This is a genomic window from Paenisporosarcina quisquiliarum (assembly GCF_043641925.1).
In the GTDB taxonomy this organism is placed as follows: Bacteria; Bacillota; Bacilli; order Bacillales_A; family Planococcaceae; genus Paenisporosarcina; species Paenisporosarcina quisquiliarum_A.
Map to the genome: position 1 here is coordinate 1 of NZ_JBHZRU010000013.1, position 57671 is coordinate 57671.

Here is a 57671-nt window from a genome sequence, read left to right on the forward strand (position 1 = left end):
TTTTGACGTTTATAATGAACGGTTAAGTTCAAGTTTGTTTTCGATACCGACAGGTGTCGGCGGAAGAAAACGTTTTTGCTCCGATCGCCTAAGCGATTATCGCTATATTTCGTTGACGTTTTGCTGTTCAGTTTTCAAGGTTCATGTTGTCACTTGTTTTAGCGACTCACTTATAATAACAAGATACGACATTAGTGTCAACCCGTTTTCAAAGAAAAAACGAATTCATTTTGAATCACTAGATGGATTCAAAATGAATTCGTTCGCTTACCCTAGAATTCTTTCTATATATAGTTGTCTTTTTAATGAAAGGTCTAATATTTCTCCAGATGTAGAAATACGAATCATTGGTCGAGTAGGAACATTTTGTTGAACAAATATTACTTCTCCTGTTTCGCCGGTAGATAATTCAACTCTCATACCAATCGGCAAGTCCCCTACTATACTAAATAAAGCTTGGACCACTTGAATATTAAATTTCCCAAACTCATCTTCACGAATCATTTCCATTACCTTAAATGGAGAAACCTTTGAACGATAGATGCGCTCTGACGTCATTGCGTGATAAATATCAGCAACTGCAATAATCTGAGAGATCAGTGTAATACTATCCATTTTTTCTCCTTTAGGATAACCACTTCCATCTAATCTTTCATGATGCTGAAAAATTGCTAGTTTCATTTCTGGTTTTAATAAAGGCGTTTCTTTTATCATTTGATAACTATATAAGGTGTGTTTTTTCACTTCGTTAAATTCATGTTGAGATAACGCAGCTTTTTTCTCAAGTAATCTACTATCAATTTTCGCCATTCCACAATCAGCAAGTAAACATGTAGTTGCTATTTGCATGATTTGCCCTTTTTCAAAACCTAACTTTTGTGCAAGTGCTCCAGCAATCATTCCCATAGCAATAGCATGATGATAAATATAATCATGTACTTTTGAATAATCGTTTAACTTCGCAACAATTTGTCGCTCCTCTAATACCCGCTCCACTAACGGCATAATAAACGATCGTACTTTCGTTACATCCACTTTAGAGCCTGACGACCAATTAATAAACTCTTTTTTATAATCTTTTACGGCTTGACTATAAAGACCACCGAATTCTTTTTTAACTGCAATCATACTTGGTGATTCAGAAAGGCTTGATGCTTTAGCCTCTTCCGCTTCTTGTAACTCTTCTTCTGATTTATTAAATGGATTAGCATTTGCAATAGCTACTTTTGTGATTTGGAAATTTTGGAACACCAAAAAATGTTCACGTGAAACCTTCGTATCTTTTCTTATAATTGGATACGGTGTATTTGCAAATATATCTTCGGCAATAACACTGCCTAATTTTAACTCTGAAACTCTTACATCTAAGTGTTCCAAAAGGATGACCACCTTTTGATTAATTTTAGGTTAATTGTAACGGATAGAGACAGTTTTTGTAAGATAAATTTATGAGAATAATTCAATTTTCTGATTAAGTGTCATTGGTTATTTGATATTTTCTTCTTTTACTGAGAAGCGTAAGATGTTAATTATGAAGGAAGTGGTATAGATGTTTAATAAGTTTTCATTTCATCCGGTGGTTTGGACCTTATTACTTGGAACTATTTTTGCAAGAGGCGCTAGCTTTATGGCGATTCCATTTTTAGCATTGTATTTAGCTTCAACAGAAGGGATTCATCCTGTGTTAATCGGGGTAACGATTGGTTTAGCTCCCTTAACAGGAACAATCGGTGGTTTTATTGGAGGTTATTTTTCCGATCGCTTTGGTCGAAAAAAGGTCATGCTAGGTACTATTTTTGTATGGGCATTGGTTTACATAGGATTTTCTCAAGCATCTCATATTAGTGTTTTCATGGCACTTAATGCGTTAAATGGACTGTGTAGATCATTTTTTGAACCTTCTTCTCAAGCTATGATGGCTGATTTGACGCCTTCTCATCTAAGAAAGCGTGTTTTCTCTTTACGATATTTCGCAATTAATGTCGGAGCAGCTTTTGGTCCTCTCGTAGGAGTTAGCGTTGCTCAATTTTCTTCTTCCCTACCTTTTATCATTACAGGTCTTATGTATACTTTGTATGGAATGGCTTTGTTATTTATGTTAAATCGTCATGAAATTATACATATTAGTCCCATTACAAAATTACGTATGACAGATGCGGCAGTTATTGCTTGGCAAGATAAAAGATTATTAATGTTTATCATCGGTGGTATTTTTGTTAGTGTAGGTTATTCTCAAATCGATTCTAATTTACCTCAATACCTCCAACAATCTTTTTCTGAAGGTGTTGTTCTCTTCTCAAGACTCATCGCGATAAATGCAGTAATTGTAATTATTTTACAATTACCACTCACATTATTATCTGAAAAATGGCCAGTCATGCGAGCAATGGTATTGGGAAGTCTTTTATTCGCCATTGGATTTGCTAGCTTTGGCTTCGTCAGCACACCATTTGGGTTTATGATTGCGATGGGTATTGTCACGATTGGGGAAATCTTCATTTTCCCATCAACTTCTGTCTTTATTGATCAAATTGCACCGGAAGATCGACGAGGTACCTATTTTGGAGCTGGTCAGTTCCGCTCCATCGGTAACTTTACAGGACCTGTCTTAGGTGGTTGGCTGCTCCATGACTTAGGTGGGACTTGGTTATTTTCAATCATTGGACTAATTCTCGTAGGCAGTATTTGGTTCTTCTACTTAGGTAGTAAAATTAAAGTATCTCAAGACATACAATCTACTTGATGCATCCGCAAATGTCAGCACAAAAAAAGGTCTAAGGCGCATAACGCACCTTAGACCTTTAAATTATTCTTCAGTTGTTTCAGGATCAGATTCAGGTTCTGATTCAGTACTTGGAGCTTCGTTCACTACTTCAGTTGAACTTTCTTCCCCGTCTTCATCAAACTCTTCCTCTTCTTCAGCCTTCTCTACTTTCGCAACAGTCGCAACAAGTTCTTCATCACCTAAACGAATCAGGCGAACACCTTGCGTGCTACGACCCGTAACAGAAATACTGCTTACATCCATACGAATTAACATCCCATTGATGGTAATCAACATTAAATCTTCTGATCCATCAACTGTCTTAACAGCTGCTAAATGACCCGTTTTTTCTGTAATTTGGCTGGTTTTAATTCCAACTCCACCACGAGATTGTAAGCGATACTCTTCTTCCGATGTACGTTTACCATAACCATTTTCAGTAACAACTAATACTTCTTGGCCAGGCTCTAGAATTTCCATTCCGACAACGTGATCACCTTTACGTAAACGAATACCACGAACCCCAGACGCTGTACGTCCCATTGAACGAATATCGGATTCATCAAAACGAACAAGCATACCGTTTCGTGTACCGATAACAATATGTTTCTTGCCATCAGTTAAACGCACGGAAATAAGTTCATCGTCTTCTTTTAGTGAAATCGAAATCAGACCATTAGCACGGATATTAGCGAATCCACTAACTGGTGTACGTTTTGTTACCCCTTGAAGCGTTGTGAAAATGAAGTAGGCATCGTCTTCAAATGATTCCATTTGAATCATCGCAGTTACCTTCTCTTCTTTATCAACACCTAATAAGTTAACAATCGGTAACCCTTTAGCTGTACGTCCGTATTCTGGGATTTCATACCCTTTCGCACGATATACTTTTCCTGTGTTTGTAAAGAACAGAATCGTATCATGCGTTGATGTATACAATAAATGTTCGACGAAATCATTTTCATTCGTACCCATTCCTTGTACACCACGGCCTCCACGTTTTTGACTACGATACGTATTAACTGGTAAACGTTTGATGTAACCGTTATGAGTTAAAGTCAGTACCGAGTTTTCACGTGGAATTAAATCTTCGTCTTCCATCATCTCAGCACCACCGGCTGTGATTTCTGTACGACGTGTATCACTAAAACGATCTTTAATTTCATTCAATTCTTCGCGAATTATTTGAATTACTTTTAATTCATCCGCAAGAATCGCTTTTAATTCAGCAATTAATCTTTGTAACTCTTGATATTCTGCTTCAATTTTGTCGCGTTCTAAGCCAGTCAAACGTTGAAGACGCATATCAAGAATTGCTTGAGCTTGTCGCTCTGAAAGATTGAACTGATCAATCAAACCAATTTTTGCTTCTTCTCCAGTTTGTGAACTACGGATTAAAGCAATAATTTCGTCGATATGATCTAGTGCAATACGAAGACCTTCTAAAATATGTGCACGATCTTCAGCTTTCGTTAATTCAAACTGAGTACGACGTTTGATAATAACTTTTTGGTGCTCTAAATAGTGATATAAAATCTCTTTTAATCCTAGAACTTTTGGTTGGCCATCTACAAGAGCAAGCATATTTACACCAAAACTAGATTGTAGAGATGTTTGTTTATATAAATTATTTAATAACACATTCGCATTCGCATCTTTACGGACCTCGATGACGATACGCATTCCGTTACGATCTGATTCATCTCGTAAATCAGTAATGCCATCGATTTTCTTGTCACGTACTAATTCTGCAATTTTTTCAATCAAACGAGCTTTGTTCACCTGGAAAGGAAGTTCATGAACTAAAATCACTTCTTTACCATTCGATTTTTGCTCGATTTCTACTTTACCTCGAATGATGACAGAGCCACGCCCTGTTTCATAAGCTCGACGAATCCCGCTTCTTCCTAAAATAATACCACCAGTTGGAAAATCGGGACCTGGTATGATTTCCATTAATTCTTCGGTTGTAATGGCTTCATTGTCAGCTAAAGCTAAAACAGCTTCGATGGTTTCTCCGAGATGATGAGGTGGAATATTTGTAGCCATCCCAACGGCAATCCCTGACGTACCATTGACTAGTAAGTTTGGATATCGACTCGGTAATACGATTGGCTCTCTTTCTTGACCATCATAATTATCTTTAAAGTCGATTGTATTTTTGTTGATGTCACGAAGTAGCTCCATTGCTATTTTCGACATACGAGACTCTGTATAACGCATTGCTGCAGCAGCGTCGCCATCCACGGAACCAAAGTTACCGTGACCGTCAACTAGCATATAGCGGTAACTCCAATGTTGCGCCATACGTACCATTGTGTCATAAACAGCTGTATCACCATGTGGGTGATACTTACCAATTACGTCTCCAACAATACGAGCTGATTTCTTATAAGGTTTATCCGCTGTATTCCCTAAGTCTTGCATCGCGTACAAGATCCGACGGTGAACGGGCTTTAACCCATCTCGCACGTCTGGAAGTGCTCGTTGAACAATAACGCTCATTGCATAGTCAAGGAAAGACGTTTTCATTTCTGAACTAATATTAATTCCCTTAACTCGATCATTTTGTATCTCTGTCATGCAGGCAACCTCCCTTCCCTTGACTCTTTAGATATCTAAGTTTTTCACGTAAATTGCATTTTCTTCGATGAATTGACGACGTGGTTCAACCTCGTCACCCATTAGACGTTCGAATGTTTCATCTGCATCAATCGCATCTTCTAAATTCACTTGAAGCAAGGTGCGCACGGAAGGATCCATTGTTGTATCCCATAATTGTGTCGCATCCATTTCCCCTAAACCTTTGTATCGTTGAATAACTGGTTTCGGTTGTTTTGGAAGACGTTCTAAAATTTCTTGTAATTGTTTATCTGAATAGCAATACTCAACTGATTTACCTTGCTTGATTTGGAATAAAGGAGGTTGAGCAATATATACATAACCAGCTTCGATTAATGGACGCATGAAACGGAACAAGAATGTTAACAATAACGTTCGGATATGCGCACCATCGACGTCGGCATCAGTCATGATGACAATTTTATGGTAACGTGCTTTTTCTAAAGCAAATTCATCGCCAATACCTGTACCTAGCGCTGTAATGATCGCTCTAATTTCAGTATTCGATAAGATTTTATCTAAACGAGCTTTTTCCACGTTTAAGATTTTCCCTTTTAACGGCAAGATTGCTTGGAAATGACGATCACGACCTGATTTAGCTGAACCACCGGCAGAGTCACCCTCTACCACATAGATTTCACTCTCTGCAGGAATTCGAGATGAGCAATCAGCTAGCTTACCTGGCAAACTTGAAACTTCAAGTGCAGATTTACGACGTGTAAATTCACGTGCTTTTTTCGCTGCAACACGAGCGCGAGCAGCCATCAATCCTTTTTCAATCACTTTTCGAGCGACAATCGGGTTCTCTAACATAAAACGCTCAAATGCTTCAGAGAATAAAGAATTCGTAATTGTACTAACTTCTGAATTCCCAAGCTTCGTTTTCGTTTGTCCTTCAAATTGTGGATCCGGATGTTTGACAGATACGATAGCCGTTAACCCTTCACGTACATCGTCCCCAGTTAAATTGGAGTCTGCATCTTTTAACATATTATTTTTACGACCATAGTCATTGATGACACGTGTTAATGCCATTTTAAATCCTGACTCATGGGTACCGCCTTCATATGTGTTGATATTGTTAGCAAACGAGAAAATATTGGCTGCATACCCATTGTTATATTGCATCGCAATTTCAATTGAAATGCCGTCTTTTTCTCCCTCGATAAAAATAGGTTCATCATGAATCGGTTCTTTTGATTTATTTAAATGCTCGACATACGATTTAATACCACCTTCGTAGTGATATGTGTTCGTACGAACTTCTTCTTCACGCTCATCTTTAATCACGATACGTAATCCGCGATTTAAGTAAGCTAACTCACGTAAACGGTTCGCTAAAATGTCATATTCATAAACAGTCGTTTCAGTGAAAATTTGTGGATCGGCTTTAAAACGAACAGTTGATCCAGTTTTGTCAGATTCGCCAATAACGTGAAGTTCCTTCGCTACTGCTCCTCTTTCGAATTGAATGAAATGCAGTTTTCCGTCACGGTGTACATATACTTCCGTAACTTCTGAAAGAGCATTAACAACGGAAGCTCCAACACCGTGAAGACCACCAGATACTTTGTAACCACCGCCGCCAAATTTCCCGCCGGCATGCAAAACAGTCATAATAACTTCGACAGCTGGTCGACCCATTTTTTCATGGTTACTTACTGGAATACCGCGACCATTATCATCAACTTTAATCCAATTGTCTTTTTCAATTGTGATAGCTATTTCATCACAATGTCCTGCTAAAGCTTCATCAATGGCATTATCAACGATTTCCCATACTAGATGGTGAAGACCTTTTGAACTTGTTGAACCAATATACATCCCTGGGCGTTTTCGTACAGCTTCTAAACCTTCTAAAACTTGTATTTGATCCGCATCATATGATGTTTGAAGTTCTTTTTCTTCCATTGCCATCTTGCTCACCTGCTCTTTCCTACAGTCATATCATTATTTTTATAGACGTTTTCGTCTGGAAGTTTCATTCATTTTCTTTAAAAGGTTCTGCGGGCTAAGTGGAGATGCATACGTTAAAAAAGGCGTGACTATGAGAGACTTCACACGGTGATGATCGACAATCATTCGTGTTCGTGGATGTTCTAACCACGCGTCCTGCTTCGTCGCATCCTTCATTTCACGAAAATCTAAAATCGCAAGAATATCCATGTGATTGACGACAATTGTTTTGCCAAGTCCAACATACATGGAATTTATGCTCCTTTTTCCACATGTCCCTGTTTCACATGGAACATCGCAGCTTGTCTAATGGTTTCATGATCGATACCTTCCACACTTGTTGTTGTAACAAATGTTTGAACTTCACCTTGGATGGTATTTAATAAATGGGACTGGCGATAATCATCGAGTTCAGAAAGAACATCATCTAACAAAAGAACAGGTGATTCACCCACTTCTTGTTTAATTAATTCAATCTCTGCCAGCTTTAAAGATAGAGCTGTTGTTCTTTGTTGTCCTTGAGATCCATATGTTTGGACATCGTAGTCATTGACGTAGAACTGCAAATCATCTCGATGAGGTCCAACCAATGTTAAACCACGGGCAAGTTCCTGTGATCGACCATCTTTTAATTTCTGCTCTAAAATGTCGACCATTTCCTCAAAAGAGGCATCACGATTTAGACCGCTTACTGGACAATACCGAATGTCCAACTTTTCAAGTCCTCTCGAAATCCCTAAATGAATTGGTTCAGCCCATTTTTGAAGCAGCTCCATAAACTCAAAGCGTTTTCGAATAACACTAACAGCTGCTTGAATATATTGATCAGTGTACACATCAAACATGACATCGTTTAAAGACGATTTCCCTTGATGCGTTTTTAAAATGTGATTACGTTGTTTTAATAATTTTTGAAAGGTCAATAAATCATGCAAGTACACGGGCGATATTTGGCCTATTTCCATATCTAAAAAACGTCTTCTTACCTGAGGACTGCCTTTTACTAAGTTCAAATCTTCAGGAGCAAACATGACGACATTTAGTTGCCCAATGTAGTCGCTCAATCTACTTTGTTCCAAATGATTCACTCGTGCTTTCTTCCCTTTTTTCGAAAGAGTTAACTCGAGTGGTAAGTGACCATATTTTTTAGAAACATCACCTTTTATTTTACCATATTCTTCTGACCAACGTATCAATTCTTTATCATTTGACGTTCGATGAGATTTTGCCATCGATAAAACATATAGGGATTCCATAATATTCGTTTTCCCTTGGGCATTTTCACCAATGAAGACATTAATCGTAGGTGAAAATTCAAGCGTTAACGATTCATAATTCCGATAGTTCGTTAATTCGAGCCGATCGATGTGCATCTTATTCTCCGCTCAAATTTTCCACTATGCAGAATTTACCATTTTCTGGGATAGTCACTGTATCGCCATTGCGAAGCTTACGACCGCGTCTATGTTCAAGCTCATCATTAACAAGAACATCATTTTCTGCCAAAAACCATCGAGCCATTCCGCCAGAGCTAATAATGTCTGTCATTTTAAGCAGTTGTCCTAATGTTACATATTCCGTATCAATCTCAATATTTTTCAAGGCAATTCAATCCTTCTTTTTTTAGTCTATCCCTTCATTTTACTCCATAATTCCAAAGAAGTAAAAAAGGATAGCCAAATTGGCTATCCTCGTCAAAATAAGTGATTAATATGTGCGAACTGGCAAGATTAATTGAAGGATCGAATCATCATGTAGCGATTTCAAAATGAATGGACGCATTGCTCCTGTGAATTGGACAACTACATCTTGTCCTTCGATCGCTTTTAAGGCATCCATCATGTATTTTGCACTGAAAGAAATTTTTAACTCTTCTCCCTCAATCGAAGCCGCTTGAATTTCTTCTTCAACTTTGCCGACTTCTGGTGAACTTGAAGAAATTTCTACCACATTTCCTTCTAGTGATGTGAAGCGAACAATATTGTTACGTTCTTCACGAGCTAACAAAGATGCACGGTCGATTGCTTGTAATAAAGCCTTTCCGTTCATCGTGACAGTCGTTTTATATTCATTAGGAATTAGACGAGACGTGTCAGGATAATTGCCTTCTAACAAACGCGAGTAAAATAATACGTCCTCCGTTTTGAATAAAACTTGCTGCTGCGTCATAACAATATGAACAGGGCTTGAAGAATCTCCAATGATTTTGCTTAACTCATTTAAACTCTTACCTGGAATCACGACACTATATTCGCCTTCAGGTAACTGTTCTAGTACAGTTTTTCGGCGAGCTAAACGGTGACTATCCGTAGCCACACAAATTAATTCGCCATTTTTCACTTCCCAGTGTACACCTGTCAAGACAGGACGGCTTTCTGAAGAAGATACGGCAAATACCGTTTCACGAACAATTGATTTTAATAAATCTGCAGGAATAATGAATTCACGGTCATCTTGAATTTCTGGAAGCAAAGGATATTCCGAAGCTTCTAATCCAATCAAATGAAATTCTGATTTACCTGAACGAATATGCGTTTGATAAGAATCATTTACTTCGATTTCAACATCATTAGTTGGCAATTTACGAATAATTTCGTTGAATACACGGGCTTGAAGTACAATCGATCCTTCTTCAATTACTCGTATCACTTGTTCCCCATTTTCTTCAGTTGGGATAAATGTCTGAATCGTAATATCAGAATCACTACCAGTTAAACGTAATCCTTGTTCCGAAATCTCTAGTTTAATACCAGTCAATATTGGAATTGTTGTCTTCGAACTAACTGCTTTCATAACATCACTTAAACCGTTTAATAAACGTTCACGCATGATTTCAAATTTCATTTTTTAACCTCGCTTATATATTTATTAATGTTTTAAAAGAATAATAGATATAGTAATAGGGCCTGTGGATATGTTGATAAGCCCCTTTTTATGAATCAGGACAAGCTATCCACATGTTGATAACGTGTGTGAAAACTAGTTCGCTTCAGTAGGAGTTATCCACAGATTTAAGACTTCCCTAAAACGCTCTTAATCTCTTTTAAGTCTTGTTGAAGCACTTGATCCTCTTTTAACATCGTCGATATTTTCTCATGAGCATGGATAACCGTTGTATGATCACGACCACCAAATTCTTCCCCTATCTTAGGTAAAGAGAATGCTGTAAGTTCACGTGATAAATACATCGCTATTTGTCGTGGGAAAGCAATAGATTTTGTCCGTTTCTTCGCTGTAAAATCTTCTAAACGCACGCTGTAATGCTCGCCGACTACTTTTTGAATATCCAAAATTGTAATTTTACGAGGTTTTGCGTTTGGCATAATATCTTTTAATGCTTCTGCTGCCAAATCTGCGTTCATATCTTTATTAACCAGTGAAGAATACGCAACTACGCGAATTAATGCCCCTTCGAGCTCGCGTATATTGGAGTCAATTGAATTGGCAATGTACATCATGACTTCGTTTGGAATATCTAAACCGTCTGCCTTTGCTTTTTTACGCAAAATGGCAATACGTGTTTCTAAGTCAGGTGGTGTGATATCAGTGATCAGACCCCATTCAAAGCGAGATCTTAAGCGATCTTCGAGTGTAGGAATTTCTTTAGGCGGTCGGTCACTTGAAATAACAATTTGTTTGGATTCTTCATGCAACGTATTAAATGTATGGAAGAATTCTTCTTGCGTTTGTTCTTTTCCAGCTAAAAACTGAATATCATCTATTAATAGAACGTCTACGCTTCGGTATTTATTTCGGAAATCAACTGTTTGATTGTCTCGAATTGAATTAATGAACTCATTTGTAAATTTTTCAGATGATAAATAAACCACTTTTGCATTAGGATTATGTTCTTGCACATAATGACCAATAGCATGCATTAGATGGGTCTTTCCTAGACCTACTCCACCATATATAAATAACGGATTATAGGCTTTTGCTGGTGCTTCAGCCACTGCTAATGAAGCTGCATGTGCGAAGCGATTCCCAGATCCAATTACGAAAGTATCAAATGTGTATTTCGAATTCAGCATACCAGGAGAAAATTCAGGTTGCTCATCATCCTTCATAGGAATGATTGGTGCTGGTAATGAAAAATCATCTAAACTTTGATCTTTTGGAACAACAAACTTAATAGTTAATGCTTCACCAGTCAGTTCTGTTAGGATACCAGCGATTAAATGGACGTAATGCGTATCTAACCAATCGCGTGCGAATGAATTAGGTGCAGCAATGGTTACTTCGTCCCCACGATACGTTAACATTTTCGTCGATTTTAACCATGTTTCAAAGCTCGGCTTCGAAATTTTTTGCTCGACTTGAGCAAGGACACCTGCCCATAGTTCTTCTAAATGTTCCAACAGCGTTTCTCCTTTACTATCATTTATAAAAGGCTCTGCTAACCTTTTCAGTTGTGTTTTATCAATAAAAGACGGAATCTGCTCTCTTGCATCGGACGAACAAGCTAACTTAGTCAGCACGTTTTTCCGTAAGAGTGTCGCTGATTCCCACCGATTAAAAACATTCATTAACAGAAACTTAAAAAATAATTTATAGTCATTTTCACATTATATAATGCATAGTCATGCACAAAACCACAAGCTGTGGATAAATGTTAATAAGAGCCTATGGATAAACTATCCACAAATTACTAACAGTTTGTGGATAACAATGAATAGTCATCTTGGTTTTGAAGAGTAAAACACAAATATCGTAACAAAATAAATGAGAAATTACAAGACTTCTTGAGGGTTATCCACAAAATGCATATTCATGCACAAGATGATTGTCCACAATGGGTGAATATGTGTGAAACCTGTAGATAAGGGTTGTGAATAGAAAAATGTTGTAATTCCACATATGCACAAGCCTGTGTATAGATCATGTTGGAATTGTGGACAAGTATTTATCGTTATTTACAAGTAGAGGTAGAAGAGGATTTGGGAAAGGCTATTGACAAATAGGGTGCTGACTATATATAATATCCAAGACTGTCTATAACAAAGAGAGATAAATCGACTTTCAATTTTTCAGGAGGTGTCACATAGATGAAACGCACATACCAACCAAATAAACGTAAACACAGTAAAGTACACGGATTCCGTGCTCGTATGAGTTCTAAGAACGGCCGTCGCGTATTAGCAGCACGTCGTCGTAAAGGAAGAAAAGTATTATCAGCTTAAGTCCACTGATCCGCATCAGTGGTCTTTTTTTTCTTTTAATAGGAAAAGACTGCTGGTGTAGAAAAGTAAAACTGATTTAGCTTGCATTGAAATGGTGTAAGCTTATACTTTCTTATCGTAAAAAAAAGCGAGTAGAAGCGCATCGTCGAGAAGGATTTTAATCTTTCTCGATAGAATGCGTGGAGTAAAGCAGGTGAACGATTGATGAACAAACATCAACGAGTAAAAAAGAATGCCGAATTTCAAAAGATCTTTAAACGCGGAAAATCCTTTGCGAATCGTCAGTTTGTTGTCTACTGTTTTGAAAAAGAGGGACAAGAAGATTTCCGTATAGGACTATCAGTGAGTAAAAAAATCGGGAATGCAGTCACCCGTAATCGTATTAAACGTTATATTAGGCAAGCCTTCTTGGAAATGAAGGACGAAGTAAAGCCAAATATAGACTATGTCATTATCGCCCGACATCAGGCGGCCACGATGGATTTTCATGAATCCAAAAAAAGTTTGCAGCACGTTTTAAAAATAGCTAAAATGATTCAAAAGGTTAGAGAGTAAATTTAAAACTATATATAGAAGAAACGGATTATTTTTTAGGGGGAAGAAACGTTGAATAAACGATTATTAATCGTCCTCATCCTAGTTTCTGTCACATTATTTTTAAGTGGTTGTACTGAATATAACCAGCCGATACGTGACGATAACACAGGTTTTTGGAATGAATTTATTGTATGGCCACTAGTTTCCTTTATTACATTGTTTAAAGAATTACTTGGCACATATGGATTAGGTATTGTGATGGTAACCATCATTATCCGTTTAGCAATTCTGCCATTAATGATTAAACAAACGAAAAGCTCTAAAAAAATGCAAGAAGTTCAACCAGCATTAGCTGAACTGAAGAAAAAGTACAGTTCAAAAGATGCACAAACGCAACAGAAATATCAGCAAGAAATGATGGCCATGTTCAAGGAAAACGGCGTTAATCCTGCAGCAGGATGTTTGCCTGTCTTGATTCAAATGCCGATTTTAATTGGTTTCTATCATGCCATCAGTCGAATGAACGTAACGCCAGAAATTAATTTGGGAAGTTTTTTATGGTTCCCACTAGCTGAACCAAGCATTATTTTGGCGATTTTAGCTGGTGTAATGCAATTTATCGTACTTCGTACAGGTCCAGCAATGGATAATCCACAAATGAAGATTATGATGTATATGATGCCATTTATGATTACCGGTTTTGGTATCTTCTTACCATCTGCTTTAACACTTTACTGGGTAATCGGAAATATCATTTCTTTCATACAAAATATGTTCATTTATAAACCGTGGGAAAAAGAAAAATTACAACCTGCGAAAATTGGAGGGACGAAAAAGTGAATCAATTAACGCAAACAGGGAACACAACGGAAGAAGCAATTACAGCAGCATTAGCAAAACTTGGTGTTACGAGAGATCAAGTTACTATTCAAGTGGTAACTAAAGGTAAAAAAGGTTTTCTTGGATTTGGTTCTAGACTTGCAGAAGTGCAAGTCACCGTAAATGAAGTTCAACCAGAAGTGATTGAAGAATCTTTTCAAGAACCGTTTGTTGAACAACCTGTTGAGCGTGAAGTGATCCACGAAGAAATCGTCCTAAAGGTAAATGATTCCACTAAATCAGATGCGATTGAAGAAACAAAGACGTATTTAACCAATATTGCGACTCAAATGAAGATTGATGATTTAGAAATCCATACAGAGCTTAACGGAAAATATGTAACGCTCCGCATGGAAAGCAAAAAAGCAGCACTTCTTATTGGAAAACGTGGTCAAACGTTAAATGCGCTGCAACAACTATCGCAATTAGTAGTGAATAAATTTTCAAACCAATTTTTACTAGTTCAGCTAGATGTTGAAAATTACCGTGAGCGTCGTCAAGAATCACTGGAACTTTTAGCAGAAAGAATGGCAGACAAAGCGATTCGTTCAGGAACAAAAGTTGAATTTGAACCGATGCCTTCGTATGAAAGAAAAGTGATTCATAATGCTTTATCAAGACGCTTAGATATTGAAACGGTGTCTATTGGTACTGAACCAAATCGATATTTAGTGATTGAACCACTTAAGTAAGAATTGTAAAGACATGAATTCGTAACATTTCAAAACGGACCTCGACGTCATTGACGATCAGGTCCGTTTTCTTGTGGATAAATCGGTCTAGTCAGCTTTCGATTTTATCAATTTTGTGCTATAGTTATACGTTAGAGAATAATGGCCGTTTTTTAGTTATCCACATGTGGATAAAATTCAATTGGAGGTGAACGATCATGGAATTTGATACGATTGCAGCAATATCCACACCTCTTGGTGAGGGAGCAATAGCCATCGTCCGATTAAGTGGACCTGAAGCAATTTCCATTGCGAACCATGTCTTTCGTTCGCCGAGCGCAAAAACATTGCAGGAGCAACCGACACACACGATTCATTATGGACATATCATGGATCCTAAATTAGATGAAGTGGTAGAAGAAGTAATGGTATCACTTATGAAGGGTCCAAAAACATTTACTCGTGAAGATGTAATCGAAATTAATTGTCATGGTGGTTTAGTTTCAGTAAACCGCGTACTTCAATTAGTTTTACAATATGGAGCAAGATTAGCTGAACCAGGAGAATTTACGAAGCGGGCATTTTTAAATGGCCGAATTGATTTATCTCAGGCTGAAGCAGTAATGGATTTAATTCGAGCAAAAACAGATCGAGCGATGAACGTAGCGCTTGGACAAATGGATGGGAAGCTTTCGAGATTAATCGCAAGCTTAAGACAAGCTTTACTTGAAACACTTGCTCAAGTTGAAGTGAATATCGATTATCCAGAGTATGACGATGTCGAAGAAATGACATTGCCAATGATTATAGAAAAGTCAGGTTGGGTTAAAAAAGAAATTGAATATTTATTACAAACCTCTACCCAAGGGAAGATCTTAAGAGAAGGTCTTTCAACTGTTATTGTAGGGAGACCTAATGTAGGGAAATCTTCACTATTAAATAGTTTAGTGCAAGAAAACAAAGCAATTGTTACAGATATCGCTGGTACGACGCGTGATATTATCGAAGAATATGTAAATGTACGTGGAGTTCCATTAAAATTGGTCGATACTGCAGGAATTCGTGAAACAGAAGACATTGTAGAGCGAATAGGCGTAGAAAGGTCTAGACAAGTCCTTAAACAGGCTGATTTGATTCTTCTAGTCCTAAACCAGTCTGACGAGCTAACACCCGAAGATGAGCGTTTATTCGAAGCTATCGAAGGTATGGATGTAATCGTCGTGTTAAATAAAACTGATTTAGAGCGGAAAATGGATTTAGACCATGTGAAACAATTAGCCGGTAACAGCAAAATTGTTACAACTTCCCTGTTATCAGATGCTGGTGTGGATCAGTTAGAAGAAGCGATCGCTACGATGTTCTTTGAAGGATCCATCGAAAGCGGAGATTTAACGTATGTATCGAATGCTCGTCATATTGCTTTATTACACCAAGCTAAAAATACGATCGAAGATGCCATTCAAGCTGCACATGATCGTGTACCAATCGATATGATTCAAATCGATGTAACGAGAACTTGGGAAATATTAGGTGAGATTACGGGTGATACAGTAGAAGAAAGTTTGATTGACCAACTGTTTTCACAATTTTGTTTAGGAAAATAAAAGCTGCTGTGACTTTAAAGCTATAGGTCAAGCAAGCTTAATATAGAACTCGAAAGGAATGAACGAACATGCCGAATTTTGAAGCGGGCTCGTTCGATGTAATTGTAATTGGAGCAGGGCACGCAGGTGCTGAAGCAGCTTTGGCTGCAGCAGGTATGGGTGCAAAAACACTTGTTCTTACGATCAATTTAGATATGATTGCATTTATGCCATGTAATCCATCCATCGGAGGTCCAGCAAAAGGAATAGTTGTCCGTGAAATAGATGCATTAGGCGGAGCGATGGGAAGAGTCATCGACAAAACACATATTCAAATGAGAATGTTAAATACAGGTAAAGGACCTGCTGTACGAGCATTACGTGCACAAGCAGACAAAGTGCTTTACCAAGCAGAAATGAAACGTTTAATGGAAGAACAAGATAACTTATCTATTCATCAAGCAATGGTTGAAGAACTAATCATTGAAGAGAATGAAGTTAAAGGTGTTATTACGCAAGTTGGAGCTATTTATAGAGCATCAACAGTGATTGTTACGACTGGTACATTTTTACGAGGCGAGATTATTATTGGTGATTTAAAATATTCTAGTGGTCCAAATAACCAACAACCTTCATTAAAATTAGCAGATAATCTGCGTGATTTAGGTTTTGACTTAGTTCGATTTAAAACTGGAACACCGCCTAGGGTTAACAGTAAAACAATTGATTATAGCAAAACAGAAATACAACCTGGCGACGATGTAGCAAGAGCGTTTAGTTATGAAACGACTGAGTATATCACCGATCAATTACCATGTTGGTTAACGTATACAAATGAGCGTACACATCAAGTAATTGATGAAAACCTTCATTTATCACCTATGTATTCAGGGATGATCAAAGGAACTGGACCTCGTTATTGTCCATCTATTGAAGACAAAGTGGTTCGTTTTAATGACAAACCACGTCATCAAATTTTCTTAGAGCCTGAAGGTCGTAATACAAGAGAAGTGTATGTACAGGGTCTATCTACAAGTTTACCTGAACATGTTCAACGTAAGCTGTTAGAAAGCATTCCAGGGTTAGAGAAGGCAGAAATGATGCGTGCCGGCTACGCTATTGAATATGATGCAATGGTACCTACGCAACTATGGCCGACACTTGAAACGAAAAAAATTCGCAACCTATATACAGCTGGACAAATTAACGGTACTTCTGGTTATGAAGAAGCAGCTGGCCAAGGCTTAATGGCAGGGATGAATGCCGCAGCTCGTTCTTTAAATAAAGAAGAGATTATTTTAAGTCGTTCAGATGCGTATATTGGGGTTTTAATAGATGATTTAGTAACGAAGGGCACGAACGAGCCATATCGATTACTAACATCAAGAGCAGAATACCGCTTACTATTACGTCACGATAATGCTGATCTACGATTAACTGAGATCGGTCATAAAGCTGGATTGATCTCGGAAGAACGCTATAGTCGTTTTGTATCGAAGAAACAACGTATTGAAGATGAAATTAAACGTCTTCGTCAAACAATCATCAAACCGAATGAAGAAACTCAATCTGTAGTACGCGAAAAAGGCGGTACAGAATTGAAGGATGGAATTCGAGGAAATGACTTAATGAAACGTCCAGAAATGACGTATGATGACATTGCAAAATTATCACCGTCAACAATTGAATTAACGGACGAAATGAAAGAACAAATAGAAATTCAAGTTAAATATGAGGGTTATATTGAAAAATCTTTATTACAAGTCGATAAATTAAAAAAGATGGAAAATAAAAAAATTCCAGATCATATTGATTTTGATGCAATTTCTGGTTTAGCTACAGAAGCGAAACAAAAATTAAAAGAAGTTCGACCATTATCCATTGCTCAAGCTTCTCGTATTTCTGGTGTAAATCCTGCTGACATTTCCATATTACTAGTGTATATTGAACAAGGAAGAATCGCTAAAATATCCGGATAATTTTGAAGTGGCTATGTGCTCTAAAAGCTTATAGCCACTGTTTATATACGGAAGGGGAACATTATGAACGAAGAGCAATTTATCGAAGCTTTGAAAGCCAAGGGTATCGAATTGAATGATAAGCAAGTCAAACAATTCAATTTATATTTTGAACTTTTAGTTGAGTGGAACGAAAAGATGAATTTAACAGCAATTACAGACTTACCATCCGTATACTTAAAACATTTTTACGATTCAATCAGCATGGCTTTTTATGTAGATTTTACTAAACAACAATCTATTTGTGATGTTGGAGCGGGAGCGGGATTCCCGAGTATCCCATTAAAAATTTGTTTTCCTGATTTAAAAGTTACTATTGTAGATTCATTAAATAAACGAATTCAATTTCTTACTCATTTAAGTGAACAATTGAAACTATCTGACGTTCAATTCGTACATGCTAGAGCAGAAGAATTTGGACAAGATCCAAAATATAGAGAAAAGTTTGACGTTGTTACAGCTAGAGCTGTTGCTAGATTAAGTGTCTTGTCGGAGTTATGTATTCCTCTAGTTAAACCAGGCGGTCAATTTTTAGCGATGAAAGCTTCTGCAGCACAAGATGAATTAAGTGATGCTAGTAAAGCGATTTCAACGTTAGGTGCCAGTAAAAAAGAAGAATTCACTTTCCAATTACCAGTAGAAAATAGTGAAAGATCGCTATTTGTATTTGATAAAATAAAAAACACACCTAAAAAATACCCAAGAAAACCCGGTGTTCCAAATAAAACACCTTTATAAATGATTTGTTCCACGTGAAACATTAATAGAGGATTGATGAGATTAATAGCGAATAGTACTTAAGTAGTGAGTTTCTTAAAGGTGGTGCCAAGAGGATGAAAAGTCCTTTTTCACGTTTTTTCAATAATGTTGATAAAGAAGAAGTTGAAACAAAGTCGAATGTTGAACATAATGAGGAAGTAGTTAAGCTTCCCCTAATGTCGATCATTCCAAATAGATTTCAACCGCGAACAATTTTTGATGACTCAAAAATTGAAGAATTAGCGCGGACAATTCATACACATGGTGTTATTCAACCAATTGTTGTTCGAAAAATTGAGAACGACCAGTACGAGATTATTGCTGGTGAAAGACGTTTCAGAGCTATGACGAAATTGGAATGGTCAGAAGTGCCAGCCATTGTTCGAAATTTGAGTGATAAAGAAACAGCCTCAGTAGCACTCATAGAAAACCTACAACGTGAAGAGTTAACCGCAATTGAGGAAGCACTAGCTTATCAGAAACTATTAGAATTACATGAATTAACACAGGAAGCCTTGGCCCAAAGACTTGGGAAAGGTCAATCAACTGTTGCTAATAAAATTCGTCTACTTAAGTTACCTGATGCTATTCAAGAGTCTATATTAAAAAGAGAAATTTCTGAACGTCATGCACGAGCACTAATGCCCATTAAAGATGAAGAGATTCAGATTTCTATTTTCAAAGAGGCATTAGAGCAGAATTTTAACGTGAAGCAACTTGAAAAACGTGTGGAAGAATATTTAAACCCTCCAGTGAAAGACGATTCGAAAAAAGAAAAACCGAAGCGTAAAGCAGTCAGTCGTGATGTACGTATTGCACTAAATACGTTAAGACAGACGTTCGCGATGGTTGCTAAAAGTGGAATTCGCATGGAAACTGAAGAAGAAGAACTTGAAGAATACTATCAAATCACGGTAAAAATCCCTAAAAAGAAATCATAATTTAATCAAACTTGTGAACTCTTACTGTAAAAAGTAAGAGTTTTTATTTTGTAATCATAATATAATCCTATTTAGTTGAATTATTTGATAGAATGAGAGATAGCGAACAAAAATAAGGGATTTAATGAAGTTTTATTGTGAAGAAAGAGTCATTTTTTTCATTCATATAAATTGTTTTACTAAATAAATCACATAATTGGCTAAGACTATGATGTTAAGAAGTACAAACTGAATTAACTCATTTGTCGAAGAACGCTAAATATCAAGAGATATTATTAAAGAAAGCAGGTGCGAGGGTGGGAAGAATCATCGCAATCGCCAATCAAAAAGGCGGTGTTGGCAAAACAACTACATCAGTAAACCTAAGTGCATGCTTAGCCTATCTAGGAAAAAAAGTATTATTGATGGATACTGATCCACAGGGTAATGCTACAAGTGGGGGAGGAGTCAATAAGGGTGATGTTCATCAATGCATTTATGATGTTTTAATAGATGATGTGGATGTCAAAAAAGTTATTATTGAAACAAAAGTTGAGAATTTACATATCATTCCGGCTACGATTTCATTAGCAGGTGCTGAAATTGAACTTGTTTCTACCATCTCACGTGAAGTAAGACTCAAACGATCTTTACAAGAAGTGAAAGAACAATACGATTACATTATCATTGATTGTCCTCCTTCATTAGGACTTTTAACAATTAATGCGTTAACAGCATCTGATGCGATATTAATTCCTGTCCAATGCGAATATTACGCACTTGAGGGATTAAGTCAGTTACTAAGTACAATACGTTTAGTTCAAAAACACTTAAATAATCAACTAGTAATAGATGGTGTGTTACTAACAATGTTTGATGCCCGTACAAACTTAGGCATACAAGTAATCGAAGAAGTGAAAAAATACTTCCAAGACAAGGTCTATAAAACGATCATTCCTCGTAATGTTCGTTTAAGTGAAGCGCCAAGTCATGGCGAACCAATTATTATTTACGATCCAAAATCACGTGGTGCAGAAGTATATCTAGATTTGGCGAGGGAAGTGATTCGTAATGTCTAAAGGTTTGGGTAAAGGAATTAATGCACTTTTTCCAGGAGAATCGATTAATCAAATGGAAACCGTAGAAAAAATCTCGTTAAAAGAAATTAAAGTTAATCCATTTCAACCGAGAAAGATTTTTGATGAAGCAGCATTAAATGAGTTAGCGGAATCCATTAAAGAACACGGGGTATTACAACCCATTATTGTTCGTCGAAAAGGGAAATCCTTTGAGATTGTTGTTGGTGAAAGAAGATTTAGAGGATCGAAAATCGCAGGACTTACCGAAATTCCAGTAGTAGTAAGGGAATTAACGGATCAACAAATGATGGAAATTGCGATTCTTGAGAATTTACAACGTGAAGATTTAACGCCTATAGAAGAAGCGGAAGCGTATCAAAACTTGATGGAAAGCCTAAACTTAACACAAGAGCAATTGGCATTCCGTTTAGGGAAAAGCCGCCCTCATATCGCTAACCATATAAGATTGCTATCATTGCCTGAAGTAGTTCGTGGACATATTTCTGCTGGTAATCTATCCATGGGGCATGGTCGTGCGCTCCTTGGAATAAAACGCAAAAAACTAATTCCGATCATTTCAGATAAAGTGATGAAAGAAAATCTGAATGTAAGACAATTAGAATCGCTTGTCCAAAAAATGAATGACGATGTTTCACGTGAAACATCAACAGGTGAAAAGAAGGATATCTTTATTGAAGAAAAAGAATCCCAACTTCGCGAATATTTTGGTACAACTGTAACGATTAAAAAATCAAAGAATAAAGGGAAAATTGAAATTGAGTTTTTCTCTGAAGATGATTTAGAAAGAATATTAGAACTATTAGAAGATTAATCTTGGCTGCCTATTCGCTCAATCTTGAGAGAATAGGTTCTATTTTTAACTGAATCGGGGAGCAATTATGGTTTTATTAGGGACAGTGATTAATGCGCTTCTTATAGTATTAGGAACAGTTATAGGGCGTTTATTGAAGAACATTCCAGAGAACATGAAACAAACAGTCATGTACGCAATAGGTCTTGCAGTGACTGTGATTGGATTACAAATGGGATTTGAAAGTGGTCAATTTTTAATTGTCATTATCAGCTTAGTATTTGGAGCTGTAATAGGCGAATGGATTGACTTGGATAAACAACTAAATCGATTTGGTCATTGGTTAGAATCTAAGGTGGGGAAAAATGCTAAAGGTGAAAACGTTAGTATTGCTCAAGGTTTTGTTTCTGCAACGTTGATTTTTGTGATCGGATCTATGGCTGTCATTGGTTCATTAGATAGTGGATTAAGAAATGACCACGATTTATTAATCGTCAAAGGATTAATAGATGGATTCACATCCATCATATTAGCTACAACCCTTGGAATAGGCGTCATGATATCTGCGATACCTGTCTTTCTATACCAAGGAACCATTGCTTTATTCGCTACTCAAATTAGTCGTGTCATACCCGATGAAGCGTTAGCTCTATTCATCCAAGAAATGACAGCAACTGGTGGAGTCATGATTGTAGCGATAGGTTTAAATATGATTGGATTGACGAAAATAAGAGTAGCAAATTTACTTCCAGGCATACTCATTGTTGCGATCGTCGTGACGATTGCTTATTACTTTCAGTTGGTGCCTTTGCCAAGCGAGTAACAAGGCACGAACTATTACTTTACCCATTTTATATGGCACTTGAAGCCGTGTGTTTTGTAAAACGGTGTATTCCATAAAACCACTTACATTAACAATTCCTTTAATGGAAAGGTCGCCGATAGGTGGAAGCTCTTTTTTAACGGCTTTTCCTGGAAAAAGAGGCCCGTCTTCAACTAAAATAAAGCCAATACGGTCAAGTTGTCCTAAGCATGCGTCGATTGCGACGACAAAAGGGGCTTCCGGTCGATCTTGAAGACTTTGGGTCGTCTCACTTAAGTTTAAGGCGTGTAACGGTTGCTCTAATGTGCCAATAACTTCGTAAGGAAATGTTGGGTGATCTTTTAACCAAGTTCCGATTAAAGGACCTAATGTATCCCCGGTAGAACGGTCAGTCCCAATGCAACAAAATGTGAGATTGGGTTGATCGAAAGGGATGGTTTTTAGAAAGTGAGAACTTAATCGCCAAGCAGCGCTAGAATCCGTGTGTGAAAATAACTCTTGTCCTTTAGAGGAAGTATTTAATAGCATATTTCTAAACTCACTCTCTTTTTTTCTCAGTATACGTGCGAGGAAAGAGTTTTATTCAAAGGATGGTTGATTGAATGGAATTAACGAAAATGTTGAATGGGGTAAAAGAAAAACTTCTTCAAGAAGAAATATGGTTAAATGCGGGTCTGGTTATATTAAAGATAATATTTATTATGATACTAGCTGCAATTGTTGTAAAAGTTGGCAAAATTGTTATTCGCCAAGTGTTTTTAGTGCGAATGAAAACACCTTTGCGCTACTCGGAGAGACGACAAAATACGATGCTTAAATTACTAGAAAATGTGATTGCGTATGTCGTCTATTTCGCAGCTATTTTAGCTGTATTATCAGCGGTAACAATTGATGTAACTGGATTATTAGCAGGGGCTGGTGTTTTAGGGCTTGCCATTGGTTTTGGAGCTCAAAATTTAGTGCGTGATGTCATTACTGGGTTTTTCATTATATTTGAAGATCAATTTTCCGTAGGGGATTATGTACGAATTGGACAAGCAGAAGGAACTGTACAAGAAATTGGTTTGCGTACGACGAAATTAAAAGGTTTGAATGGTGAAATTCACATATTCCCAAATGGAACGATTATTGAAGTAGTCAACTTCTCGCTTAACAATTCAATTGCGATCGTGGATGTCAGCATGGCATATGAAGCAGATATTCCGAAAGCAGAAGAGCTCATTCGAGATTTCTTAGCGGAGCTGCCTGCTAAATATGAACAATTAGTTAAAACTCCAGAATTGTTGGGCGTTCAAAACCTGGCAGCTTCTGAAGTGGTTTTGCGTATAACGGCTGAAACGAAACCAATGCAACATTTTGCGATTTCACGAATCATCAGACGCGATCTGAAAATATTTATGGATGAACACGGAATCGAAATTCCGTATCCAAAAATGGTCATGTATCAGAAAAAAGCTGGCAACGCAGATGGTGGCACGGGTGATCCTGTGAAGATAGAAGATAAGGGGAAAGTCTGATGATTGAAAAAACTTTTGGTCTTGGCGATATTGTAGAAATGAAAAAGCAACATCCGTGCGGAACAAATGAGTGGAAAATTATTCGCATGGGTGCGGATGTGCGAATAAAATGCGAAGGCTGCCAACACAGTGTGATGATTCCTCGACGTGAATTTGCGAAGAAGATGAAAAAAGTGTTGGTTTCTGCAGAGCGAACAACTGAAGAAGAATAGACTTTTATTCAGCAAAAATCTATAATAGAAGAGTTGTACGCGTAAGGTGTGCATTCGTTCATAAAGCTTACCGATAATTCGTTTGTTTAATCATATAGAGAAATTTAAGAATCATGAGAGGTTGGGAATAAATATGGCATTAACAGCCGGAATCGTTGGATTACCTAACGTTGGAAAATCCACATTATTTAATGCAATAACAAAAGCTGGAGCAGAGGCAGCAAACTATCCTTTCTGTACAATCGATCCTAACGTTGGAATCGTAGAAGTACCAGATGAGCGTTTGCTAAAGTTAACAGAGCTTGTTTCTCCTAAGAAAACTGTTCCAACTGCTTTCGAATTCACTGATATAGCTGGAATTGTCAAAGGGGCTAGTAAAGGTGAAGGATTAGGAAATAAATTCTTAGCTCATATTCGTGAAGTAGATGCAATTTGCCAAGTGGTACGTTGTTTTGCTGACGATAACATTACGCATGTTTCAGGTAAAGTTGATCCGATTTCTGATATTGAAGTCATTAACTTAGAGTTGATTTTAGCGGATTTAGAAAGCGTTGAAAAAAGATTGCAACGCGTTGGAAAAATGGCTAAACAAAGAGACAAAGATGCTTTGGTAGAAGAACCAGTCTTAATCAAATTGCGCGATGCATTTGAAGAAGAATTACCGGCTCGCTCTGTAGAGTTTACAGAAGAAGAGCGTCGTGTAGTGAAAGGTCTTCACTTGTTAACAGCTAAACCAATGCTGTATGTTGCAAACTTAGCTGAAGATGAAATCGCTCAAGCGGATGAAAACGAATACGTTCAAAAAGTTCGTGAGTTTGCTAAAGCTGATAATGCACAAGTAATTGTTATTTGTGCGAAGATCGAAGAAGAAATGGCTGAATTAGATGACGAAGAAAAAGCGATGTTCATTGAAGAGTTAGGTATTCAAGAATCAGGGCTGGATCAATTAGTTAAGGCGTCTTATAACTTACTTGGTCTAGCAACTTACTTTACTGCTGGCGTACAAGAAGTACGTGCATGGACATTTAGAAAAGGGATGAAAGCACCTCAATGTGCTGGCGTTATTCATACTGATTTCGAACGTGGATTTATTCGTGCAGAAACTGTATCTTATGATGATTTAGTTGAGAACGGATCGATGGCTTCGGCTAAAGAAGCAGGTAAGGTTCGTCTAGAAGGAAAAGAATATATCGTACAAGATGGCGATGTTATGTTATTCCGCTTTAATGTATAAGCTTGTCTAATATAATTGAGGTGTTTCAAAAGTCATGAAAAGTGACTTTTGGAACGCCTCTTTTCTTTATTAAATAGAATGGCTGATTTTCATTGCTGCGAACGCTTTCCAGGGTACACAAGAAATGCCTATTCTTATACTAGTACCAAAACTTGAACAATGTAGTTAATATAAATAATCAATCGTACTTATGCTTATTAACTTCTAGACGATCATTCTAAAGGATCCTGCTTCTTCAAGGCGTGAAATAATCAAAAACAGGTTAGGATAGTCAGATACATAACCAAGCGTTAGTTTAAAGGAGGCTGAGAAATGAAGTTATTTGTATACGGAACGCTTTGTTTGGGCGAGAGCAATCATCAAGTGTTAAGCGGTGCAACGCGTTATGGTGAGAAGGCTTCCATTCATGCAGTCTTGTATGACACTGGATGTGGCTATCCAGCCGTTGAGTTAAGCGAGTCTTCTACTGTTATTGGAGAGATATATGAGATTCCAGATCATTTATGGGCAGCATTAGATGAGCTAGAAGGATACAGCGGAAATTCAGAAACGGATTTATACAACAAGGTAACTGTCATTGCGAAGATGGGTTTAGAAGAAATAGAAACGGAAGTTTATACGATATGCGATGAGAGCATGAAGAAAAAAATTATACATTCAGGAGACTGGATAAAATATCGAAAAACAATCCATAAACAAAAGTAAAGCTACTCTTCAAATAGAAAAGTAGCTTTATTTGTCGTCATAGACATATAATTTCGGGAGTTCAGGATCATCCTTTATGAAAGCATTATTAGAAACCTTTCGGAGTTCTTTGTACATGGCAAAATCACCGACTGCACCAGCAATTAAAAAAGCACCTAATAATACAAGCAGCGAATGATTCATCCATAAACCTATAACAGTAGGGAATACACCTGTCGTCCAAAAGGGTAGGAGAAGTACACGTTTCATCGCTTTATTTCGCAAAGGTTCATGAGTCGTAGCATAGGCAATCCCTAACTTTAAGTTAACTCCATAGTTAAGTGAAGACCATGGAACCTTTCCAAATAGAACAAAACCAATTAAATGAGATAGTTCGTGCAGAACAATTAATAGAATATAACCACTTATAAAGAGGATTAAGTTAATTAATGATAAATTAAAATGAAAATCGTTATGAAGAAAAGCATTTAACAGTATGAATGAGATACTTAGTAATGCCGTTCCCAAAAAGCTTTGCCAAGCAATTCGCTGTAAATTCAGTTCGATAATTTGTTTCGGTTGATTGGTTGTTTTCATAATATTTCCCCCTGAAGTTAGTATACAAGATGACCTTGTGAAATAGCATCTTGCACCACTAAGCCATTTATGCTACAATCAATTGATGTGAGTAATGAACGTTACTTGCTCCTTGTCCTGCTGTTCATCAGCCGGGCCAAAGTCCATAAGGAGGTGTCAATAGATGAGAAAGTACGAATTAATGTACATCATTCGACCAACAATTGAAGACGATGCGAAAAAAGCTTTAGTAGAGCGTTTTAACGAAATCGTTACTTCAAATGGTGCTGAAATCATCGAGTCAAAAGAGTGGGGCAAACGCCGCTTGGCTTACGAAATCAACGATCTTCGCGAAGGTTACTACCAAATCGTGAAAATGAACGCTGATTCTAAAGCAGTTGATGAGTTCATCCGTTTAGCTAACATCAACGAAGATATTATTCGTTACGTAGCTGTACGCATTGAAGATAAAAAAGTTAAAGCTAAAAAATAATTTAAAGTCGAAGATTTTCGATACTACTTGCAGATGAGGGAGGTTAGATTCTGATGATTAACCGAGTCGTTTTAGTCGGAAGACTGACAAAAGATCCGGAGCTTCGTTATACACCAAGTGGTGTAGCGGTTGCACGTTTTACACTAGCTGTAAATCGTTCATTCTCTAACCAACAAGGTGAGAAAGAAGCGGATTTTATTAACTGTACTGTTTGGAGAAAACCAGCTGAAAACACAGCAAACTTCTTAAAAAAAGGAAGCTTAGCAGGTGTTGAAGGGCGTATTCAAACGGGGAGCTATGAAGGCACAGATGGAAAGCGTGTTTACACGACAGAAGTTGTAGCTGATAGTGTTCAATTCCTTGAACCACGCAATAGCTCTGGTGGAGATCGTCCACAACAAGGACAACCTTACGGTGGCGGTTCAAACCAAAACAATCAATATTCTTCAAATCAGCAGAATCAATCGCCAAATCAGCAAAACTATACACGTGTAGATGAAGATCCATTCTCTAGTGGAAGCGGTCCAATCGAAGTTTCAGACGACGATTTACCATTCTAAGAAACCTAGTAAATGTCTTTTAAACACACAAATAAAACCAAAAACTAAGGAGGCGAAACGATATGGCACCACGTCGCGGAGGCAAAAGACGCAAAAAGGTTTGTTATTTCACGTCTAACAATATTACGCATATCGACTATAAAGATGTTGATTTGCTTAAGAAGTTCGTATCAGAACGCGGAAAAATTCTTCCACGTCGAGTTACTGGAACAAGCGCGAAATACCAACGCAAGTTAACTTCAGCAATTAAATTATCACGTATCATGGCATTACTTCCATTCTCTTCTGAGGAGAGATAAATCGGTTCAGAACCCTTTAGGTCAATATGACTTAAAGGGTTTTTTGTTTGTTCAAAAAGCATTAGTTTACGGAAAACCGTATTGAAAAAAGTCCTTGTACCACAAGTACGTATTTTTAACGTTTGAATTTGGGCTATGTTTTGTAACAAAATCATTCGTACTATTCATATTTAAATATAGAATAAAATACCCATCGAATTTAAAAATGCTTATATACATCATGTTTTTATGACTTAATTGACCTATGAATTTTGTTATAAATACATTCCGTCCATATGGCTTAGTTATATCGATTTATTTTGTCGAAATTTGTTGAAAAAAGTAGGTAATAGGTCGATATAACATAGTATATTCAAAAGAATATCAAGATGGAAAAGGGGTGGGATTATGAAAGCTTTTCAAAACATTCGAACGAAGTTAATTGCAACGATGGTTATTACATTAATCTTAGCTTTTGCAAGTTTACTAGGAATCGCGTCATACCAATTAAAAGAAAAAAACGAAAAAGATGTTGAGCAGCAATCAAAAGCGATTGTTAGTGAGCTCTCAAATAATTCAGAGCAATATTTATATCGAATTGCCAGTGGGATTGAGCAATTGTCATTTAATGAAACAGTTGAAGAGTTTTCAGCTGCTGATTTAACAGCTGATGGAGATCAAAGTAATCCAGAATTAATAGCAACGACAACTCAATTAAACAATCAATTGTCATCTTATTTAGATACATATAAAGAAGCGACATCTGTTTATGTAGCTTTGGCGAATCAAACGATTTATATTGTTCCTAATGTAGACTTACCATCTGATTTTGATGCACGTACACGTGAATGGTACAAGCTAGCATCAGACGATTCCTCAAAAGTTCATTGGAGTGAACCGTATATCGATGTGGCTACTAATGAATATGTCATCACTGCTTCAAAAGGTTATTCTAATGGGGTAGCGGGCGTAGATGTGAAATTAGAAGATTTAACGAACCAACTTAGTGCAGTTAACCTAGGCTTTGAAGGGTATCCGGTTATGTTGTCAGCGAATGGTCTTGGTATTATTCATCCTGACAAGAAAGGGGAAGACCTATCAGCTGAACCTTATGCTGAACTAACTTTAGGGTCTGCAGACGAAAGTGGAGTAATACCTTATAAACAAGGCGGAAAAGAGTACTTGTTTATTTATGAAAAAGTGCCAAGTACAGGCTGGATTATCGGAGCGATTTATGATCAAGCTGTCATTGCACAAGCATCGAATGATATTATCTTTAGTTTATTGCTTACAGGTTTAATTACCTTATTAATTGTCATTGTTCTCATGTATTTTATTTCAAACCGATTTAGTAAACCGATTTTACACATTCGTGATGTAGTGAGCGAAGTGGCAGCTGGACGTCTTGATGTCCGAGCGAATGTGAAAGCTAAAGATGAAATTGGTGAATTAGGCGATCAATTAAATATCATGGTGGCTAAGCTTCACAATATTTTGCAAGTTGTACAATCATCTGTGATGAACGTTCGTGAATCAGCTGAAGGTCTATCGGCTGTAGCAGAAGAAACGAATGCTTCAGGCGAACAAGTTGCTCTAGCAGCGAATGAAATTGCAGTCGGTGCCACCCGCTCAGCTGAAGAAGCAGAGGCTGCGAACCAGCGTTCAAATGATTTAAGTACGCAAATCAACCAAGCGGCAGATCAAACACATGAAATGTCGAAGATGGCGTCTCGAGCAGAAGAAATGAATAAAAATGGATTAACACAAATGGAGAAACTTCAAGACTTCCATCAATCATCTAGTAGCTCCATCTCATCAATGCAAGAAGTCATTAATGGGCTTGGCGATAAAGTTCAAACTATCGAAACAGTTATGTCGACCATTACAGAGATTTCAAATCAAACCAATCTATTAGCATTGAACGCAAGTATCGAAGCTGCACGTGCTGGAGAGCATGGTAGAGGATTTGCGGTTGTAGCTGATGAAGTACGTAAATTGGCTGAGCAATCCGTTCAAGCTACTGATGAAGTGAAGAAAACCATTCAACTTATTCAAGAAGGTTCACGATCAGCTATTACTGAAATGAGTAAAACGAATGATATTTTCACACAACAATCAGAAGTAGTAGACGAAACAAGTAAAATTTTCGCCCAAATTTCAAGCTTCGTTTCTCAAATGCAAGGTGCGATTGTATCGATTGTTAAAGAAATCGAGCAAGTGGCGGGTAGTAAGGATGAAGTCGTTAAAGTGATACAAGAAATGGCAGCAATGTCTGAAGAAACAGCAGCTGCAGCTGAAGAAGTAAGTGCATCAACTGACGAACAACTTCGCGCTGTTCAAACTGTTTCGGAATCCGCTGAACACTTAACTCGTTTAGGCGAGCAACTACAAGAAGCGGTAGATCGTTTTAAAGTTTAATCAACAAGAGAGGGTGCCGAGACGTTCAGTGTAAACTGAGTGACTCGGCATCCTTTTTTACTTTTGCTTTCACAAATACCGACTGTTTAGCTCATCTTAGATTAAATGTGCATCATAAAGACGGTGGTTTGAACATTGATATCATATCTTCATCTAAAACAAATAAAAACATGATAAACCGTCTTGTGACATAGTCTTTGTTAACAACGGTTTCGAACTTTTGTTGCATCTTGTTCGGCATGATACAATATAGAGATAAATGATTTTTAGTTAGGAAGGTTTTTGCATGCCGAATGAACAAACGAAACGGCTAACAATGGGCGCAATGATGATTGCACTCTTTACGATCTTGTTGGCGGTTTCTTTTTATGTACCAATCCTCAATATTGTGACTTCCTTTTTTATCGCACTCCCCATTATTTGGTACAGTGTTAAGTTTGATCGAAATTCAGCTATTTTAGTGACTGTGGTCAGTATGGGTATGTCCTTTTTTGTTGGAGGTCTATTAGCACTACCATTGGCATTCATTCATGCACCATTAGGTTTGGTGATTGGAGATTCGATTCGAAGAAAGAAAAGTAAATTGTATTTATTTATTGCAGCGGGGATGATGTTTTTATTTACTACCGTTGTGCAATATTTAGTGGCTGTCCTATTGATGGGAATCAACCCAATTGAAGAGTTTATGGTTATGGTGCGAGAATCTTATGAGCAGTCAGGGAACATGCTCGAACGTTATGGAGCTCTTCCTGAAGGTTATGACAAACTGGTAGCTGAAACGCTATCCATGTTTGAAATCGTATTGCCTTCTATTATTATAATAGCGGTGTTTGTCTCAGCTTTAATCATTATTATCGTGAATCTTCCTGTATTACGACGTCTAGGAGTAGATGTTCCGAAATTCCCTCCTTTTAGCGAGATGCGTTTACCTAAAGCTGTTCTATGGTATTATTTAGTCGTATTAATCGTTAGTTTGTTTGTTGAATTAGAAAAGGGAACCTTTGCATTTATGGTATTTGCCAATGCTACGATTGTTCTCCGTGGGTTATTATTTTTACAGGGTATTTCATTGATTCATTTTTATATTCAAGAACAAAAATGGCCGAAGTGGGTCATTATTATGTCCACTATTTTGGCGTTTCCACTTCAATCATTCGTCTTGTTGTTAGGTGTCATAGATTTAGGATTTAATATTCGTTCATTCATGAAAGACATGAACAGAAAGTAAGGAGCTGAATCGATGGCCGCCTTTTTTAGAAAACGACCACTACGTTATCCGTTAGTTGTTCTATCCATCATCGGTGTAGTTGGTGCTCTGTTGCTCATGTTTTGGCATGTTTGGGCAGGTATAATCTTTGCTGTTGTGTTTGCAGCAGCCATCTTTGCAACTTGGCAAACGGAGAAACGTTCATTTATTGAAACAGAAAAACATCTTGAAACCTTATCGTTTAGGATGAAACGTGTTGGAGAAGAAGCCCTGTTAGAAATGCCAATTGGGATTATGTTAATAAATGACCAATTCATTATCGAATGGGCAAATCCTTATATGACGCGCGAACTCGAATTTGATACGCTAATCGGCGCTGACTTATTTTCACTTTCAGATGAATTACATACGTTAGTGAAACAAGATGATACAAAAGAGTTAACCATTTCATTAGCAGACAAGAAATATAAAGTCTTTTATAAGCAACAAGAGAAACTATTGTATTTCTTCGATATCACTGAACAAATTGAAATGGAATCTTTATACTACGCAGATCGAACGGTTCTAGCTGTTTTATATATTGATAACTATGATGAGCTAGCACAAGGAATGGACGACCAGACGCGCAGCCAGTTAAATAGCTTGGTGACGTCACTGATTAATAACTGGGGAGCGGGTCAAGGGATTTACGTGAAACGTATTTCTTCAGACAAATTCTTAGCGGTATTAAATGAATCCATTTTAATTGAGCTTGAAAAAACCAAATTCTCTTTGTTAGATGATATTCGTGAAGCAACATCTAAAATGAACCTAGCGTTAACGCTGAGTATTGGTGTTGGAGCGGGATCTGCTTCACTATTAGAATTAGGTGAGCTTGCCCAATCAAGTCTTGATTTGGTACTCGGACGCGGTGGAGACCAAGTGGCGATTAAACAGCCAAGTGGTAAGGTGAAGTTTTACGGTGGGAAAACAAATCCAGTTGAAAAAAGGACGAGGGTTCGTGCACGTGTTATTTCACACGCATTACGTGACTTAATTCAAGATAGTGATCAAGTCTTTGTTATGGGCCATAAGCTACCTGACATGGATGCCATAGGAGCATCCGTTGGAGTTCGAAAAATGGCTGAGATGAATCAAATCGATGGATATGTAGTGTTAGACTTTGATGAGCTTGACCATAGCGTTACACGCCTTATGGATGAGATTAAAAGTAAGCCTGCGTTATTTGATCGATTTATTTCACCTGAAGAAGCCTTATCGAAGTTAACGGACAAAACACTGTTAGTAGTTGTTGATACACATAAACCTAGCATGGTGATAGATGAAAAGTTATTAAATAAAGCAGAGAAGGTTGTTGTTGTCGATCATCATCGACGCGGGGAAGAGTTTATCTCCAATACATTATTGGTATATATGGAACCCTACGCTTCATCAACTGCTGAGTTGGTAACAGAGTTACTAGAGTATCAACCAAAACACGATAAAATCTCCATGTTAGAAGCAACAGCGATGCTTGCCGGTATTATTGTCGATACGAAGAGTTTTACATTACGAACCGGTGCACGAACATTTGAAGCTGCTTCTTACTTAAGAACACATGGTGCAGATACTGTTCTGGTGCAACGATTATTAAAAGAAGATATAGAAACGTATATAGAACGTTCTAAAATTGTACAAACGGTAGAATTTTTCCGAGAAGGAATTGCAATTGGACATGGAGAAGAAGATTCAGCATATAGCCAAGTTTTAATTGCACAAACAGCAGATATTTTATTAACAATGAAGGGAGTTTCGGCTTCCTTTGTTGTAGCGAAAAAAGATAATGGGGAAGTGGGAATTAGTGCAAGATCCCTTGGAGACATTAATGTTCAACTTATCATGGAACGATTAGGCGGAGGCGGTCATTTAACGAATGCGGCTAGTCAGATTCCAGATGGAAATGTTCAAGAATCAATTGAACAACTTAAACAAGCTATTGTCGAAATTGTCGAAGGAGGCCAAACAGAATGAAAGTTATTTTCTTAAAAGATGTTAAAGGCAAAGGGAAAAAAGGCGAAATCAAAAATGTAGCAGATGGCTATGCACATAACTTTTTATTGAAAAACAATTTAGCAATTGAAGCAAACCAAGCAAGTATCAGTGCGTTGGACGGAGCAAAACGTAAAGAAGACAAGCAAGCGGAACAAGTGTTAGAAGATGCAAAAACGTTGAAGGAACAGTTAGAAAAACTAACGATCGAACTAAAAGCTAAGTCTGGTGAAGGCGGTCGGTTATTCGGTTCAATTACGACGAAGCAAGTGGCAGAACAGCTTCAAAAATCACATGGCATTAAAATTGATAAACGCAAAATGGACTTAGACGATGCAATACGTGCTTTAGGAGTTACGCAAGTACCTGTGAAGCTCCACCAGGAAGTAACAGCTACTTTGAAAGTTCATGTTACAGAAGAAGCGTAAGGAGAGACAAATATGAGCGATCCAATATTGGACCGGATTCCCCCTCACAACCAAGAAGCTGAGCAGTCCGTCATTGGGGCTATCTTTTTAGAACCACAAGCGCTCATTACAGCAGCAGAAATTCTGCAGTTTGAAGATTTTTATCGAGTAGCGCATCAAAAGATTTTCCAAACAATGAACAGACTGAGTGACCAAGGTAAACCGATTGACGTTGTAACGGTAACGGAAGAATTAGCTTCAAAGAAAGAGTTAGAGGATGTTGGTGGGTTATCTTACTTAACGGAGATTGCCAATGCTGTGCCTACAGCTGCCAATATTGCGCACTATGCTCGAATTGTTGAAGAGAAAGCGTTATTAAGAAGACTGATTCGAGTAGCTACGAATATTGTGGAAGATGGCTTTACACGCGAAGATGAGGTCGAAGCTTTACTATCAGAAGCTGAAAAGAAAATGATGGAAGTTTCAAGTAGGAAAAATGCTGGTGACTTCAGACATATTAAAGATGTTCTCGTACAGACGTATGATAATATCGAACTTCTTCATTCACGCAAAGGCGATATTACGGGTGTCCCGACAGGCTTCCGCGATTTAGATAAAATTACCGCTGGATTCCAGCGAAATGATTTAATTATCGTTGCTGCTCGTCCATCTGTAGGTAAAACGGCGTTCGCATTGAATGTTGCTCAAAACGTTGCGACAAAGACGGAAGAGAATGTAGCCATCTTTAGTTTAGAGATGGGTGCAGAACAGCTTGTTATGCGTATGCTTTGTGCTGAAGGGAATATTGATGCACAAGTTTTAAGAACGGGTGCATTAACAGTTGAAGATTGGCGCAAACTAACTATGGCCATGGGTAGTCTATCGAACGCTGGTATTTTCATCGACGATACACCTGGTATTCGTATTAATGAAATTCGTTCAAAATGTCGTCGCTTAAAGCAAGAGTATGGTTTAGGCATGATTTTAATCGATTATTTACAACTGATTGCAGGAAGCGGGAACGGCAAAGAAAACCGTCAACAAGAAGTTTCCGAGATTTCGCGTTCTTTAAAAGCGTTAGCTCGTGAATTAAAAGTTCCGGTTATCGCATTGTCTCAGTTATCCCGTGGAGTAGAACAACGTCAGGACAAGCGTCCAATGATGTCCGATTTACGTGAATCAGGAAGTATTGAGCAAGATGCTGATATCGTATCTTTCCTTTATCGTGAAGATTATTACGATAAAGAAACGGAAAATCAAAATATGATTGAAATCATCATTGCTAAGCAACGTAATGGTCCAACCGGAACAGTTACTCTTGCATTCGTAAAAGAATTTAATAAATTCGTAAATGTCGATTGGAGCCAACATTCAGCTCCACCAGCTTAATATACGGTTCAACGAATACCTGTAGGATAGGTTTTACCAGAACACGAACGATAAATGTCTGAATACATTTTTACGTTCGTGTTTTTTGTTGTTTTGGATTGACTTCGACCTGTTCGGTTGATACAATGAGACTTGTTTGATTCAGGACGCGTGAAAGCGTCTGACGGAGGTGCTGACCATGACATCAGTAGTAGTAGTTGGAACACAATGGGGAGACGAAGGAAAAGGTAAAATTACCGACTTTCTTTCAGAGCATTCAGAAGTAATTGCTCGCTACCAAGGTGGAAATAATGCAGGACATACCATTATTTTTGGTGGAGAAACATATAAACTTCATTTAATTCCATCAGGGATTTTTTATAAAGATAAAATTTCTGTTATCGGGAACGGAATGGTTGTCGATCCAAAAGCATTAGTAAAAGAATTAAAAGGACTTCATGAACGCGGTGTAACGACAGAAAATTTACGAATTTCTAATCGTGCACATGTCATTTTACCTTATCACTTAAAACAAGATGAAGTAGAAGAAGCACGACGTGGGGCTAATAAAATCGGAACAACTGGTAAAGGGATTGGTCCAGCTTACATGGACAAGGCTGCGCGAGTTGGGATCCGTATGGCAGATTTGTTAGATCACGTTGTATTCGAAGAAAAACTTCGCCATAACTTAAACGAGAAAAACCGTATGTTCGAGAAGTTCTACGAAACTGAAGGCTTTACAGTGGAAGAGATTATGGAAGAATACTACGGTTACGGGCAAGAAATTGCTAAATATGTAACAGATACATCTAAAGTGTTAAACGATGCTTTAGACGAAGGACGCCGCGTATTGTTTGAAGGCGCACAAGGCGTTATGTTAGACATCGACCAAGGAACATATCCATTTGTGACGTCATCTAACCCAGTAGCTGGTGGGGTTACAATAGGAGCGGGTGTTGGACCAACGAAAATTAGTCATGTTGTAGGGGTTTGTAAAGCTTATACATCACGTGTTGGTGATGGTCCGTTCCCAACTGAACTATTTGACGAAGTTGGCAATCAGATTCGTGAAGTTGGGAAAGAGTACGGAACGACAACTGGTCGTCCACGTCGAATCGGTTGGTTCGATAGTGTTGTTGTACGTCATGCTCGTCGTGTTAGTGGTTTAACGGATTTAACAGTTAATTCAATTGACGTATTGTCTGGACTGGATACGGTAAAAATCTGTACAGCTTACAAGTACAAAGGTGAATTAATTACAGAATATCCTGCAAATCTTAGAATGCTTGCTGACTGCGAACCTGTTTACGAAGAGCTTCCAGGCTGGCATGAAGATGTTACGTCATGTAAATCATTAGATGAACTACCTGATAATGCACGTCATTACTTAGAACGCGTGTCACAGTTAACAGGCGTACCAATCTCTATTTTCTCAGTAGGACCTGATCGAAACCAAACGAATATTGTAGCGAGCGTGTGGCGCTAAAATTTTTTAAGCGGAGAAAGGAAACTTTCTTCGCTTTTTTTCGTATGTAAAAGATAGAAGGTTTTTCCAGGTGGGGGGAGATTGAAATGATGTACGTTAAAAAGTACTGGTTTTGGTTCGCTATAATGGCAGTTTTGATCAGTTGGACAGCAAATACATGGTATTTTAAGTCAAAACAGATTGATGCACCCATATTTTTAACTCATTATATTGAGGAAAGCATCGGTAACCCAACTTTTCTAACGCTTTATTACATTACAAACAAGTCCGATCATAAAGATTTACAAGTGGTTAAGTTGGATGATTTACTATTATATCCGCAGCAGCACGATGGGTTCATTTTTATGGACAGTGATCAATTACATCGACAAAATGTTCACCAAGAATTTACCCATCATTACATTAGAAAAACGACCTTTGAGATTAATAAAGATCTTCTAAGTCCTCACCACTTAAAAGATGGGATAGATGTAAAAAATATCGAAGCGATATTTTCAGAAAGAGCACCAATGACTGTTCCAATTGGACACATTCGGTTGTTACCTCCCGTTGCAGTTAGTAATGTACTCCAATCTGTGACCAGTTCCAGTAGTAGCGCCGGAGATAATCGAATAGTATATTCAGCAAATGAGCCTTTATCTATTGAAAAAGTTGATCTCCCATTTGACCAAAAAGTAAAAGGATTATACGAAATCGAATTAATGAAAAATCAAATATTCACTAATGGTGACCAAAACAAAACAGCAAATCAAGAACTAGCAACAGAATGGCCAATAGAACTCGAAACAAGAGATCGATTTATTTCAACGATTCAAATCAATATGGAGTCAAAAAGTATGGTAAGCCTGCAATTTATGATAAAAGGTGAGACAAGAAATGAAAAATCTTTTCAAATCCCTTTTCATGTTGCCGAAGAACCCTTTTTAACTCAATCAGAGGTTTATTCTTTTATCAATAACGCTACGGAGGTAAGGTGACATGCGAAATGGCTTTAAGTATATCCTGACAGGTTATCTTCTCATCTTTCTCGATATCCACTTGATCATAGACATACTTCCAGACCCCATTGGCTATTTCATGATTTTACTGGGTACACGAAAAATCGAATTGAATGAATCTGGAATGCATCCAACTAGGATCGTAGCAACTTTATTGTTATTTCTCTCAATACCAACCGTCCTGATCAATCCTCAACTGTATCAAAATCAAGCTCCGGAATGGTGGGGAATGTACACTACAGCTACGGGTGTATTAGACCTCATATTGGTTTATTTTTTATTCCAATTAATAAAGAGAGTGGTAGAGCTTCTTCATTCACCAGAGCTTACATTAAGAACGGAGAACACGTATAAAGGGTACATGGTTGTGATGTTGATTATCCTATTTATCCAACCGTTTTTAACAAATTTAAGTGAACATACAGCTAATGGTTTCGCCATTTTCTTAGTATTAGCCGGTTTCATTACTCAAATTATATTTTTGGTTTTCTTACGTACTCTTCAAAAGCAATTTCCATACAACTCTTCTGATACAGGAGAAATCTTGAATTTAAAAGTATAAGAAAAGGCTCTCCCCACACGTTGTGGAGAGAACCTTTAGTTTGAAGACTTAGTATTAATAAAAAAGTTTAAAACTTGAAATCTTTTGCAAGGGATTGAGAAAAAAGTGTTGAGCTATTTCTTTTGCTTTCCGTGAACGAAATACTAGCATCGGGAGCCTGGCTTGTTTCTTCTTTGGGTAGGAGTTTTCGGAAATGGCAAACCACTTTCCTATCAAAAATAGTTTACAGAAACACTCATAAGGTAACGATTACTGTTGCTTGGAATGGAGGCGGCGACTCGGGCGGAATCAGCAAGAACTGAAGACCCTGGACTGAGCTTCGCGAGGGAAGCGGCTGAAGTCTTGCCCGCCGAAAGCGTCCGCCGCAATGGAAACCAACAGTATTAATTTATAGTAAAAAGGTTCTCCCCACTAATTGTGAAGAGAACCTTTTAGCATTTAATGAATATTTCGTTTCTTAAAGCGTCCGCCACGTACTTCTGCAATATTACCAATAGCAAGGAAGGCGTGAGTGTCAATATCTTCAACGATTGTCTTTAATTTGGCTTCTTCTAATCTTGTAATGACAGTAAAAATGATTTTCTTTTCGTCACCAGTATATGCGCCTTCCCCATGTAAATAAGTAACACCACGACCAAGGCGGTCCATGATCGCTTGACCAACATCATCCACGTAATCACTGATAATATAAACAGATTTAGATTCATCAAAACCTTGAATCACAATATCTATTGTTTTAAATGCGATAAAATAGGCAAGTACTGAATACATAGCTTGTTCCCATGTAAAAACGAAACCAGCAATAGTAAAAATCATTAAGTTAAAAAACATAATAATTTCGCCTACAGAAAGAGGGGTTGTTTTATTAAAAAGAATAGCAAGAATTTCAGTTCCGTCTAATGAGCCACCATAACGGATAACTAAACCAACACCAACGCCTAAAGCAATACCGCCAAATACAGTAGCTAATAGTAAATCGTCTGTGAAACGTGGAACTGGGTGTAACAAATATGTACTAATCGAAAGAACAGTAATTCCTAAAACGGTTGAAAGTGCAAAGGTTTTACCTATTTGTTTATAACCCAGGAAGAAAAATGGAATGTTTAATAAGAAAATAAATAGTCCAAGCTCAAATCCAGTTAAGTGAGCAAGAATAATGGAAATCCCGACGATCCCGCCATCTAACAAATGGTTTGGAACTAAAAAGAGTTCAAGACCCATTGCCATAAAAATAGCACCAGCAATGATCATAATAATCCTTTTAACCACTACTTTTTTGGGAGTTTTACGATGAGCCACATGAAGTTTCTGCTTGGATGGATTCAAAACAGTGTTTTCGACCAATTTTAGACCTCTTTTCATACGTGTGTATATCTAATTTTACCTTAAAAACGGTCAATCTCCTACGTTGTGGTCTTGAAATATGACAATTATGACAAAAAAATTGTAGAAAGAGTGAAAAAGAGGAAGAAAGATAGAAGAAAAATATCGAATTTTCAAATAAATTAGGTTTTAAGACACGATTTAATGACAAAATAAACCAATTAATACTAATTGATGGAATGAATGAGTCATTTTCTTTACATTATGGTCTATGATTACCAATTGAGAAAAAGAGTGTGGTAAATTAGAGGAGCGTGAAAATTCACGTCAATGCTACATTCGAATCAATCGGATGGAATTTTGGAAGGGGCTTTATCATGAATTTGAAATGGAACACTGGCGATAGTAAGAGGATTTCATCCGATCACAAGCCGTACCGCACATCAAATGTGATGAAAAAAGCAGCCGTTACAGCTTTGCTTATTTCTAGTTTTACATTCAACATAGGTTTTGCAAAAGATAACGAATCGGAATCATTGCAAAAAATCTATCATATATACGCTAGCGGTCAATATGTAGGGGCAGTATCTGATGAAAAAGCAGTAGATACATTGGTTGATAATAAGATTGAACAAGCAAGAACCCAATACGATGGACTTACCTTAAAAGATGGATCAGATATAACTGTCATCCCCGAGCAAGTTTTTGCATCAAATACAGATGATCAAGAAACATTGGATAAGCTAGACGACTTGGTAACAGTCGCTGCTAATGCATTTGCATTATCCGTCAATGACGAGATTGCCGTCTACGTCAAAGACTTAGAATCATATCATGAAGTAATTAAACAACTAAAACTTCAATCTGTAACTGAAGCAGAGCTCATCGAATTGGAAGCTCGCAAGGATTCTACTGACTCTTTACCACAATTAAAAGAAAACGAAACACGTATTTTAGATGTTTTGTTAAAAGAAAGTGTCTCTGGTGTTTCGAAATTAGCGAAACCAGAAACGGTACTGACTGTTGAAGAAGCTGTTAAATTTCTTCAAAAAGGTTCTTTAGAAGAAAAAGTATATGCGGTGCAAGCTGGAGATGTCTTTAGTGAAATTGCTCAAAAGCATGACTTATCTGCTTCAGAATTAACAAAACTTAATCCTGGTTTTACGCAAGAAAGCGTTCTGCAAATTGGACAAGAATTAAAAGTTACAGCCTTAAAACCTCTTATTAATGTAGAAGTATTAAAAGAGAAGAAAGTTTCTGAAACTGTGAAATTCCAGAACGAAGTAGAAGAAACCGACACTATGTATAAAGGCGACACGAAAGTGAAGCAAGAAGGCAGTGACGGGAAAAAAGAAATGACTTACTTAATTCGAGAACAGAATGGTGTTCAAACTGGAAAGTCTGTTAAAGAAGAAACTGTGACAGTTGAAGTGAAAAATCATATTGTGTTAAAAGGAACAAAAGTTATTCCATCAAGAGGTTCAGGATCATTTATGTGGCCAGCTGAAGGTGGATACATTTCCAGTCAGATGGGCCATCGATGGGGCAGAATCCATAAAGGAATTGACATCGCGCGTCCAAGTGGTTTCACGATTAAAGCGACTGACAATGGAATCGTAACATTTGCAGGCAGAGATGGATCTTTCGGAAATAAAGTCGTTGTAGACCATCAAAACGGTTATCAAACAGTATATGCTCATCTTGCATCAATCGATGTTAATGTGGGACAAACCGTTCCTCAAGGTTCTAAACTAGGAATAATGGGTTCAACAGGTAGATCAACTGGAACTCACTTACATTTTGAAGTAATTAAAAATGGTAAACAAGTGAATCCAATTAGTTATTTAAGAAAATAAGAAGTAGGGACGGTCAATTTTGTATAAGTTGGCCGTCTTTTTATATAGAAATTTGTCGAATTATTGCCCGGGAAATACTTCATTCCCATATGGATATCCGAGATAGATGCGTATTGATGAAAACCGTGATAGAGTAGGAATATAGAAGTTAATAAAATTTCCTGCCTATATAGATTGTATGAGAGAGGATGAAATATATGAGTAAAACAATTTTAGTAGTAGATGACGAGAAGCCGATTGCTGATATTTTACAATTTAACTTAAAAAAAGAAGGCTATAACGTAGTCTGTGCTTACGATGGAGATGAAGCGCTTGCGAAGGCTGAAGAGATCAAACCAGACTTAATGTTACTAGATATTATGTTACCGAACCGAGATGGAATGGAAGTATGTCGTGAAATACGTAAAAAATATGATTTTCCGATTATTATGCTGACAGCTAAAGATTCTGAAATTGATAAAGTTTTAGGATTAGAGCTTGGTGCAGATGACTATGTGACGAAACCATTCAGCACACGTGAATTAATTGCGCGTGTAAAAGCAAATATGCGTAGACATCAAACGGTACAGTCTGAAGATGAAGAAGCTGCATCAAATGATATTGTAGTAGGCTCACTGATTATTCAGCCGGATGCTTATATGGTATTAAAACGAGATGGATCGATTGAGTTAACGCATCGTGAATTTGAATTGCTTCATTATTTAGGGAAACATATCGGACAAGTTATGACACGTGAACATTTACTTCAAACGGTATGGGGCTATGATTATTTTGGTGATGTGCGAACAGTTGATGTAACGATTCGTCGTCTTCGTGAAAAAATTGAGGATAACCCAAGCCATCCAGCATGGATTGTAACACGACGCGGCGTTGGGTACTATTTGCGTAATCCTGAACAGGAGTAATAACAATGCAAAAGGTTGGTTTTTTGAAATCCATACACGTTAAAATTGTTCTTATTTATATTTTACTCATATTACTCGCTATGCAAATTATCGGATTATACTTTGCACAGGAGTTAGAACAAAAACTTAAAACTAATTTCACCGATTCGATTAAAGAACGGGTGAATTTGGTTGAGTTTAGCGTGCGTGAAGAAATGACTCGAAAACGGGGAGAAGAAGATCCAACCCCGGAACAAAGTTTAAGAATGGCATTATCTAGTTTGAATTCGGATGACATAATTGAGCTTCGAGTAGTTGATAATCGGTACCGCATTTTAGCAACTTCGGATACAGAAAATCAATTGATTGTTGGTCAAAAATCAACGGAAAGTTTAGTTAGAAAGTCAATTACAGCCGCAAATCCTTATGACGAGGTTAAACTCGATCGTGGAACAGGTGACCGTGTATGGGTACTATCTTCACCAATCGTATCCAAGGGTGAAGTTATTGGTACCTTGTATCTTGAATCTAATATTGAATCTGTTTATAAGCAAATGACCGAAATCAACCAAATTTTAGCGGGTGGTACCGCTATGTCTCTAGCTATCACCGTTATACTCGGTATCTTTATTGCGCAAACCATCACACGTCCAATTGCTGATATGAGAAGACAAGCTCAAGCCATGGCAAAAGGAAACTTTTCCAGAAAAGTGCGTGTATATGGGAACGACGAAATTGGTCAACTGGCCATTTCATTTAATCACTTAACCAATCGATTGCAAGAAGCACAGTCAACGACAGAAGGTGAACGAAGAAAGCTAGCCTCCGTTCTATCGAATATGACCGATGGAGTTATAGCGACAGACCGAAAAGGACGTATTATTTTAATCAATGATCCTGCGCTACGACTATTGAGAGTGCCAAGGGATCTAGTTCTTCAACGGCCTATTTCCTCCGTTCTAGGGATTGACACGCAATACGCATTTGAAGATTTAATTCATATGAAGGAATCCATTAATTTAGATTTTAGTACTCCAGAACGTCCCTATATTTTGCGGGCTAACTTCTCGGTTATTCAAAAAGAAACAGGGTTTGTAAATGGACTGATCACGGTCGTTCATGATAATACAGAACAAGAAAAAATTGATATGGAACGTCGAGAGTTTGTTGCGAACGTTTCGCACGAACTGCGTACCCCTTTAACAACGATGCGAAGTTATTTAGAAGCACTTGCAGATGGCGCTTGGCAAGATACGGAATTAGCACCAACATTCTTAAAAACGACTCAAACTGAAACCGAGCGTATGATTCGTCTTGTAAATGATTTATTACAATTATCGAAAATGGACAGTCGCGATTACGATTTGAATAAGGAAATGGTCGAATTTAATAAATTCTTTAATCGGATTATCGATCGTTTTGAAATGTCCAAATCAAATAATGTGAATTTACAACGATTATTGCCGGATGCTCAGTACTTTGTGGAAATTGATACAGATAAATTAACTCAAGTAATCGATAATATCATTTCGAATGCATTAAAATATTCACCAGACGGTGGGAACGTTCGATTTGGTGTCATCGTACAAGAAGGTTTTTTGAAAGTCATGATTTCTGATGATGGGATGGGCATACCGAAAGAGAACGTTGAACGAATTTTTGATCGTTTCTATCGAGTTGATCGTGCACGTGCAAGGTCGATGGGTGGAACAGGATTAGGTTTGGCTATTGCCCGGGAAATGATTGAGGCTCATGGTGGATTGATTTGGGCTGAGAGTGAAGAAGGGCATGGTACGACAATTTTCTTCACCTTACCATTTGAGTTAGATGAGGCAGGTGAATGGGATTGAAATATGTTGAACATGTGAAGACAGCTATTTTATGGTTACTCGTTGTCCTAAGTATTTTCCTAACATTCTCGATTTGGACTTATACACCATCATATCCCACAATTCAAAAAGCCCCAGTTGTCGACATTTCGATTGCTGATCGGAAAAGAATTAATGAGGTAGTAAAACCATATAAAATGGTTTTTAGTTTAAAAGATGGACTTTCAGGCACTACTTCTTTTCCTCAAGTAGAGAGAGTATTAGGCGTAATGAAGGATTGGGAGATAAGAAATCTATCGTTAGTTAGCAATAATTTATCACCAGCAGAATTAAATGAATATAGTCTAACAACAAATCGCTTTACAATGATATATCCAACGGAAATTCCATTCGCTGTGTACGATAACATCATCCCATTTACCTCAACCAATATTCCAGGAGATGGTTTTGATCGTATGATTGTTGACTGGAATCGACCTGAAGATGATGAATTAACGGTTTATTTCGCTAGCTCAATATCAAAACAACTCTATTCAGCTAAAGTGACGAAAGTAGATCCACAGCAGTTTCAAGAAAAAGTATTAACGCCTGCAGCAGATTTCACTAAATACACGCATGTTGATCGAAACGGCCAATTAACAATGTTTGTACCAACTGAAGAAATTGCTTCGATCCGTTATACGTATATTTTGAGAGATGTTCCACCAGCTCGATTTAAAGATGCCTTATTTGATAATCCAAATAAAGTTCGTCGAAGTTTTGTTGGGACTTATAATGAAGAGTACTCAGACGATACGGCACTATTGACTGTCGATTCTCTCGATCGAACATTAAGTTACGTATATCCTGCTGCAGAAAGTGATGTGCCAGGTATAGCTCACGAACTTGTATTTGATAGTATGGATTTTGTGAATGAACACGAGGGTTGGACGGACGATTACCGTTTAGTAGGAATTAATCCAGCTACTCAAAAAGTGGATTATCAACTTTTCTTATTAGGATATCCAGTTTTTAGTGATATGACGTCCACAACGATTTCGACTTATTGGGGAACAAACCGGATTTTCCGATATATTAGACCTTACTTCACTTTAGACTTATCTTTACCATCCGAAACGGACGCAGCCATATTACCTTCAGGTGTGGAAGCTGCACAATTACTCGAACAAGTGGAAAGTGTTGAAGAAGTAAAAGCTTCTGGATTAACAGTCGGATATTATCTGACACGTGACGATGAAAGAGGTCTGTTGAATTTAGAGCCTTCTTGGTTCTATTTAGCAAATGGGATATGGTCGAGACTTACTCCAGAAACAATAGGAGGTGGAGCATTTGGATTGGAATAAAACCAAAACCATCTTTATTATTGTATTTTCGATTCTAAATGTCTTTTTGTATACCCTCTATTTAAATAGACATACCGAGTCAAAAGAAATAGAACCACTTTCTGAAGCTTCGGTGTCTGACAGACTTCAAGCGGATAATATTCAATACGAAAGTTTAGATTCTACAGTTGAACCAGAATCATATGTAGCTGGAAACGTTCGAATATTTAAGAGTGAAACGATGGAACCGAGAGAGAACCAAACATTTGAGATTATTGAAGAAGGTTCTAAATTACTTGCTACTTTTAAAACGCCAGTTGCTATTCCAAACGTAAAAGATGTAGCAAGTTTTGAGGATTTTGCAGTCAAAAATATCGATAACGGATCTGTTTATAAACTATGGAAAATCGATAAAGAAGCACGGAAAGCGGTTTTATTCCAAACGGTTAAAAATCGTTTTATCTACTACAATTCTGGTGGAACTTTAACAATGTATTGGAATGAGGAAAGTGAAATCATTCGATACGAACAAACTCAATTCGCCGAATTGGAAGATTTCCCAGAGACGGTTGATTTATTACCTGAAGAGGACGCAGTTAGTGCTTTATATGGTCAAAGAATTCTTCAGCCAAATTCAACGATTCTTGATCTTACTTTAGGATTCTCAACGCTCGTACAATTTACAGAGTCTCAAGTTTTTGCTCCTACTTGGCGAGTGAGAGTAGAGTTAGAAGATGGGTCCGAAGAAGATTACTTTGTGAATGCGGTTGAAGGAAAAATAATTGAATTTGAAAACGAACCAAAGGAATTAGAAGAAGAGTAAGGAGTTTTTGTCATGCGTTTTAGTGTTCTAGCAAGCGGCAGTAGCGGAAATGCCATATACGTCGAAAATGATGAGCATGCTTTTTTAGTAGATGCCGGATTGAGCGGACGAAAAATGGAAGAATTATTTGCTTCTGTTGACCGCAACATGAAAAAATTAAGCGGAATTTTAGTAACGCATGAACATAGTGATCATATTAAAGGTCTTGGAATATTAGCACGTAAATACAATGTTCCGATCTATGCGAATGAAAAAACGTGGATGGCAATGGATCCCCTAGTGGGCAAAATTCCACTAGAGCAACGCTTCCATTTTGATATGGAAACGGTGAAAACATTTGGATCCATCGATATCCAATCCTTCGCAGTATCACATGATGCAGCTGACCCGATGTTTTATGTCTTTCACGAAAATGGACGCAAATTAGTCCTAATTACAGACACCGGTTATGTAAGTGATCGCATGAAAGGTCATATTCAAGGTGCTGACTCATTTGTTTTCGAAAGCAATCATGATGTTGGCATGCTTCAAATGGGCAGATACCCTTGGTCAGTCAAACGACGTATCTTGAGTGATGTAGGCCATGTCTCCAATGAAGATGCTGCCGTTGCGATGAGTGAAGTGGTGGAACAAAAACCAACTCGCATGTATCTCTCGCATTTAAGCAAAGATAACAATATGAAAGATTTAGCCAGAATGAGTGTTTCCCAAACGCTTCAATCGTGTGGCATCGTACCAGGTGAATTTCTTCAGTTATATGATACCGATGCGAATAAACCAACTGAACTCGTCACCGTTTAAACCTCACATTTTGTGGGGTTTTTATTTTGCGCAAAAATGTGAGCGTTAAAGAATGTGTGTATGGAGTGGCAGATGGGTATTCTAGATTTCGTGGGGGTTATTCGAGGATCGGATTGTGGGATTCAAGGATTCATCTAGGACATTCAAGAATTCGTAAGACGCATTCTCGATTTCACCGCCTTCATTCAAAAATTCATTTTTTTAAAACAATTTTAAATACATTTTCATCTAATTTTAATGTTCGGTTGGTAAAGTAAGGATAACGAATAGAGAGAAAGGACGATGAACATGGGATATTACGATAGCCATACGCAAGAACCTCAAACAAGGGTTGTGAAAAAAGGAAGCAAAGGAGGTTATTTCTTTAGCGGTTTAGTCGGAGTCATGATTGGGGCACTAATCGTTTGGCTGATGATGCCTTCGTTAGTGGGAATGATGCCCGGAGGAGTAAACGGAACATCATCCGATACGGAATCATCTTCTTTACCATCGGACACGACACAAGTGTCAACTGACATTACGACAGATGTCACGTCGGCTGTTGAAAAAGTTGTAGGTGCAGTGGTTGGCGTGACGAATATACAATCATCTTCAGATTTCTTGAACCCATCCGGTGCATCGCAAGAAGCGGGAACAGGATCAGGCGTTATATACAAAAAGTCTGGTGACAAAGCTTATGTTGTTACGAATAACCACGTGATTGAAGGTGCCAATCAAATTGAGGTGACTCTCGCTGATGGTGCAAAAGTAGAAGCGAAATTATTAGGAACTGATATTTGGACTGATTTAGCAGTGCTTGAAATGGATGCTTCCAAAGTGACGGCTGTTGCTCAATTTGGTAACTCCGATAAATTAAAACAAGGTGAAACAGTTATCGCAATCGGAAATCCGCTCGGGCTTGATTTCTCAGGATCTGTTACTACTGGTGTCGTATCTGGTAAAGACCGGACCATACCAGTGGACTTAAACGGGGATGGACAACAAGATTGGCAAGCTGAAGTTCTACAAACGGATGCTGCGATTAATCCCGGAAATAGTGGAGGCGCATTAGTAAATTTAGCAGGAGATTTAATTGGTATTAACTCCATGAAAATTGCACAATCATCAGTTGAAGGAATCGGTCTTGCGATTCCAATAAACTCAGCCATTCCAGTGATTGAGGATTTAGAACAATTTGGTGAAATGAAACGACCATCAATGGGTGTCACGTTAGTTGATGTAACAGATGTATCTGCCTTCCATCAACGAGACACACTTCGATTGCCTGAAGAAGTTACAACAGGAGTGGTAGTGGATGAAGTTGTAGGAGAATCTCCAGCGGATGTGGCAGGATTACAACGATATGATGTCATTGTTGAAATGGATGGAGAAAAAATCGAAAACATCATTGAACTACGAAAACATTTGTACAATGAAAAAGAAGTCGGCGATTCTTTAACAATTAAAGTGTATCGTGCAGGACAACTGATGGAAATGAACTTAGAACTTACGGATAATTCGGCTCTATAAATTGCTCGAAAATTACATGTGGATGAAGGAAAAGCATTGTGGATAAGATCGTGAGCTTAACAATTGATTTACACAGCGAGTAGGAGGTGCAAACCCGCACCTTTCCTACTCGCTTTAACTTTGTTAAAATAGATTGTGGATAAAGTTGTGTGAATTGTGTATAACTTAGTGAATACTTCGAAAATCGAAAGGAGAGGAAATAATGAAAATTACTTGCTGTCAAACCCATATAGATCATGCACTCGACATGTTTGTAGCGAAGCAAAATACCTTTCCGATTTTAACCGAATTAACAGATGAAGAAAAGTTATCCACAAAATGCGATTATTGTGAAGACGCAGCAATATATTTAGTAGCGAACGAATGATTGCATACTATATATAGAATTGACCTGTGGATATGTGCATAAGTCCTGTGGATAGCGTGTTTGTAAATTATATGTAAAGGTGGATAACCTGTGAATATCGCAATTGTCTCCGTAGGAAAATTAAAAGAAAAGTATTTAAAAATGGGCATTGAAGAATATTCAAAAAGACTTGGAAGTTATGCCAAAATCGATTTAATCGAAGTCCCAGACGAAAAAGCACCAGAAAATCTAAGTGATGCCGATATGGAAATCGTTAAGAAAAAAGAGGGAGAACGCATTTTAGCTAAAATTGGACCGGACACCTATGTCATCGCCTTAGCAATTGAAGGAAAAATGAAATCTTCCGAACAGTTAGCCGATGATTTACAATCCCTCATGACATACGGTCGCAGCAAAATTGCCTTTGTCATCGGTGGTTCACTTGGACTACATGAAGACGTCATGAAGAGATCCGACGAAAAGTTATCATTCTCGAAAATGACCTTGCCACATCAATTGATGAAATTAGTATTGGTGGAGCAGATCTATCGAGCTTTTCGGATTATTAAAAATGAACCTTATCATAAGTGATAGGAAAGTAATCTAGCATAAGTGAGAGATTCAGATATTTTATTCTAATGGTAAGTGAAATGTTCAATGGGAAGTTGTTTTATAAATGAGTAATAGAAGCGGAAACTGTCTGGATGACGCAAAAGGCAATTGCCAAATTGTTTCAAACAACTTAAGCAGTATATAAGCCTCCATATAAAAAACATCTCTCCAGAGCAGGATTAATCATCAAGCTTTACTTGACAATAAGCAGAGTAGTTTGCTGCACAGGTATATCAGAGGCACCTCACAGAGGAATTCTGGCAAAAACCCTGTTTATAATGAATTCGTCGTAAATAGAAGTATCACTTCCCAATACTAACCTATTCCTAAGACTTCCCTAAGAAACCTTAAGAATTGCCATACGTGTTTCTTCAGATTTCAGTGAAATAATAAGTGTATCACTTAAGTGCAGATACGAGATTAATCTGAAGAAGAGGAGTGGAATGGCATGACAACAGAAGAATCGTGGTCGTTTATTAGGACGATAAATGCGGGGTATATTTTATGGCCACTATTTATTGTGTATTTGGTAATAGTGATACTGAAGTTGAAAAGACAGGATAAGAACTATAGTACTTTTCAATACATTACGTTAATTTCCCTGGGAATATATATGCTTTCGGTGGTGGCGTTGACGACGTTTCCGATTGAAGTGAATTTGGGGATATATAAGAATCAGAGTCCGTGGTACAGCCGAATCAATCCGATTCCGATTCTGACGATTGATATGGCGACATTTATTTTGAACATCGTTATGTTGGTTCCGTTTGGGGTCTACCAGTGGCTATTAGTGAAGCAGGACAAGATTTCGTGGGAGCTCGTGGCAGTGAGGAGTTTGCTGTTCAGTCTAGCGATAGAAGTGCTGCAGTTGTTGCTTTACATCACTGCGAATAGTGCCAGAAGCGTGGATGTGAATGACTTGATTGCGAATACGCTCGGAGGGGTTCTGGGGTATTATGCGATGAAGTTTGTATCGAAGAATACGTATTTCAAAGAATGGATTGATCAATTTAAAGTGTCTATGAAAAGCCTGATCACTACAAATTAATTGTAGTTTATATGAATCAATTTTATGGGATAGCCAGGCGGATGTGATGAAATCATGGTCATTTCCCCAGTTTTTAACCACAACTCTCGCATGCGTTCTTATGAAATTCTGACAGAAATTATATAGCTATAGATTGTAAAAAAAATGCCCTAGAATCGTTTGATTCTAGGGCTTATTCGATAGGGAAAATTAAAAGTCTTGCTTTTTTGAATTTGCATCCGTCAAAGGCTCGATATTAATATTGTATTTTATCTTAATGTCCATCTTCTCAAACATTTCAATCCATTTTTTTTCTCCCATTGGTTTTGAGAATGGTCTTTTAGTTTGTATGCCAAGCTGTAATGGATCCACTTTCAATTCTTGTATCTTTTTAACTAGTTCATGTGTTTGTTTTTCAAGATGGGTTTCGATATCTATTTTTATTTTTTTTAGCTGCTTTGGGTCAAATAATTGCATATCTCCCTGATATTCCTCAATTCTTGTGTCTAAATTCACGGTATAGGTCATTGTAGAATAGCTGCTATCGATATCTACTATTGTTTTAGATTTAACATGACCCAGTACAACTTCAAATTCTGGAATTGGTAAAACTTCTACGTAGTGATCATTGTTTATCAGCTGGAAGATACGATCATCTAAAGATGAAATAATTTCAACTAACTTGTCATCTTGAAATAAGGCTGTACCTTCATAGCTGACCTCATTCTCTTGTACTCTGAATACAGGCAAGAAAGGATCTGAATAAGGAGTATAGAGCAAATTTTTAAATTCATGAAGATTAACGACAGTTATTTCTCCTTGGTTTTTTTCCTCATAATGCTTCAGCATTCGGTAAAACGAGTAATCCAAGTTTTCATCTTTATCCAATTTACTTCCCAAGTACTCTTCAAAATTTCCTTTTACGATAACTAAATAGATTCTCAAAGGGACATCCGGATCAGTCAATAATACATTTATAATGGACATAATCCCTTCTTTTCCAAGTTCCTCACTAATTACCAGCATCCGCATTTGTCCGAATTTAATTTCCTGGTAGAAGTTTAAGTTGTACTTCTGTACTCCTTCCTTTAATAAGCTGACTTCTTGTGACATTACACTCTTATTTTCTTTACTTAGAGGAGGCAAAATTGTACTGACATTTACTTTCCCTTCATCTCCCTTACTAATAGACAAAAAGGTAATGGGAGAAATTTCTTCAATAAGGTTATTTTCGGTAAAAGGGGTACAACCAGATAAACATAAAGTCATAAAAAGGAGTATCAATCTTTTAAATATCTTTTTATGTAGACGCATGTTTATTAACCCCCTTTTTTTTCATTACTAAAACAATAACAAGTGGGACAAGAAAATAGCTTATGATTCCAGCTATAATTTGAAGATTGAGTAAAAATTGTTGCTTCTCCCAAGACTTCCAAAATAATTGATTCAAAAAAACCATTCCAATAAAAATAAGGAATACACTGAATAAAAAACCTTTTCCACTGGACGGCTTGCTCATTTTACCAAAAGCTATTTTAGATGCCCCATAAAACAATAGAAGAAGTAGAGAAACTGCAAAAACTAGGTTAAATAATTCAAAGGAAAGCAGGACCATATCAATTCGTTCAAACACTGGGTTTTGAAAACAACGGGCCATATTAATAATTGGATATTGACTTTTACTTAAATAATTGGAACCGAAATAAAATAGGGATGCTATAAATAGGAGTACATACTCTACAACGGTGAGTGCGTTGCCGTAAGACAAATAGCGGAAGGTTTTATTGTTTGATTTAAGCCATGGTCCCAAAAATACCAAAAATTCCGGACCAGAATAGGAAGACAAAATTAAAAAAAAGGCTTTCCAATTTTCTACTTTCCACTCCATTGGAATAAGTGGATACAAATCACTGAGTTGAGCTATTGGGGGAAAGAAGAAAAAAACGAAAAATGTGATCATCCAAAACGTTAAGAAAAAAGAAATCAACACTAAACGAATGGTATGTACAACGCCCTTACCTGCGACATAACAACAAAACATCAAGATAAAAAACACAAGCCAATTTGTATCAGTTGATGGAAACATAAATGTTTGAACAATTTCGCTGAATCCTAACGTTATGACGGAAAGTTTAAGTAGAATAAAGAACAACCCGATAAAAGAGAGAAATCGTACCAATTTTTTTCCAAACAATTCGACAAATCCGTTATATCCATTACCAGATAGAGGGGTTAAAAGCCACTTCGATAAAAGAAAAAGGTTTAGTTGGGATAATATCCCGACAGCTATAAGCACCCAAATCATATATGGATTAATCAAGATATTTGGCATAATCAGAAAAAAGTATAGCATTTGGAGGCGATTTACTAACAACATGACATAGAGCCCATTATAGGTTTCATTCTTACTAAATAATTGGTGGGTTTCCATCAAGTCATCTCCTATTTTGATATCTCTTCAGTTTTAGAGGTTTAAGATGCTCTGGACGCTCCTTCATTTTGACTAATGGGCCTCTAATGAAGAGATCATTCCAATCCTTTCTAAAGAAAGGAGAAACTGGTGAAAAATAGGGTTGCTTGATTGAAGACAAGCTATTAAGATGGGCTAATATAGCAATGATTCCTAGTGCAATCCCGATTAATCCAAGTAATGAAGAAAAAACAAGAAGCATCAATTGAATTAATGAATTTGCTTTTGTCATTAGATAGTTGGGAATAAGAAAGGAAGCTATTGTCGAGATTCCAACCATGACAATTAAAACCTTGCTAGCGAATCCAGCATCAACAGCCGCTTGACCAATCACAATACCTCCAATAACCCCAAGTGTTTGACCCGTTTTTGTAGGCATCCTCAAACTTGCTTCTTTTATAATTTCAATAAAAATTAACATGATTAATGCTTCCCAAAAAGGAGTGAAAGGAAGTTTGCTTCTTGAGTCGACCAAGACCAGAAGTGTTTGTATAGGAATCATTTGATAGTGATGAGTTGTCAATGCCACATAGAATGGGATCAATGTGACTGACAGAATAAAGCTGACATATCGGATGATGCGCAAAAAACTGGCAACTACCCATCGATTAATATAGTCCTCGGGTGATTGGAACAAATGGAAAAAAGTAATGGGGGCAACTAGAGCAAATGGTGTATTGTCTACCAAAATGGTGACTTTTCCTAATCCCAAAGAATAAGCAACTACATCAGGCCGGTCAGTTTGCTGAAACTGAGGAAAAATACTGTTTGGATGTTCCTCCAAGAATGCCGCAACTTGAGAGGAGTCAAAGAAGAGATCAAAATTAATTTCAGAAATCTTCTCTTTGACTGTTGAAACAAAATCTGGATTAGTCAGCCCCTCCATGTACATTAAAACAACACTTGTCTCACTTGAAAAACCGACAGTAAACTTCTCTGCTTTAAGTTCATGTGTGGGGAGTCGTCTTCGAATAAGCGTAATATTTTGTTCTATTTGTTCACTAAAACTGTCTTTTGCTCCGAACAGAATGGTTTCTGTTTCGGAAGTTTCAATGGCACGTCCAATCGGATTTTTTAAGGGTACAGCTAAACAAAGGTTTTGCGAAGAATCAAAAAACAAAATAGACCCTGTAAACAACTGTTTTTTTGCCTCTATAAAAGTAGGAATGGGAATAATTGAGGAATTCACAATGCAATCTTGAATAGACGGTTCGGAACAATTATTTAATGGTTTGATTATGCTTTCATTTAATTTTTCTTGGTCAATGAGAGTTCGTATGTATACAAGATGAATTTTTCGAATATCGGACATGTCAATTTCCACAAATTCTGCATCATCCATTTGAACAAGGCTTTTTTTCAGAGCTTCTATCGATAATTCTGATTCTGCTATTGTTTGAGCAACAAGCTTACTTTCACTTTGTTTTTTTTTCCAAAACATGTTTATCCCACCCTCTGATTGAGAAAAAACAATTCTAGTCGTACAAAAACATTCTAAATTCATACACATTGTTAACAAGTTATTTTTAAAATATACAAAACACATGGAGGTGCATAACGACCCAAGAGGAACAAAGGCAATCCATTAAGATAGTTATTATAAAGAAGTGTAAAAATCTAAACTGTGGCTTTGGATGCTCTTTTTTTTGAAAAACACGAATCTCACTAGTCAGGGAGTTAAAATTAGAGACTCCTTTTCTTAGCTAGACCGGGAGCAGCAAGAGCTATTCCGTGCCAACTTGAAAAAAGTTGTGAAAAACTGGATGTGATTGCTGTTCGAGGTAAAGTTTTAGCGCGTCTAGAAGAGGGGCTGACTGACCATACGCAACAACTTTTATGAGGGACTTCATAAAGATGATGTAGGAGGCAAACGCTGTCAATTGATCGAGGTGGAAGAAGACACAATGATTGAAGGATTTAAGCTGCTTGCGGAAGAGCAGTTGGAGTAGGAGAACTTCATCCAGCTATCTAAAATGGAAAAGAGAATAAACCTCATTAGGTCATGCTATGGGGAAACTTAACATAAGAAAATGAGGTTTTTTCATTTTTTTATTCTTTTTCTCAGAATAATTATTATTATAGTGTTTGACGTTATAGTATCATTCCGAAAGAAGCAGTTAGAGTAAAAACTTTAGCTGCTTCTTTCTATTCCTATTGGAAGAATGACGAACGCGTTCAGCTCATGTAAATACTGTATTTTATTATACAATTGCATTAATATTGGCTGTTTTTCATACAATATTATTGGGGTGAATAAATGCCAAGAGTAAAATACAAAAGCTCAGACATTGATTTAATGGCAAGGATGATGAGAGCAGAAGCCGAAGGTGAAGGAAAGCAAGGAATGTTATATGTGGGAAATGTAATTGTTAATCGTGTTAAAGCAGATTGTTTAGACTTTAAGGATGTAAGAACGGTTAATGATGTGATTTTTCAGGTACAAGGAAATAATTATTCGTTTGAAGCTGTTCAAAAAGGTAATATGTTTTATCAGAGAGCAAGAGAAGTAGAAAAAAGATTAGCAAAACAGAATTTGGATTTTTGGAGACAACATCCAGGGAAATATGCACTTTGGTACTTTAATCCATATGGTCCTTGTCCTCCAACTTGGTATAATCAACCTTTCGCAGGTCAATATAAAAATCATTGTTATTATGAACCAATAGCTGGAACGTGTGACAGTGTTTATATGGGGTAGTTTATCTTTTAAAATGTGTCGCATGTTGAAAAGTAAACAACATTTGTTGTAAACCACTTTGTACGGAGTCAAACAACCATTTGTGAGGAGTTCAAGTCCCGCAATACTGCTGCATGTGGCTATTTTATAAGTTAGAAGAAATGACTTTTTTCGAGTAAGTCTTTTTGGATCTTAAATATTGTTATAATGAACGAGTGTCAAAAGCTAACGATAGCTTTGGATGCTCTTTTTTTTTTGTGCCTAACACGTATTTTATTAACCAGGGAGTTGAAATTATAGATGAATAAGAAGGATATAGCAGATATTCGCAAACGATTTAAGATGGATTCTGATTTACTAAAAATCGCTGACATTTATAATGTGTACATCAAGCAGGAAAGCAATGAAATCTATCATGAGGCGAGCAGCTCATTTTCTTTGTTGGACCGCGAACAGCAAGAGATGTTTCTTGATAACTTTAAAAAGATTTTAGGCGGGAAGCTGGATGTGAAGCTATTTGAGGTAAAGTTTCAACGTCAAGAAGAAGGGCAGACGGACCATACACAACAGCTATTATATGAGGGACTTCGCAGGGATGATGTAAATGCATGGAAAGCAGATATGCAACAGATCACATTGAAGATGATTCAGGACACCCAATATGAAAAGGACATGGTAGTCACTTTCATTCGTGGAAATTATAATAAAACGACGAAACGCCAGTCAGATGAAACGGAAATTGACATGCGGGATGAAGTGTTTACCACTCCTTTTATCCTCTGTAGTATGAATCAAACCGAACTGCCAAAACGTTCACTGGTGTTTGACTTTATCGAGAAAGAGTTTAAGTCGAGTTTGCTGGTTGATCCAGTTATTAAACTTGCCACTCCAATTGGTGGATTTTTATTCCCTAGCTTCACGGATAACGCCGCAGACATTCATCACATCATGTATGCCGCAAGCAAAGCTAATAAACCGGATTTCCAATTTATCGAGAAGGTTTTGAACGGCGATGAAATTATGACTGCTGAGGAAGACAAAGCGGTATTTGAAGAAATCGTTAAAGTCGTGATTGGTGATGAAGTGAATTCGAGAACTCTCGCAGGTTTATATGATGAAATCAATCATATGCTCAAGGTGGAAGAAGATGAAAAGGACGAAGATAGCAGTGTTCCTACTTTGGATACTGTAGAGGTTGCACGTGTGCTGAAGGCGAGCGGCGTAAAAGATGTCAGTATAGAAAAAGTGGAAAGAGCCTTTCAGCAAGTGGTTGAAGATAAAAACTACGAAATGAAAGCAAGCCATATCGTTCCAAGCTACGCTTCCAAGTCAATCAAAATTAGCACAAAAGTTGCCAATATTGCGATCAGCCCCCAAGACTTGCGATATGTTAAACAGGTCAATTACAATGGCAAACGCTGTATATTGATTGAGGTAGAAGAAGACACGATGATTGAAGGATTCAAGCTACTTTCGGAAGATTTGTTAGAGTAGGAGTTGGGTTATCCATCAATTAAATCCACTTCACAACCAGAGATAACTGCTAGTTGGCCAGAAAGTAT

Annotated in this window: 54 protein-coding genes (1 of these 54 running past the window's edge); 39 read left to right on the top strand and 15 right to left on the bottom strand. The window is 37.4% G+C overall.

What is annotated here, in order from left to right:
* Nucleotides 1-267: 267 nt before the first annotated feature.
* Nucleotides 268-1377, bottom strand: coding sequence for an HD-GYP domain-containing protein (locus ACHUE4_RS10660; RefSeq protein ID WP_394189808.1), 1110 nt, complete (start codon nt 1375-1377; stop codon nt 268-270).
* A gap of 172 nt (nt 1378-1549) precedes the next feature.
* On the opposite strand from ACHUE4_RS10660, the gene ACHUE4_RS10665 reads away from it, so the two are divergent.
* The gene (locus tag ACHUE4_RS10665) at nt 1550-2743 is read left to right on the top strand and encodes an MDR family MFS transporter (RefSeq protein WP_394189810.1); all 1194 of its coding nucleotides are present in this window, start codon (nt 1550-1552) and stop codon (nt 2741-2743) included.
* A gap of 63 nt (nt 2744-2806) precedes the next feature.
* Here the strand turns inward: ACHUE4_RS10665 and gyrA are convergent, their stop codons facing one another.
* From gyrA to dnaA, 7 genes are all read right to left on the bottom strand, one after another.
* Entirely contained in the window at nt 2807-5347 is a 2541-nt protein-coding gene (gene gyrA / locus ACHUE4_RS10670) for a DNA gyrase subunit A (RefSeq protein WP_394189812.1), read from the bottom strand.
* 27 nt (nt 5348-5374) lie between these two features.
* Nucleotides 5375-7303, bottom strand: coding sequence for a DNA topoisomerase (ATP-hydrolyzing) subunit B (gene gyrB, locus ACHUE4_RS10675; RefSeq protein ID WP_394189814.1), 1929 nt, complete (start codon nt 7301-7303; stop codon nt 5375-5377).
* Between the two features lie 39 nt (nt 7304-7342).
* Nucleotides 7343-7591: a hypothetical protein gene (locus ACHUE4_RS10680; RefSeq protein WP_394189816.1), complete on the bottom strand. Its 249-nt coding sequence runs from the start codon at nt 7589-7591 to the stop codon at nt 7343-7345.
* A 5-nt stretch (nt 7592-7596) separates the two neighbouring features.
* Nucleotides 7597-8715 (bottom strand): DNA replication/repair protein RecF, encoded by a 1119-nt coding sequence (gene recF, locus ACHUE4_RS10685; RefSeq protein WP_394189818.1) that lies wholly within the window; start codon nt 8713-8715, stop codon nt 7597-7599.
* Nucleotide 8716: 1 nt separating this feature from the next.
* Nucleotides 8717-8944, bottom strand: coding sequence for a S4 domain-containing protein YaaA (gene yaaA, locus ACHUE4_RS10690; RefSeq protein WP_394189820.1), 228 nt, complete (start codon nt 8942-8944; stop codon nt 8717-8719).
* A 105-nt stretch (nt 8945-9049) separates the two neighbouring features.
* Nucleotides 9050-10186, bottom strand: coding sequence for a DNA polymerase III subunit beta (dnaN, locus tag ACHUE4_RS10695; RefSeq protein ID WP_394189822.1), 1137 nt, complete (start codon nt 10184-10186; stop codon nt 9050-9052).
* Nucleotides 10187-10353: 167 nt separating this feature from the next.
* Nucleotides 10354-11700, bottom strand: a complete 1347-nt coding sequence (dnaA, locus tag ACHUE4_RS10700; protein WP_394189824.1) for a chromosomal replication initiator protein DnaA — start codon at nt 11698-11700, stop codon at nt 10354-10356.
* Between the two features lie 687 nt (nt 11701-12387).
* Here dnaA and rpmH point away from each other — a divergent pair.
* The 11 genes from rpmH to ACHUE4_RS10755 all read left to right on the top strand — a co-directional run bounded on the left by rpmH (nt 12388) and on the right by ACHUE4_RS10755 (nt 22602).
* Complete coding sequence (gene rpmH, locus ACHUE4_RS10705) at nt 12388-12522, top strand: 50S ribosomal protein L34 (protein ID WP_081416043.1); 135 nt, start codon at nt 12388-12390, stop codon at nt 12520-12522.
* Between the two features lie 204 nt (nt 12523-12726).
* Nucleotides 12727-13077 carry a ribonuclease P protein component gene (gene rnpA / locus ACHUE4_RS10710; RefSeq protein ID WP_394189827.1) on the top strand — a complete coding sequence of 117 codons (351 nt, stop codon included), beginning with the start codon at nt 12727-12729 and terminating at the stop codon, nt 13075-13077.
* A 51-nt stretch (nt 13078-13128) separates the two neighbouring features.
* On the top strand, nt 13129-13899 hold the full coding sequence (yidC, locus tag ACHUE4_RS10715; RefSeq protein WP_394189829.1) for a membrane protein insertase YidC: 771 nt from the start codon (nt 13129-13131) through the stop codon (nt 13897-13899).
* Nucleotides 13896-14630, top strand: coding sequence for an RNA-binding cell elongation regulator Jag/EloR (gene jag / locus ACHUE4_RS10720; RefSeq protein ID WP_394189831.1), 735 nt, complete (start codon nt 13896-13898; stop codon nt 14628-14630). Before yidC ends, jag begins: the two co-directional genes overlap by 4 nt.
* 197 nt (nt 14631-14827) lie before the next feature.
* Entirely contained in the window at nt 14828-16213 is a 1386-nt protein-coding gene (mnmE, locus tag ACHUE4_RS10725) for a tRNA uridine-5-carboxymethylaminomethyl(34) synthesis GTPase MnmE (RefSeq protein ID WP_394189833.1), read from the top strand.
* 68 nt (nt 16214-16281) lie between these two features.
* The gene (gene mnmG, locus ACHUE4_RS10730) at nt 16282-18171 is read left to right on the top strand and encodes a tRNA uridine-5-carboxymethylaminomethyl(34) synthesis enzyme MnmG (protein ID WP_394189835.1); all 1890 of its coding nucleotides are present in this window, start codon (nt 16282-16284) and stop codon (nt 18169-18171) included.
* A gap of 63 nt (nt 18172-18234) precedes the next feature.
* On the top strand, nt 18235-18948 hold the full coding sequence (gene rsmG, locus ACHUE4_RS10735) for a 16S rRNA (guanine(527)-N(7))-methyltransferase RsmG (RefSeq protein WP_394189837.1): 714 nt from the start codon (nt 18235-18237) through the stop codon (nt 18946-18948).
* Between the two features lie 95 nt (nt 18949-19043).
* Nucleotides 19044-19910: a nucleoid occlusion protein gene (gene noc, locus ACHUE4_RS10740; protein WP_394189839.1), complete on the top strand. Its 867-nt coding sequence runs from the start codon at nt 19044-19046 to the stop codon at nt 19908-19910.
* Nucleotides 19911-20206: 296 nt separating this feature from the next.
* Nucleotides 20207-20968, top strand: a complete 762-nt coding sequence (locus tag ACHUE4_RS10745; RefSeq protein WP_394189841.1) for a ParA family protein — start codon at nt 20207-20209, stop codon at nt 20966-20968.
* Nucleotides 20961-21800 (top strand): ParB/RepB/Spo0J family partition protein, encoded by an 840-nt coding sequence (locus tag ACHUE4_RS10750; RefSeq protein WP_394189843.1) that lies wholly within the window; start codon nt 20961-20963, stop codon nt 21798-21800. Before ACHUE4_RS10745 ends, ACHUE4_RS10750 begins: the two co-directional genes overlap by 8 nt.
* Nucleotides 21801-21867: 67 nt before the next feature.
* A complete protein-coding gene (locus ACHUE4_RS10755) occupies nt 21868-22602 on the top strand; it encodes a DUF554 domain-containing protein (RefSeq protein ID WP_394189845.1) in 735 nt (244 codons plus the stop codon).
* On the opposite strand, the gene yyaC is transcribed toward ACHUE4_RS10755, so the two are convergent.
* Nucleotides 22522-23130 (bottom strand): spore protease YyaC, encoded by a 609-nt coding sequence (yyaC, locus tag ACHUE4_RS10760; RefSeq protein ID WP_394189847.1) that lies wholly within the window; start codon nt 23128-23130, stop codon nt 22522-22524. The two genes, ACHUE4_RS10755 and yyaC, sit on opposite strands and share 81 nt — an antisense overlap.
* Nucleotides 23131-23204: 74 nt before the next feature.
* Here yyaC and ACHUE4_RS10765 point away from each other — a divergent pair, with 74 nt between their 5' ends.
* The 4 genes from ACHUE4_RS10765 (at nt 23205) to ACHUE4_RS10780 (ending at nt 26270) form a co-directional block, all read left to right on the top strand.
* The gene (locus ACHUE4_RS10765) at nt 23205-24119 is read left to right on the top strand and encodes a mechanosensitive ion channel family protein (protein WP_394189849.1); all 915 of its coding nucleotides are present in this window, start codon (nt 23205-23207) and stop codon (nt 24117-24119) included.
* Nucleotides 24119-24331, top strand: coding sequence for a DUF951 domain-containing protein (locus tag ACHUE4_RS10770; RefSeq protein WP_394189851.1), 213 nt, complete (start codon nt 24119-24121; stop codon nt 24329-24331). Before ACHUE4_RS10765 ends, ACHUE4_RS10770 begins: the two co-directional genes overlap by 1 nt.
* Nucleotides 24332-24464: 133 nt before the next feature.
* Nucleotides 24465-25565, top strand: a complete 1101-nt coding sequence (gene ychF, locus ACHUE4_RS10775) for a redox-regulated ATPase YchF (protein ID WP_394189853.1) — start codon at nt 24465-24467, stop codon at nt 25563-25565.
* A gap of 312 nt (nt 25566-25877) precedes the next feature.
* Complete coding sequence (locus ACHUE4_RS10780; RefSeq protein ID WP_394189855.1) at nt 25878-26270, top strand: gamma-glutamylcyclotransferase family protein; 393 nt, start codon at nt 25878-25880, stop codon at nt 26268-26270.
* 27 nt (nt 26271-26297) lie between these two features.
* Here ACHUE4_RS10780 and ACHUE4_RS10785 read toward each other — a convergent pair whose 3' ends face one another.
* On the bottom strand, nt 26298-26846 hold the full coding sequence (locus tag ACHUE4_RS10785; RefSeq protein WP_394189857.1) for a DUF3267 domain-containing protein: 549 nt from the start codon (nt 26844-26846) through the stop codon (nt 26298-26300).
* A 163-nt stretch (nt 26847-27009) separates the two neighbouring features.
* Here ACHUE4_RS10785 and rpsF point away from each other — a divergent pair, with 163 nt between their 5' ends.
* The 11 genes from rpsF (at nt 27010) to ACHUE4_RS10840 (ending at nt 38630) form a co-directional block, all read left to right on the top strand.
* A complete protein-coding gene (gene rpsF / locus ACHUE4_RS10790) occupies nt 27010-27318 on the top strand; it encodes a 30S ribosomal protein S6 (RefSeq protein WP_394189859.1) in 309 nt (102 codons plus the stop codon).
* Nucleotides 27319-27371: 53 nt separating this feature from the next.
* Complete coding sequence (gene ssb / locus ACHUE4_RS10795) at nt 27372-27878, top strand: single-stranded DNA-binding protein (protein WP_394189861.1); 507 nt, start codon at nt 27372-27374, stop codon at nt 27876-27878.
* A 62-nt stretch (nt 27879-27940) separates the two neighbouring features.
* Nucleotides 27941-28177 carry a 30S ribosomal protein S18 gene (rpsR, locus tag ACHUE4_RS10800; RefSeq protein ID WP_394189863.1) on the top strand — a complete coding sequence of 79 codons (237 nt, stop codon included), beginning with the start codon at nt 27941-27943 and terminating at the stop codon, nt 28175-28177.
* Nucleotides 28178-28564: 387 nt separating this feature from the next.
* Nucleotides 28565-30574: a methyl-accepting chemotaxis protein gene (locus ACHUE4_RS10805; protein WP_394189864.1), complete on the top strand. Its 2010-nt coding sequence runs from the start codon at nt 28565-28567 to the stop codon at nt 30572-30574.
* A 286-nt stretch (nt 30575-30860) separates the two neighbouring features.
* A complete protein-coding gene (locus tag ACHUE4_RS10810; protein ID WP_394189866.1) occupies nt 30861-31802 on the top strand; it encodes a YybS family protein in 942 nt (313 codons plus the stop codon).
* A 12-nt stretch (nt 31803-31814) separates the two neighbouring features.
* Entirely contained in the window at nt 31815-33791 is a 1977-nt protein-coding gene (locus ACHUE4_RS10815) for a DHH family phosphoesterase (RefSeq protein WP_394189868.1), read from the top strand.
* On the top strand, nt 33788-34237 hold the full coding sequence (gene rplI / locus ACHUE4_RS10820; RefSeq protein WP_394189870.1) for a 50S ribosomal protein L9: 450 nt from the start codon (nt 33788-33790) through the stop codon (nt 34235-34237). Before ACHUE4_RS10815 ends, rplI begins: the two co-directional genes overlap by 4 nt.
* Nucleotides 34238-34249: 12 nt before the next feature.
* On the top strand, nt 34250-35605 hold the full coding sequence (gene dnaB / locus ACHUE4_RS10825) for a replicative DNA helicase (RefSeq protein WP_394189872.1): 1356 nt from the start codon (nt 34250-34252) through the stop codon (nt 35603-35605).
* Nucleotides 35606-35783: 178 nt separating this feature from the next.
* Complete coding sequence (locus ACHUE4_RS10830) at nt 35784-37070, top strand: adenylosuccinate synthase (protein WP_394189874.1); 1287 nt, start codon at nt 35784-35786, stop codon at nt 37068-37070.
* Nucleotides 37071-37156: 86 nt separating this feature from the next.
* Nucleotides 37157-38047 (top strand): hypothetical protein, encoded by an 891-nt coding sequence (locus tag ACHUE4_RS10835; RefSeq protein WP_394189876.1) that lies wholly within the window; start codon nt 37157-37159, stop codon nt 38045-38047.
* A 1-nt stretch (nt 38048) separates the two neighbouring features.
* A complete protein-coding gene (locus ACHUE4_RS10840; RefSeq protein WP_394189878.1) occupies nt 38049-38630 on the top strand; it encodes a hypothetical protein in 582 nt (193 codons plus the stop codon).
* Between the two features lie 438 nt (nt 38631-39068).
* Here ACHUE4_RS10840 and ACHUE4_RS10845 read toward each other — a convergent pair whose 3' ends face one another.
* Nucleotides 39069-39881, bottom strand: coding sequence for a YitT family protein (locus ACHUE4_RS10845; RefSeq protein ID WP_463510139.1), 813 nt, complete (start codon nt 39879-39881; stop codon nt 39069-39071).
* 449 nt (nt 39882-40330) lie between these two features.
* On the opposite strand from ACHUE4_RS10845, the gene ACHUE4_RS10850 reads away from it, so the two are divergent.
* The 10 genes from ACHUE4_RS10850 to ACHUE4_RS10895 all read left to right on the top strand — a co-directional run bounded on the left by ACHUE4_RS10850 (nt 40331) and on the right by ACHUE4_RS10895 (nt 50983).
* Nucleotides 40331-41809 carry a peptidoglycan DD-metalloendopeptidase family protein gene (locus tag ACHUE4_RS10850; protein WP_394189880.1) on the top strand — a complete coding sequence of 493 codons (1479 nt, stop codon included), beginning with the start codon at nt 40331-40333 and terminating at the stop codon, nt 41807-41809.
* A gap of 197 nt (nt 41810-42006) precedes the next feature.
* Nucleotides 42007-42714, top strand: a complete 708-nt coding sequence (gene yycF / locus ACHUE4_RS10855) for a response regulator YycF (RefSeq protein WP_394189882.1) — start codon at nt 42007-42009, stop codon at nt 42712-42714.
* 5 nt (nt 42715-42719) lie between these two features.
* A complete protein-coding gene (gene walK, locus ACHUE4_RS10860; RefSeq protein WP_394189884.1) occupies nt 42720-44543 on the top strand; it encodes a cell wall metabolism sensor histidine kinase WalK in 1824 nt (607 codons plus the stop codon).
* The gene (locus ACHUE4_RS10865) at nt 44534-45865 is read left to right on the top strand and encodes a YycH family regulatory protein (protein WP_394189886.1); all 1332 of its coding nucleotides are present in this window, start codon (nt 44534-44536) and stop codon (nt 45863-45865) included. The genes walK and ACHUE4_RS10865 overlap by 10 nt, the downstream gene beginning before the upstream one ends.
* Nucleotides 45843-46667: a two-component system regulatory protein YycI gene (locus ACHUE4_RS10870; protein WP_394189888.1), complete on the top strand. Its 825-nt coding sequence runs from the start codon at nt 45843-45845 to the stop codon at nt 46665-46667. Before ACHUE4_RS10865 ends, ACHUE4_RS10870 begins: the two co-directional genes overlap by 23 nt.
* Before the next feature lie 12 nt (nt 46668-46679).
* A complete protein-coding gene (locus ACHUE4_RS10875; protein WP_394189890.1) occupies nt 46680-47468 on the top strand; it encodes an MBL fold metallo-hydrolase in 789 nt (262 codons plus the stop codon).
* 288 nt (nt 47469-47756) lie between these two features.
* Entirely contained in the window at nt 47757-48977 is a 1221-nt protein-coding gene (locus ACHUE4_RS10880; protein ID WP_394189983.1) for a S1C family serine protease, read from the top strand.
* 202 nt (nt 48978-49179) lie between these two features.
* The gene (locus ACHUE4_RS10885) at nt 49180-49344 is read left to right on the top strand and encodes a CxxH/CxxC protein (RefSeq protein ID WP_394189892.1); all 165 of its coding nucleotides are present in this window, start codon (nt 49180-49182) and stop codon (nt 49342-49344) included.
* A gap of 90 nt (nt 49345-49434) precedes the next feature.
* Entirely contained in the window at nt 49435-49914 is a 480-nt protein-coding gene (gene rlmH / locus ACHUE4_RS10890; RefSeq protein WP_394189894.1) for a 23S rRNA (pseudouridine(1915)-N(3))-methyltransferase RlmH, read from the top strand.
* 469 nt (nt 49915-50383) lie between these two features.
* Nucleotides 50384-50983: a VanZ family protein gene (locus ACHUE4_RS10895; RefSeq protein ID WP_394189896.1), complete on the top strand. Its 600-nt coding sequence runs from the start codon at nt 50384-50386 to the stop codon at nt 50981-50983.
* Nucleotides 50984-51172: 189 nt separating this feature from the next.
* Here ACHUE4_RS10895 and ACHUE4_RS10900 read toward each other — a convergent pair whose 3' ends face one another.
* From ACHUE4_RS10900 to ACHUE4_RS10910, 3 genes are read right to left on the bottom strand one after another with little or no spacing between them, the layout of a single operon-like run.
* A complete protein-coding gene (locus tag ACHUE4_RS10900; protein WP_394189898.1) occupies nt 51173-52276 on the bottom strand; it encodes a Ger(x)C family spore germination protein in 1104 nt (367 codons plus the stop codon).
* A complete protein-coding gene (locus ACHUE4_RS10905; protein ID WP_394189900.1) occupies nt 52263-53393 on the bottom strand; it encodes a GerAB/ArcD/ProY family transporter in 1131 nt (376 codons plus the stop codon). The genes ACHUE4_RS10900 and ACHUE4_RS10905 overlap by 14 nt, the downstream gene beginning before the upstream one ends.
* A 4-nt stretch (nt 53394-53397) precedes the next feature.
* The gene (locus ACHUE4_RS10910) at nt 53398-54873 is read right to left on the bottom strand and encodes a spore germination protein (RefSeq protein WP_394189902.1); all 1476 of its coding nucleotides are present in this window, start codon (nt 54871-54873) and stop codon (nt 53398-53400) included.
* 816 nt (nt 54874-55689) lie between these two features.
* Between ACHUE4_RS10910 and ACHUE4_RS10915 the strand changes: the two genes are divergently transcribed.
* Both ACHUE4_RS10915 and ACHUE4_RS10920 read left to right on the top strand, forming a co-directional pair.
* Complete coding sequence (locus tag ACHUE4_RS10915; protein ID WP_394189904.1) at nt 55690-56130, top strand: cell wall hydrolase; 441 nt, start codon at nt 55690-55692, stop codon at nt 56128-56130.
* A 279-nt stretch (nt 56131-56409) separates the two neighbouring features.
* Entirely contained in the window at nt 56410-57603 is a 1194-nt protein-coding gene (locus ACHUE4_RS10920) for a DUF4317 domain-containing protein (protein ID WP_394189906.1), read from the top strand.
* A gap of 8 nt (nt 57604-57611) precedes the next feature.
* Here the strand turns inward: ACHUE4_RS10920 and ACHUE4_RS10925 are convergent, their stop codons facing one another.
* Nucleotides 57612-57671: the 3' end of a nucleotidyltransferase domain-containing protein gene (locus ACHUE4_RS10925; protein ID WP_394189908.1), read on the bottom strand. The gene runs 153 nt beyond the window's last position; only the last 60 of its 213 coding nucleotides appear in the window; its start codon lies beyond the right edge, outside the window; it ends in the stop codon at nt 57612-57614.

What these genes read in the sequence shown, in the direction of transcription:
- ACHUE4_RS10665 (WP_394189810.1), top strand. Translation starts at nt 1,550, where the DNA reads ATGTTTAATAAGTTTTCATTTCATCCGGTGGTTTGGACCTTATTACTT.
- gyrA (WP_394189812.1), bottom strand. Translation starts at nt 5,347, where the DNA reads ATGACAGAGATACAAAATGATCGAGTTAAGGGAATTAATATTAGTTCA.
- gyrB (WP_394189814.1), bottom strand. Translation starts at nt 7,303, where the DNA reads ATGGCAATGGAAGAAAAAGAACTTCAAACATCATATGATGCGGATCAA.
- ACHUE4_RS10680 (WP_394189816.1), bottom strand. Translation starts at nt 7,591, where the DNA reads ATGTATGTTGGACTTGGCAAAACAATTGTCGTCAATCACATGGATATT.
- recF (WP_394189818.1), bottom strand. Translation starts at nt 8,715, where the DNA reads ATGCACATCGATCGGCTCGAATTAACGAACTATCGGAATTATGAATCG.
- dnaN (WP_394189822.1), bottom strand. Translation starts at nt 10,186, where the DNA reads ATGAAATTTGAAATCATGCGTGAACGTTTATTAAACGGTTTAAGTGAT.
- rpmH (WP_081416043.1), top strand. Translation starts at nt 12,388, where the DNA reads ATGAAACGCACATACCAACCAAATAAACGTAAACACAGTAAAGTACAC.
- rnpA (WP_394189827.1), top strand. Translation starts at nt 12,727, where the DNA reads ATGAACAAACATCAACGAGTAAAAAAGAATGCCGAATTTCAAAAGATC.
- mnmE (WP_394189833.1), top strand. Translation starts at nt 14,828, where the DNA reads ATGGAATTTGATACGATTGCAGCAATATCCACACCTCTTGGTGAGGGA.
- mnmG (WP_394189835.1), top strand. Translation starts at nt 16,282, where the DNA reads ATGCCGAATTTTGAAGCGGGCTCGTTCGATGTAATTGTAATTGGAGCA.
- rsmG (WP_394189837.1), top strand. Translation starts at nt 18,235, where the DNA reads ATGAACGAAGAGCAATTTATCGAAGCTTTGAAAGCCAAGGGTATCGAA.
- noc (WP_394189839.1), top strand. Translation starts at nt 19,044, where the DNA reads ATGAAAAGTCCTTTTTCACGTTTTTTCAATAATGTTGATAAAGAAGAA.
- ACHUE4_RS10750 (WP_394189843.1), top strand. Translation starts at nt 20,961, where the DNA reads ATGTCTAAAGGTTTGGGTAAAGGAATTAATGCACTTTTTCCAGGAGAA.
- ACHUE4_RS10755 (WP_394189845.1), top strand. Translation starts at nt 21,868, where the DNA reads ATGGTTTTATTAGGGACAGTGATTAATGCGCTTCTTATAGTATTAGGA.
- yyaC (WP_394189847.1), bottom strand. Translation starts at nt 23,130, where the DNA reads ATGCTATTAAATACTTCCTCTAAAGGACAAGAGTTATTTTCACACACG.
- ACHUE4_RS10765 (WP_394189849.1), top strand. Translation starts at nt 23,205, where the DNA reads ATGGAATTAACGAAAATGTTGAATGGGGTAAAAGAAAAACTTCTTCAA.
- ACHUE4_RS10770 (WP_394189851.1), top strand. Translation starts at nt 24,119, where the DNA reads ATGATTGAAAAAACTTTTGGTCTTGGCGATATTGTAGAAATGAAAAAG.
- ychF (WP_394189853.1), top strand. Translation starts at nt 24,465, where the DNA reads ATGGCATTAACAGCCGGAATCGTTGGATTACCTAACGTTGGAAAATCC.
- ACHUE4_RS10780 (WP_394189855.1), top strand. Translation starts at nt 25,878, where the DNA reads ATGAAGTTATTTGTATACGGAACGCTTTGTTTGGGCGAGAGCAATCAT.
- ACHUE4_RS10785 (WP_394189857.1), bottom strand. Translation starts at nt 26,846, where the DNA reads ATGAAAACAACCAATCAACCGAAACAAATTATCGAACTGAATTTACAG.
- rpsF (WP_394189859.1), top strand. Translation starts at nt 27,010, where the DNA reads ATGAGAAAGTACGAATTAATGTACATCATTCGACCAACAATTGAAGAC.
- ssb (WP_394189861.1), top strand. Translation starts at nt 27,372, where the DNA reads ATGATTAACCGAGTCGTTTTAGTCGGAAGACTGACAAAAGATCCGGAG.
- rpsR (WP_394189863.1), top strand. Translation starts at nt 27,941, where the DNA reads ATGGCACCACGTCGCGGAGGCAAAAGACGCAAAAAGGTTTGTTATTTC.
- ACHUE4_RS10805 (WP_394189864.1), top strand. Translation starts at nt 28,565, where the DNA reads ATGAAAGCTTTTCAAAACATTCGAACGAAGTTAATTGCAACGATGGTT.
- ACHUE4_RS10810 (WP_394189866.1), top strand. Translation starts at nt 30,861, where the DNA reads ATGCCGAATGAACAAACGAAACGGCTAACAATGGGCGCAATGATGATT.
- ACHUE4_RS10815 (WP_394189868.1), top strand. Translation starts at nt 31,815, where the DNA reads ATGGCCGCCTTTTTTAGAAAACGACCACTACGTTATCCGTTAGTTGTT.
- rplI (WP_394189870.1), top strand. Translation starts at nt 33,788, where the DNA reads ATGAAAGTTATTTTCTTAAAAGATGTTAAAGGCAAAGGGAAAAAAGGC.
- dnaB (WP_394189872.1), top strand. Translation starts at nt 34,250, where the DNA reads ATGAGCGATCCAATATTGGACCGGATTCCCCCTCACAACCAAGAAGCT.
- ACHUE4_RS10830 (WP_394189874.1), top strand. Translation starts at nt 35,784, where the DNA reads ATGACATCAGTAGTAGTAGTTGGAACACAATGGGGAGACGAAGGAAAA.
- ACHUE4_RS10835 (WP_394189876.1), top strand. Translation starts at nt 37,157, where the DNA reads ATGATGTACGTTAAAAAGTACTGGTTTTGGTTCGCTATAATGGCAGTT.
- ACHUE4_RS10840 (WP_394189878.1), top strand. Translation starts at nt 38,049, where the DNA reads ATGCGAAATGGCTTTAAGTATATCCTGACAGGTTATCTTCTCATCTTT.
- ACHUE4_RS10845 (WP_463510139.1), bottom strand. Translation starts at nt 39,881, where the DNA reads ATGATCATTGCTGGTGCTATTTTTATGGCAATGGGTCTTGAACTCTTT.
- ACHUE4_RS10850 (WP_394189880.1), top strand. Translation starts at nt 40,331, where the DNA reads ATGAATTTGAAATGGAACACTGGCGATAGTAAGAGGATTTCATCCGAT.
- yycF (WP_394189882.1), top strand. Translation starts at nt 42,007, where the DNA reads ATGAGTAAAACAATTTTAGTAGTAGATGACGAGAAGCCGATTGCTGAT.
- walK (WP_394189884.1), top strand. Translation starts at nt 42,720, where the DNA reads ATGCAAAAGGTTGGTTTTTTGAAATCCATACACGTTAAAATTGTTCTT.
- ACHUE4_RS10865 (WP_394189886.1), top strand. Translation starts at nt 44,534, where the DNA reads ATGGGATTGAAATATGTTGAACATGTGAAGACAGCTATTTTATGGTTA.
- ACHUE4_RS10875 (WP_394189890.1), top strand. Translation starts at nt 46,680, where the DNA reads ATGCGTTTTAGTGTTCTAGCAAGCGGCAGTAGCGGAAATGCCATATAC.
- ACHUE4_RS10880 (WP_394189983.1), top strand. Translation starts at nt 47,757, where the DNA reads ATGGGATATTACGATAGCCATACGCAAGAACCTCAAACAAGGGTTGTG.
- ACHUE4_RS10885 (WP_394189892.1), top strand. Translation starts at nt 49,180, where the DNA reads ATGAAAATTACTTGCTGTCAAACCCATATAGATCATGCACTCGACATG.
- ACHUE4_RS10895 (WP_394189896.1), top strand. Translation starts at nt 50,384, where the DNA reads ATGACAACAGAAGAATCGTGGTCGTTTATTAGGACGATAAATGCGGGG.
- ACHUE4_RS10900 (WP_394189898.1), bottom strand. Translation starts at nt 52,276, where the DNA reads ATGCGTCTACATAAAAAGATATTTAAAAGATTGATACTCCTTTTTATG.
- ACHUE4_RS10905 (WP_394189900.1), bottom strand. Translation starts at nt 53,393, where the DNA reads ATGGAAACCCACCAATTATTTAGTAAGAATGAAACCTATAATGGGCTC.
- ACHUE4_RS10910 (WP_394189902.1), bottom strand. Translation starts at nt 54,873, where the DNA reads ATGTTTTGGAAAAAAAAACAAAGTGAAAGTAAGCTTGTTGCTCAAACA.
- ACHUE4_RS10915 (WP_394189904.1), top strand. Translation starts at nt 55,690, where the DNA reads ATGCCAAGAGTAAAATACAAAAGCTCAGACATTGATTTAATGGCAAGG.
- ACHUE4_RS10920 (WP_394189906.1), top strand. Translation starts at nt 56,410, where the DNA reads ATGAATAAGAAGGATATAGCAGATATTCGCAAACGATTTAAGATGGAT.